A 57,671-nucleotide genomic window follows, 5' to 3' on the forward strand; every position below is an offset into this window, starting at 1 on the left:
TGACGATGACGGCAACCTTATCATTACAGGGCGCTCGAAAGATCTGATTAAATCTGGCGGTGAGTGGATCAATCCTGCTGAAATCGAAGCTGTAGTGGGCGCAATTCCCCAGGTATCGCTGGCCGCGGTTATTGGCCGGATAGATCCAAAGTGGGGCGAACGTCCCATCCTGCTGGTTGAGATGCGGGAGGACCAAACGCTGAGTGATGAAGAGCTGCTTTCTCCGCTGTCGGGTCGTGTTGCGTCCTGGTGGGTGCCCGATGCTATCGTGCGTGTGACACAGATGCCCCTTGCGCCTACCGGCAAAGTAGACAAAATGCGCCTAAGATTGGATTATGGCGGGAACTGACACTGCGATTCTCCAAAATCGTAAAGGCAAGGTTCTGAACTACGGATTGAAAGGCGATAGAGTGTCCGCAACGAAAAAGACTCCAGGTAAACGCCAGGTCAAGGAGCAGCAGCGCGCCGAAAAGATCGAGCAAATTCTCGATGCCGCTGAATTTCTGTTCTCCAAACACGGCCTTTATGGCGTGACCCTGAAGGATGTGGCCAAGCGTGTTGGGGCCCACCACACGCTACTGAACTATTATTTCAATGACAAAAAAACTCTGTTTGATGCTGTTTTTGCCCGCCGCGCCGTGGTGACCAGCGAACGTCGCATGAAAATGCTGGATGAATACGACAAGGCAACAAATGGCAAACCAACGGTAGAAGGTGCCCTAAGGGCATTCCTTGATACGGACCTTGATCTTTACATTGAGGGTGGTGAGGGGTGGAGAAATTACGCTGCCCTGGGCGCGCAGGTCGCCAATACACCGGAATGGGGCGCCGAGACGATGGACAGGCACTTCGATCCCGTGGTCCTGCGTTTGATTGGCCTGTTGAAAAAGGCATTGCCTGATTGTCCAGACGAGGACATTTTCTGGGGCTATCACTTTGTAACCGGTGCACTGATGCTTACGCTGGCACGGACAGGCAGGATCGATAAGCTCTCCGGCGGTAAATGCCGATCTGAAGATTTTGCAGCGGTGAAGAAACGCATGGCGGCCTTCATGGCTGGTGGTTTCCTGACAATTTGCAAACAAGCGGAGGACGATGTAACGGCCTGAGCCGGCCGTGAGGCATCGTTGGTCTGGCATATGAATTTAATTAACTAAATAGTGAGTGAATAAAACTGAAGGGAGAACAAGGATGATCCTTGAGGGCCGCACAGCAGTCGTCACAGGGGCGGGCGCAGGTCTTGGTCGTAGCCATGCTTTAACGCTCGCCAGTCATGGCGCGCGTATCATTGTCAATGACATGGACGGCGTGAGCGCGGAAAGCGTTGCGGCGGAAATCATCGCCGCCGGCGGAGAGGCCGTTGGCGTTGCAGCGTCTGTCACTGATGAAAAACAGGTGTCGGTGATGGTGGACCGGGCGATGGATACATGGGGACGCATCGACATCCTGGTGAATAATGCCGGTATCCTGCGCGATAAAACCTTTGCCAAAATGGATATGGATGATTTTCGTTTCGTCCTCGACGTGCATCTTATGGGCGCGGCAATTTGCACCAAGGCGGTCTGGGGCATCATGCGGCAGCAACAGTTTGGCCGCATTGTTATGACCACCTCCTCTTCGGGGCTATATGGCAGTTTTGGCCAGTCAAATTACGGCGCCGCAAAGATGGCGCTCGTTGGCCTGATGCAGACGCTTGCGCTAGAGGGGGAAAAATATGGCATCCGGGTAAACTGTTTGGCGCCCACCGCTGCAACCCAAATGACGGACGGCATTCTTACAAAGGAGGCTCTGGTGCAGTTGTCGCCGGACCTGGTGAGTTCCGGCCTGCTGGCGCTAGCGCAGGACAACGCTCCGACGCGTGCCATTCTGTGTGCGGGGGCCGGATATTTTGCCCGCGCCAACATCACCCTTACGGAAGGTTTGTATATTGGCGGCGGCGAGAGCGCAGGGGAAAACGTCATTGCCCACTGGGATGGGATCAGCGACCGGACAGGTGAAATTGTCCCGGCCTACGGGCTTATTCAGTCAGAACGTGAATTGGCAGGTGCAAGCCTGGCGCGGGCAGCCAAGGCGGAGTAATCTGCTTTCAGCCCCGCAGGGAGTTGGCCAGGAAAGGCCATTTTTTCAGGGCGAGCTCGATCTCAATCGCCGCGTCTTGCAGCAGAGGTAGCCGTTCTTCAATCAGTTTTTCACGTGAAACTCGTGTTGTGGAAGTGGAGCAGTTGACGCTGGCCACCACCTGCCGGTTGGTGTCAAAAATGGGTACGGCCACTGACACGATGCCATAATCCAGCTCATCCTGCGCGGAATCATGGCCCTGCTGACGGATCTTGCGCAGGCGCTTTTCCAGCTCGGCTTTGGCAGTGATCGTATGTTCGGTGAACTTCCGGAGTTCCACGGTGTCGAGATAGGCGTCAATCACGCTGTCGGGCTGGTATGCCATCAGCGCGCGGCCGAGTGATGTCGCATGCACGGGGAAGCGCGTACCCACGCTAGCGCCCAGCCTGATTTTCCGCTCGGTCGACACATGTACCAGATAGAGGATTTCATCGCCTGACAGAACCGCCAGCGATGAACTGTCGCCGGTCTGATCCCGAAGTTTTTGCAGGTAAGGCGTGGCGACCTGTTCAAGGTTCATGGAGTGCAGATAGGCGGAGCCAAATTCAAGCACCTTGGGCTTGAGAATAAAGCGTCGTCCGTTTTTGCCTACATAGCCAAGTTCCAGCAGCGTGTGCAAACAGCGCCGTGCCACAGCCGGGCTCAGCCCTGTGATTGTGGCCACCTCGCTGAGCGGCAGTTCAGGGTGGTCGGCGTCAAAGGCATTCAGGACCCGCAACCCGCGCTCAAGGGTCGACAGATACTCGGGGTCCTTGGTTTTCTGAGTATCGTCTGCCGTGCTCATATTCTGGTCGGTTCTCGCGCAAGCATTGAAGGGGCTTCAACTTTTTAACTTAGCGCCCGGCCTTGTAAAGGGCTTTTATTGTGGCGTCATGTTCGCCCAGCACGGGCGGGGCTGTCACGTTGGCCGGGCGTTTGTGGTCAAACGACAGGGGTGAGCGGATAGTACGGAAGGTGCCCATGACCGGGTGCTCGGTCTCCAGCATCATATCGAGGTGTTTGAACTGAGCAGTTTCCGTTACCTCCTTTGACGTATACATTGGTGAATGTGGCACCTCATTTTGGGATAGCACCGCACACCAGTCTTTCAGGCTTTCAGAAAGAAAGATCGGCTTCAGGAAAGCGACCACATCATCATAGTGTTCGATGCGGGCCATGCGGTCCTTGAAGCGCGGGTCATCCAGCATGTCCGGCTTGCCCACACTCAGCGCCAGGTTTTCCCAGAATTTTGTTGGCGAAGACATATGAAGCGCCAGCCATTTCCTGTCGGATGTTTCAAACACATAGGACTGCGACACATTTGGTCGGCTGTAGGCGGTCATTACCTGATCGTCCGAGAAATAGTGGGTGAAGTCATCGAGATTGAAGTGGCACATGGCCTCCAGCATGGAGACTTCCACCAGCCGACCTTTGCCTGTGTTGAAGCGTTCGAACAAGGCACCTAACACACCATACGCCGCATAGAAGCCGGTGACGGCGTCGGCGAGTGCCGGGCCAACCACCCGTGGGTTTTCCGGGTTCACCAACAGACGGAGGAAACCGCTTGCAGCTTGTGCAACGGTGTCAAACGCGGGGCTGTCGCGCTCAGGCCCATCCTGCCCGAAGCCGGAGACAGCACAGTAAATCAGGTTTGGGTTGAGGCCCTGCAGGCGTTCCGCGCTGACATTCAACCGGTCGGCAACGCCGGGTCGGAAATTCTGGATAAAAACATCGGCGTCTTTCACCATGGCGTCAAGAATGGCTCGGTCTTCATCCTGTTTGGTGTTGAGCGTGACGCTTTTTTTGTTGCGGTTATAGGTCTGGAAGTGCGGGCTGTAGAGCTCCCCCCTGAAAGCACGAAAGGGATCACCGCCGTCCGGGTTCTCGATCTTGATCACTTCTGCACCGAGGTCGGCCAGAAACATGCCTGCCGCAGGGCCAGTGATAAATGTGCCCATATCGAGCACCTTCACACCTTCAAGTACCTTGATCATCTGCTTCCCTCACACTCGTCAAATATCGAAACACCTGCCGGGTGGGTGGGGATGTGACGCGGCCCCGACCCGGCCAAATCTGTTTGACATATACGTTATTCGAATAATGAAAACAAGTTCGATTATCGAATTTATTTTGACACCGGAGCAATTCTCCATAAGATGCGGCCAAAGCCATAAGGCAAAGCAAAAGCCGGAAGGAGCGAACTTATGCGTATCGGCAAAACAGATCAGCCCTATAGTGCAATCTCAACCTCCACCGATAAAACCATCACTGTGCGCGGCAAGGACCTGTGCGCGGAGGTGATCGGCAAGACCGACTTCACCAGCTATTTCTGGTTTCTGGTAACGGGGCAGGAGCCGAACGAGAACCAGGTGTTTTTTGCCAATGCCGTGCTGGCGGCGATTGCGGAACACGGTCTGGTGCCTAGCGTTGTGGCTGCGCGTATGACATACGCTGCAGCGCCCGAGGCCTTTCAGGGCGCAGTGGCTGCTGGCCTGCTTGGGTGTGGCAGTGTGGTATTGGGCAGTGCCGAAGTCGCGGGGCGATTTATCGCAGATTTGTGCCAAAAAGCAGCTGATGGTGGTGACTTTGAAACCGTGGCCGCTGAAGGTGTTGGTGCGCTGCGAGCCGAGAAAAAGCCTATCCCCGGCTTTGGGCACCCCTTGCACGCCGAGGGTGACCCGCGCGCCAACCTTCTGTTCAGTCTGGCGCAAAAGCGGGGTGCGGAGGGGCCGCACATCCGCATGGTGCAGGCAGTCAGGAAGGTGCTGCCGGATGTCATCGGGCGTGGCCTGCCAATCAATGTAAACGGGGCAATCCCCACCGTTATGCTGGATGTCGGTTTCCCGCTGGCTGCCCTTAAGGGCATTTCACTCCTGGCGCGGACGGCAAGCCTGATTGGCCACCTGCAGGAAGAAAGCGAACGGGGTATTGGGTTCATCATGTCCAACGCGGCTGCGGGCGCCATTCAGTACGACGGAAAGTAGATGCTTCTGTGCCCATCATCATCTCCAAAAATCAAAATATTCGACATACGAACTTGACTTCGATAATCGAATATAATATCGATCAGGCAGGGAGAAAAAGTAGGTATGGCCTCGGGAAGGGCTGTGCCGCTTAGGGAAACACCCGTGGGAGACGGTTATGGGAAGGAACTTGAGTGTATCCGGTCGTGCGTTAGGGGGGATTTCAGCGGTAGCCCTGATGGCGCCTCTTGCGGCATCTGGTGCAGGGGCACAGGACACTGGCGAAAGCGCGGATACCGGCAGCAGCTTTACGATTGAAGAAATTGTCGTCACTTCGCGCAAGCGCTCAGAATCGCTGGATAAGGTGCCCGCAGCCGTAACAGCCTTTACCGAACAGAAGATTGTCGATGCCGGGATTGAACGCCCTGCGGATTTTGTTGCCCTGACATCCAATCTCACCCTGATTGAAACGCAAAACGCCGGCAGTGCGTTCGTTTCCCTGCGCGGTATTACCCAGAACCGGAATTCGGAACCCTCGGTCGCCGTGGTGATCGACGGGGTACAACAGGTAAATCCTGCGCAGTTCAACCAGGAGCTTTTTGATATCCAGCAGATTGAGGTGCTCAAGGGTCCACAAGGCGCGCTTTATGGCCGCAACGCTATTGGCGGCGCGATTGTTATCACGACAAAGCCGCCGACCGATGAGACCGAAGGCATGGTCAAAGTGGGCATGGACTCAGGCCCCGGCTACAAGGTGCAGGGCAGCGTTGGTGGTCCGCTTGGTGAAAGCAGTGCGCTTAAATACCGGCTCTCCGCCGCTTTTATCGACACAGACGGGTATATCAATAACGCCTATCTGGATGAGGAGGCGGACCCTTATCAGGATTTCTCTGTGCGCGGCAAACTGCTGTGGGAAGCGTCCGAGAATTTCAGTGTGGATTTTCGCGCATCGTTGTCGCAACTGCGTACGCAAGCCTTCTACTATAATATTGTCGCGGATGTGAATGATACCAGCCTGCCGGTGCGGGTAAATAACGCCGGGCAGAACGACCGCGACATGACGAACTTCTCGGTCAAGATGAGCTATGATACCGACTTCGGCACGTTCAATTCGGTGACATCCTATGACACCGTTGAGGAGATTCTCACCGGGGATGCATTTGATTTTCTCCCGATTGAAGAATCGCTCTTTTACGCCATCCTGGGCGTCGACCTGAACCAGAGCCAGTATCTGGATGTGGAAGCCTGGAGCCAGGATTTCCGCTTCAGCTCCAACAGCGACGGACCGTTCCGCTGGATGGTAGGTGGTTACCTGATCAGCACCAACCGCTATATCTCCACCGGTAATATGGTGGATATGGGCCTTGGTGTATTCCCTGTATACCGGACCCCCAGCACAAACCCGGATAACCCTCAGGCGACGTTCCTTGCGGACGAACAGGATAATTTCGCTTGGGCGGCTTATGGTGACGCGACCTATGATATTGCTACTAATCTGGAGCTGAACGCGTCGCTGCGGTATGACCGGGACAAGCGTGAACAGACAACCCTGACACCCACCCAGTATCTACCCAACGTGCCGGGCTTCCCGGCCGGGGCTACAGGTGACGTGCGTGACCGGATTTTCGACCAGTGGCAACCCAAGGTCACTTTGCGTTATATCGTCAACGACGACCTGACGACCTACGCCTCTTATAGCACCGGGTTCAGAAGCGGTGGCTTCAACCAGACGGGAGTTGGCGCCGTGGCAGGTGGCTCGGGGATCGTGGGGGTGAACGATATTTTTGAGGCCGAGGTCGCCAAGACATTCGAGGCGGGTTTCAAAAGCACGCTTCTGGATAACCGCATGGTGTTGAACGGCAGCGTGTTTACGACCAAGTCGGAAAATTCCTATTTCTTTGTGTTCCTCGCGGAAAACTCGACCCAGAACTTGGGGAACGTGCCTGAGGGGCGGCTGACCGGGTTTGAGCTTGATGGCACGGTGCGGCCGTTGCCGGGCTTCGATATCAATTTCGGCTTTGGCTATACAGACAGCGAGATCAAAGACTTCCAGAACGCGACAGTCGAAGGTAACAAGCTGCCGCAGGTGTCGGAATATACCTTTAACCTCGGTGCGCAATATACCGCTGAAGTTGGCAATGACACACGGCTTGTCTCCCGGGTTGATTATCAGCGTATCGGCAAAACATGGTGGGACATCGATAACTCAACTGTACGTGACCCGGTTGACCTTGTGGATGCACGCATGGGACTTGAGTTTGGTGACTGGACAATCACCGCCTGGGCCAAAAATCTGTTCAACAAGGAATATAACGCTGAATTTTCGCCGGGTGGCTTTGTATTCAAGGCCAGGCCGCGCCGCTACGGCATTGAGCTTATGAGGCGATTTTAACCAAACCGGAGGCGAGTATATGCCCAAGATACTGGTTCTTTATTATAGTGGTTATGGCCACACGGAAGTAATGGCCAATGCGGTGGCTGAAGGCGCGCGGCAATTTGACGGTGCCGAGGTCGCGATTAAAACCGTGCCCGAGCTGGTGCCTGAGGATGTGCTGAAGGCATCGGGCATGAAAACCGAAGCATCGCACCCGGTGGCGGACCCGAATGAGCTTGGGGATTATGACGCCCTTATCATCGGTGCACCCACGCGGTTCGGCAATATGGCGGCGCAGATGCGCAACTTCCTTGACCAGACCGGCGGCCTTTGGATGAAGGGGGCGCTGGTCGGCAAGGTGGGCAGTGCCTTCACTTCGACCGCCAGCCAACATGGCGGACAGGAAACCACGCTCACTTCCGTGCACACCACGCTGCTGCACCATGGTATGGTGATTGTGGGCTTGCCGTATTCCTTTGAGGGCAATGCGATCATGACAGAGATTTCTGGCGGGACACCATATGGGGCGTCCACGATCGCCGGGGGAGACGGGTCGCGCATGCCAAGCGAGAACGAGCTTGCCGGGGCGCGCTACCAGGGCAAGCATGTGGCGGCAATTGCCGCGAAACTGGCCAGTTCATAAGCGCGGGAGGGGAAAATGACAGTATCAGCAAAGATGCCCACACGGCTGCATCACACCGCCTATGTCTCCAAGGACCTTGAGGCGACACGCAAATTCTATGAAGAGGTAATCGGCCTGCCGCTTGTTGCCACATGGTGTGAACAGGAGGAGCTGTTTGGCGAGGTGCGAACCTATGCCCACTGCTTCTTTGAGCTTGCTGACGGCAGCGCGCTGGCCTTCTTCCAGTTCGTGGAGCCAAAAGACCAGGACCTTTTTGGCCCCGAGCTTGCGGAATCACCCTTCATCCATGTTGCGCTGAATGTGGATGCGGAAACCCAGGGTGGTATCATAGAGCGCATCGAGGAAGCAGGAATCAGGGAGCCGGAGACCTATATTCTTGACCACGGCTACTGCAAGTCGGTTTATGTGAAGGACCCGAACCGCATGCTGCTGGAATTTACGGTGGACGCGCCGGAGGCGGCGGCGTTGAATAAGGCGCAAAGAACCAAAGCACACGCGGAACTGAAACGCTGGCTTGCCGGCGACCACACACCGAACAACAACATCCGCTAGACAAGCGCCAAGCAAACGACCGACAAACGCCCGAAGGAGGTTATGCCCGAACATCTGATAGACGTGGATGGCGGGTACTTGACCGCCTTTACCTATGGCAGCGGCCCGGCGGTGCTGTTCCTGCATGGCTGGGCGCTTGACCAGCGTATGTGGGCGTCGCAGCTTCGCCTCGCGGCGTCTGGATGTACGATTATCACCGTTGACCGGCGCGGCTTTGGCACCTCAACCGCCCCGCCCAATATTAATCTGGAAGTGGATGATATCCGTAGGTTGCTCGATACCCTCGGGTTTGAAAGCGCGGCGCTTGTCGGCATGTCGCAAGGGGGGCGTGTGGCGCTCAGGTTTGCCTGCGCGTGGCCACGCCGGGTTGACCAATTGGCCCTTCAGGGTGCACCTGTTGACGGGTTCCCAAGCGCGCCGAGCCACAATGAAGCCATTCCCATCGCTCACTATCGGCGCCTGCTGCAGAACGGCGAGCAAAAACGTTTTGTCGAGGAGTGGTGCGCCCATCCGCTTGTCGCGCCTGACATGAAGCTGATGCCGAGGATCATGCAGCCGCTTGTCGCCGGTTATGAGGGCCGGGACCTTTTGCATGGGGCGCCCGACGCTTATACCGGTGACGTATATGGCCAGATGGCGGCGCTGCCGGTGCAAACCCTTTACCTGTATGGCGAGCAGGATATCCCATGGCTGCGCAGCGTGGCCGTTACTCTGCCAGCCGTCTGGCGCAAGGTCCTTGCCGTCGAGATTAAGGGCGCAGGACATTTTGCCAACATCACAAAATCGGACGACTATAACGCCGCCTTGGTTCGCTTTTTAGGGCACTGACAGGCCTTCGCTTGTGTGCCAGTGCGCTTCAGGGTCAAGCGGTTTGCCGGAGTGTTTTGCGCGCGCGAAGGGCAAGCCAGACTGCACCCGCCAAGATGACCAGCCAGCCGGCGATCAGCGCCAGAAACATGTTTTTCACCCCGATAGTCTGGTCAATAAAGTCCACCTTCCCGGTTTTCCAGAAGACCCACTCCCCCGCTACATTCGACGCGAGGGCTTTGTTGCCGGTTTCCAAGAGGATGATGCCGTCGCCGGTTGTTGGGTCGAGACGCGCTGCGGTATTGATCGCGGGTTCGTTACTGCCGTCATGCCCGACAATGAACCCGCGATGACCGGTCGGTGCATAAAGCATGGTGCCAAGCCCCCAGATATCGAGACCCAGCGTCGATGCGTGCGGTTCATACATCGCGGCGACGGTTTCTGCCTTCAGGACGTCCCGGCCGATAGCCTCCTCGGCCGAGCCGGGGCGCTGCGCGGCAAGGAACTTTGTCAGGTCGTTGGCAGAGGTATAAAGCGATGCCGCGGCCAGCGCAGTGAAGCGGTAAAGTGTGGCCTCCTCGCCCGCCGTGTCATAGGCTGTGGCGATATTGTCCAAGCCCTTACCGTCGATGATGAAGGTGGACCGTGTCATGCCAAGGGGGGTGAATACACGCTCGGTCATGAAATCGTTGAACGACTGGCCTGATACTTCCTCGATCAGCAGTTGAAGCAGGGTGTAACCACCACCTGAATAGCGCCATTCGCTGCCGGGCTCCACACCAACGCGCACGGCACCGTCCTTACCGGGGGAAGCATCCGCAGCCTTTGTCAGTGAGTCCGTAAGACCCTGCACCGGCGTACCGGGTTCGAATCCCGCATAACCAAGGCCGTCTGTCAAACCGGCAGTATGGCTGAGGAGGCGCCGTATTGTCACGCCGCTATTGTCAAACGCGCCTTGCGGCAGTTCCCAACGGCTCAGGTAGGTCGAAATCGGGGCATCAAGGTCAAGCTTGCCTTCATCCACAAGGCTCATGACCCCCCATGCGGTGATCCATTTGCTGAGAGAGGCAACCTGAAAAAGTGTATCGCCATTCACCAGCGTAGCTTTGGAGGCATAATGCTGCACGACGGGATTGCCGTTTTCCAGCAGAACAAAAGCAATATTCCCTGCGCGCTGTTTTTCGATCAACCGGATGGCCGCATCGCCGAAGCTTTTGGCGTCATTCGTTTCCACAAGTGGGCTGCGAAACCAGCCGTTTTCCGTATTCATCAGGACAGCAAAGCCCCATAGGCCCGCCAGCAAAAGCGCACCTGCAAAAATTGTAATGAGCCGTTTCAGCATTATTCGGTTCCCCTGTTTGGAATTATCATTATGCAAGGGGGTCCTCGCAGCAGGCTACATATTCATTTTGTGTTTACTTTCCAGTACTTTACGCTGCTGTTTTCGGTCAGTGGCGGTGTATTGTCGGTCAACGGCACCGCCCGCCACCGGTTTCTTGCCGGTTTTCGTGATCTGGCTCAGGCTGCTTTGCCTTCTCGATAAAGGCCAAGGCCTTCAAGTGTTGTTCGGGCCAACAGCCATAGCTCCTCTTCGTCACGGACAACTTTGCAAAGCACATTGAGCCCGACCATCAGGTTTTGCAGCGCCAAAGCCAAAGCGCGAGGGTTGGCGGTATCGGTAATTTCGCCGCCTGAGCGTGCGATCTCAAGCAGCTCCTCAAGCCTGTCTATGGAGCCGAGTACCTTGTCGGCAAGCTCTGAACCCAGCCCTTCCGTCTCCGGGCATAGCTCGCAGATTGTATTGAGCATCATGCAGCCGCGGCCCTCAGGGTCCGCCGCACGCACACGGCACAGGTCGCGATAGACTGCGCATATTATTGGCAGCACCGGTGTGCGGGCCGTTGCATAAAGCGGGGCATCGGGGCTTTGCGCGGCATAATCGGGCATCACCTCCCGGAACAGGGCTTCTCTCGATGAGAAGCTGTTGTAGAAACTTGATCGCGTTATGCCCAGAAGGTCTGAGAGCGCCTTGACAGAGGATTGCTCAAACCCGTTTTTCCAAATGGCGTTCATCGCTGTTTGCAGCGCTTCCTGCCGATCAAATTTTGCGGGCCTTGCCATCTGATTATCATCCGTCCCAAAATAGTTATGTACATATATGTACAAAATAGGTATGACCAATTATGTTCATATGTGTACAAAAGAGTTTTGTCAATTGAAGGAATACGGAAGTGCCGACACTGAACGCAAAAATACGCGATGCTATTCAACACTTTCGCGGCACATTGCCGCCGGAAATCACAAGCCTGATAGAACAAGGTGCAGGCGAGATCAGCGCACTTGACATCGTCGAGAGAGCCTTGCGCCCCAAAATGGGTGTGCCGGGGTTTGAACTGGAGAAATACGGCGGCGGAACGGGGAAGCTGAAGGACTATCTGGACCGTGGGCCGTTGGTCCTGACGTTTTACCGCGGTGTGTGGTGCCCCTACTGCAACCTGCAACTCAGGGAATATGATGGCAGGCTGCATGAGATTACGCGGCTTGGCGCAAGCCTTGTTGCCGTCACGCCCGAAATGCCCGGCGCCGTTGACAGGCTCCAAGCTGCAGGTGTGCCGGAAGATGTTATTTCAGGTGCTGTTACATCCGTTGGGTTTGATGTCTTGCATGACGCAGGTAATACGCTCGCTGAAAAGTGCGGCCTTGTTTTTGAGTTGCCAAAGAGCCACCGGGACGTGCTGGACCAAATTGGTATCGACGTAAAAGCGCTGACAGGTAATGGCTCCTACATGGTCGCTGACCCGGCGACATATGTCGTTGGGCAGGACGGCTTGGTGTTCCGTGCCTTTGTGCCAAACAACTACCGCAAGCGTACAGAAGTTGACAGCATCATTGAGGCGCTGCGTGACCTCGCGCAGGCGGACGGGGCAGAAAAAGCATATGTTTGAAATTTTCAAAAAACGTCGTCCCGGCTCGACAGCTACCTCCATTCCCAACGCTCCTGCAAGGATGAAATCCATGAAGCTTTATTATATTCCCATGTCCTGCTCACTTGCCGTTCACATCGCCCTGCGCAAAGCCGGTGTCGCGCCGGAACTTGTCCGGTATGATCCGGCAACGGGCAAGACAGAGGACGGTCAATTGTTCCGGGACGATTATCCCAAGGGTTATGTGCCCGCTCTTATTGACCAAGACGGTGACATGCTGACAGAGGTGCTTTCGATCATGCTGGAACTGGACGCCAGGTACCCGCACGCAAAGCTGCTGCCAGACATCGGTGTGGAACGGCGCCGCGCAATTGAATGGCTTGCGTACACGGCCACTGAACTGCACAAGTCTTTCGCAGCGTCGCTGTTTTTTGAAACCGAAGCAGGCGCAGATAGCGAGGCGGTACGGAAAAAGATCGCGTTACGCTTTGATCTCGTGGCGCAGCAGCTGTCTTCGGACAAGGTATTCCTGCTCGGTGATGAATTGACGGCGGTTGACAGCTATCTGCTTGTCGTCCTGCTTTGGACCGCTCCGGCGAAGGTTGACCTTGGCCGGTGGCCCCAGCTTATTGCATATCGTGATCGCATGCTTGAACAGCCCATGGTCATTGCAGCGATGAAAGCTGAAGGACTATTATAACCTTCCGCTTCACCGCAGGATAAGGACAAAGGCGCAGAAGCCCCGGCGCCTTTGTCTCACGTTATGGGCTTGTCACAAAAAGTGGACACTACTTCTTTCAGATTACTGGGATCTGTCCTGGTTTTCCCAGCCAGACACCTGAGCGCTTACCTGTCGTTCGGTTCAGTCTCCAGGATCATCTCGGCGCAAAGCTCCTGCTGTCTGTCGAGATGTTTCTGGGTCTCTTCATCTTCCTTTACCGGCGGAAGGTCATGTGCGGAGACCTTATGGTCGGTGAGGCCAAACGCCCTGGTTATCTGCCAGCACGAGATAGGCCTTGGTCCGTCTGCTATTGCCTACTTGGTAGTAAACAGCTTATGCGCTATGCCTGATGGCGAACCATGTAGTGGACCCGTTATGTCTGAAGAACAACGCCAGCAACTGATCGAACGCATTGTCCTTAGCAAGCCCGTAACTGTGATATGTGCCCCGCCCGGATTTCACAAAACCCGGCTTGCGCGTGAGGCGGGGCAGCACATAGCAAAAACGACCGGATTGGATTTGCGCTGGATCGATGCACTTGAGCACGCCCAAAACCCCAATGCTGCGGTCGAGGCCTTGCTTGCGGTGAAGCCGCAGGTGACTGTCATTGACGGGAACAGTGCATGCAATGGGCCTGCGCTCGCTCAGGCGCTCGAACGGCTTGCCGGGAATGAGACCAATCAGCGGATTATTCTGGTCCTTCGGCAAATGCGTGACCTACCCCTTGCCAGGCTTTCTGTCACGATCATGCCAGACATTGTCGATGCGACCGCTTTGAGGCTTAGACAACAGTGGAAAAGCCAGTTTATCAAGAAACAGTTGCGCCCGAACGTCCGGCGACGCATTCACGAGCTTGCAGGGGATTGGCCGATCGCGCTTGAGCTGCTGACACGCTGGGCCTCGTCCACGACAAGTATCCCGGAAAACTGGTCGGACTTTGACATCCTGAGAGATAGTGGCCTTGCAGACTTTATCGTGCAGGAAGTGCTGCCGCTATTCAGTGCGGAGGAGCTTGCAGCACTTTCGAAGGCCAGCCTGCTTGAGACGCCGGATCTCAGGTTCCTGGCTTCGCTGGGTGGCGAACGGCGTGACGACCGGGTCCTTGCAGATATTTCCTTCCGGCTGAAGGGCGTTGTTAATCGGGACGGCGACCGGATAACAATCCAGCGGGCGCTGCGCGTCTATCTGCGCGGGACCCTTGATATGCTGGATGGCAGGAGCCCTCCGGAGGTGCTGATTTCCCTCGCCGATCATTGTTCATCGGAAGGCAAGCTTGGGGAAGCAACCGCCCTCGCGCGAAAGGCCGGCAGGCCGGAGAGAATTCGAGACTATGCGGAAAGCCACGGAGCGCTTGGGATATGGATCGCGCAAGGTTTCTCGGTGGTTAAGGATTTTGTCCAGAATTCTAGTGCCGAGGTCATTGGAAGCTCCGCCGTCCTGCGGATGATGGAATGCATCGTCCATATGAAGGCGGGTAGAATCAGGGTTGCGCAAAAACTGTTTCAAGACTTGGCCGCAACGGTCGGGCCCGATGATACCCGCGCGCGGGATCTCGAAATCGTAAGGGTCACCTTGATGGTTTATGGCTGTTCGCTTGAGCGGACCGGCGACCTGGAAATGCTTAGAAAAATGATCGCTGAACAAGCGGAAGACCCTGCGCTTGGGACATTTCTTGCCACTCTGTCCTGTATTTTGAATTCTCAGCGCGCCCGGTTTGACAGGGCTTTTGCCAACCTGATTGACGCCAGAACACAGGCAAAGAAGGCTGCGTCACGATATAATCTGATGTTCCTGAATATGCATGAGGCAGCTATCCACCTCGCACAAGGTGAGTTGAAACAGGCCAGGACATGTGTGTCGGAAGCTCATCGCCGCTGGAAGAGCGAATTCCCCCATGACATTGGCGTTGAAACCGTTATCGCCGCGCTCAGCGCTGCTGTCGAATTTGAAGCGGGGCAGTTGACCCGCGCCCGTAACTCGGTCAGGCGATCTGCCTATCGGATGCCGGATGCGGAGGCATGGTTCGATATCTATTTCGCGGCTTACGAAACAATGATCCGCCTTAATCAGGCCGAGCATGGTCTGGGCGCCACCCTTATACGTGTCGAAGACGAAGCTCAAAAGCTGCGTGCTCAGGGTTTGCCTCGGGTCGCGGACCTGCTTGTTGCGATCGGTTTGTGCGTTGCGGGGGAAAACCGGTTTCAGGGTATTTCGGTCAGGACAGTTGCGCACTGGAGGGTGCCTGAAATATCCCCTACCATGAGCTGGCAGGAACGCGAGGTATTTACCCTTGCGCAGGCTTATGAGCTTGAGCAGCGGGGTAGCACCGCGCAAGCCTTGCACCTTCTGAAGGCGGAGAGGGAGAACGCGCGCGAGCTGGGGCTTGTCCGCAGTTGTCTCCGCTACCTGCTTGCGGAATTCTCTTTGACGGTTTTGGTGGGCCGGTCACGGCGTTCGGATGCTATCCTGAGGGAAGCCATTCTTCTGGGCGCGCAATCTGGCATGCGCCAGATTTTCAGCGAATTCGGCTCAAACCCTCTCGCAGATTCAATGGCAGCACTTGTGGAGGATACAGGTTTCAATGAAGTTGAAAGCCAGTTTGCGAGAACGGTTTTCAATCGGCTGCGTCAACGCAGAACAACAGGTGTGAGTAATTTGTCCGCGCGTGAGCTGGAGGTATTGGGGCTTCTACAGGCGGGTGGGTCGGATAAACATCTCGCCAGGCAACTGAATATTTCCGAGCATGGGATACGCTATCACCTCAAAAATATCTTCAAGAAACTTGATGTACATGACCGCCTCGCCGCCGTCGCAGCTGGTCGAAAACAGGGGCTCATCGTTTAATACTACTAATTTAAGTAGTAGATGAAAAAAATGAAAATAGATAGGACTACTAGGTAGAATAGTCAACCTCCTTTTCAGGCGTATTGCTTCGGTTTCGCACCCCACTTTAGTCTGCAATGAAATGCAGAGGGGAGACGAATGAGAATAGGTGTAGATGTTGGCGGCACAAATACAGATGCCGTGCTTTTGTCGGGAAAAACCGTGCTGGGTGCGGTTAAGCGGCCGACAAGCGAAGATGTGAGCTCCGGCATATGTGAGGCAATCAGCGCGCTGATCAGCGATTGCAATATTACGCCCGATGCAATTGATGCCGTCATGATCGGTACAACGCATTTCACCAACGCGTTCGTTCAGCGCCGTGAACTGGTACCTGTATATGCGATCCGCATCGGGTTTCCGGCCGGGCGGGGGATTCCGCCGTTCTCATCCTGGCCTGAGGATCTCAAGAAAACCATTCGGGGTGGTTCCGCAATGGTGCGGGGTGGCTTCGAATTTGATGGCCGGGAAATTTCTCCGTTCGACGAGGCTGCCATCGCTGACTGTGTGAAGGAAGCGTGCAACAAAGGCATCACGCAAATCGCAGTTTCCTGTATCTTCAGCCAGCTCAATTCAGCGCACGAACAGCGTGCGGCAGAACTGATCGGTGAACTCGCTCCCGAATTGGAGGTTTCCTTGTCGTCCGAGCTTGGGCGTGTCGGGCTTCTTGAGCGCGAGAACGCCGCTATCATGAATGCGAGCCTGCGCCCGCTGGCGCTCAAGATTGCCGCCGCCTTCAAATCGGCGCTGGTTGATCTGGGTATCTCTGCTCCTTTCTTTGTCAGCCAGAATGACGGCACCTTGATGGGCGCCGATCACATGCAGCGCTATCCTGTTCTGACTTTTGCCGCAGGGCCTACGAACAGTCTTCGCGGGGCCGCGTGGCTGACAGGTGCAGATGATGCAATTGTGGTCGATATCGGTGGTACCACTTCAGACATCGGCGTGCTGGTTTCCAGTTTTCCGCGCCAGTCCACGGTTCATGTGGATGTTGGCGGGGTTCGAACAAACTTCAGGATGCCGGACATTCTATCGATTGGCCTTGGGGGCGGAAGCCTGATCCGCAACGCAGAAAAGGGTGTCAGTGTCGGGCCGGATTCGGTCGGGTATCGCCTGCGTGAAGAAGCGCTCATCTTTGGTGGCAATACCCTGACGGCAAGCGATATCGCGGTGGCTGGCGGGCAGGCGAAATTTGGCGATCCTGGCCGGGTCAGCGGTCTGCCTTCAGACCTTTTAACAGACGCACGCGACGCCATCAGTTCACTGCTGGCTGACGCGATCGATCGGATGAAAACGGCTCCCGGTGACATTCCTATGATTCTTGTTGGTGGTGGCTCTGTTCTGGTTTCGGAAAAGCCGCAGGGCGTATCAGAAATGATGTGCCCGGAACATGCGGGTGTCGCCAACGCGATTGGCGCTGCGATCGGTCAGGTCAGCGGTGAGATCGACCGGATATATAGCCTTGAAGACGCGCCGCGCCGCGAGGCAGCCATTGAAGATGCGAAGGCGCAGGCGATCGCGCAAGCGGTTGCAGCCGGTGCCAGTGAAGGCACCGTTGAAGTTGTCAACATTGAAACTGTCCCACTGCAATATCTACCCGGCGGCGCAACGCGCATCGTTTGCCGCGCAGTCGGCGACTTAGCCATGGAGGAGAACGAATAATGGCAAGGCAAATCACACTCGACAATATCGAGCATCTTGCCATTGGTTCATCATTCCTCGGAACCGGTGGTGGAGGCGACCCCTATCTTGGCTCGATTATGTGTCGGGAGGCCATCGCGCGTCACGGCCCGGTGCCTATTCTCTCGGTCGATGACATCAAGGATGAAGATAATGTTTTCATTGCGGCCGCTCTCGGTGCGCCGACGGTCATGATTGAAAAGCTTTTTTCGATCGAGGATCAGCACCGCGCCGTCGAGGCGCTGGAGCGCTACCTTGGCCGTGAGGCAACAGCCGTGATTTCTGCCGAGATTGGTGGCTGCAACTCCATGATGCCGGTCGCTTATGCGGCGATGAGGGGGCTTCCCATCATCGATGGTGACGGTATGGGGCGTGCTTTCCCTGCCCTGCAGATGACAAGCTTCAATATTGAAGGTATTGCCTGTGCCCCGCTCACGATAGCGGACGAACATGGCAACTCCGCGCTTTTCCAGACGACGACCGGTCTGAAGGCAGAAGAGCTTTCCCGTCCGGTCGCCACTGCGATGGGGGCGAGCGTCTGTATGTCCTGTTATGCCATGACCGGGGCTGAGGCGCGACGTGCCACTGTTGCCAAAACGCTGACCGGCGCGATACAGATCGGGGAAGCGATCGCCAACAGCGGCAGTGCCAGCCACCCGCTTGAGCGGTTGGTCACTGTTCTCAGGGCTCACGAATACTATTCGGATGCGGCGGTGCTCTTCAAAGGCAAGATCACAGGCCTCGAACGCGACACGACCCGGGGCTGGGTCTTCGGAAATTGCACCATCTCGGAAATGAATGGTCCCAGCAAAGCCGAGCTTAAATTTCAAAATGAGAATCTTCTTGTGACGGTCGACGGCGAGCTCCGCTGTATCGTGCCTGATCTCGTTACCATCGTCGATGCGGAAACGGCCCAGGCAATCCCGACGGAGCGCCTTGCTTTTGGTCAGCGTGTCGCCGTTGTCGGGTGCAGTGCACCGCCAATTCTCACAACACCGCGCGCGCTTGATGTGGTCGGACCAAAATGTTTCGGCCTCAAAGAGGCATACGCACCGATAGCAACCCTGATCGAGGACCTTGCCTAATGCATATACATCTTATCACGCCCATCACGACCCAAGGTATCCGCACACTCGAAGATGTCGAGCCGCTCATGAGCACTGACCTCACGATCACACAGTCTCTCATCGAGATGGGGCCAGCTTCGATCGAATGCGAGTTCGATGAAGCTCTGGCGGTTCCTGGTGTGGTTGTCGAAGCCATAAAGGCTGAACGCGCTGGCGCTGATGCAATCATCATTGATTGCATGGGGGACCCGGGTCTTAAAGCGGCCCGAGAGGTTGTTTCGGTTCCGGTGCTTGGGCCCGCAGATGCATCGATGCATCTTGCCGCCATGCTGGCGCACCGGTTCAGCGTGGTGACCGTTCTCGAATCCGTCGTGCCGATGATTGAAAACCTCGCGAAGGTCTACGGTGTGAGTGACAAGCTGGCATCAGTGCGGGTCATCGACATACCGGTGCTGGAACTTGAAGCCGCGCCGGAGCGCCTGACGTCAGAACTGTCACAAGCGTCTCTCGCAGCGGTCGAAGAAGACGGCGCTCACGCTATTGTGCTGGGGTGTACCGGCTTTCTTGGTTGCGCGGAAGCGGTTGATGCGGCCCTCAAGGCCAAAGGATATGACCTGCCTGTGATCGACCCTATCCCAACGACAGTTTGTGTTGCAGCCGGTGTCGTTCGTGCCGGGCTTCGGCACAGTAAACGCACCTATGGAACACCTCGTGCAAAGACCGTCGATGGTTTCGATATTCCACACTTCCAGTAGGGGCTGGGGGGAACTCATGAAGGGGAAAAACAATGAACAAGATTAGTAAAATGAGATTAAGCACACTGTTGATCGGCACGGCCATGATTGCGCCTGCGCAGGCATACGCCCAGGCAGGAAATGACGCGGCTGACCAACCGGGCGACGCATCCTCAGGCATTGTGCTGGAGGAGATTATCGTCACCGCGCAGAAACGAGCACAGCGTTTCGAGGATGTCGGTTTGACCGTCAATGTGGTGACGGGCAGTGAACTCAAGTCAAGCGGTACGGAATCGATCGTCGACCTGGGGGGCATCACGCCTAATGTGCAGATCAAGAATGTACTCGCTAACAGCATTACCAATGTCAGCATTCGCGGTATTGGCCTCAATGATTATGCGGTTAACAACAATCCTGCCGCTGGCATCTATGTCGACAATGTATACCTTGTCTCACCGGCTATGCTGGGTTTCAGCTTTTTCGATATAGACCGGGTCGAGGTGCTCAAGGGGCCTCAGGGCGACCTCTATGGTCGCAACACGACCGCAGGTGCCATCAATATCATCAGCCGCAAACCGTCTGATGAAACTGATGTCATGCTTGAAGCCGGATATGCCAGTTATGAGAACTGGCATTTCGAAGGTGCCGTAGGCGGGGCGCTTTCATCCAATCTTACAGCCAGATTTGCCCTCCAGACCGTGCAGCAGGATTCCGGCTGGCAGACCAATTATGTGACCGGTGACCGCATCGGCAAGGTTGACCGCACCAATGCGCGCCTTCAGCTCGAATATAAACCCAGCGAGAGTCTGGATATATTGCTGAGTGCTCACAAGGGCTATGACCGATCTGACGTCGCCTTATACAAGGCGAACAATATCCTGACGGCGGAAGAGGACCAGTATGCCGAGCAGGCCAGGGTGGCAGGCGCTGGCAATGACCCCCATATGGAGCTTGAATCAAGCGGTGCGGCTGTTACCGTCAATTGGGCGCTGACGCCGGAAGTCTCCATGACCTCCATCAGCGCGTATGAGGAGTTCAGCCGTATCCATGTCGAGGATACAGACGGAACATCGCTCGCGTATCTCGATGCCACCTATGACAATGGCGTTCAGCAATATTCTCAGGAACTTCGTTTCAACTACAGCGCTGAAGGCCTTGAGCTGATCGGCGGTGGGTTTTATTCCCATGACAAAGTCCAGACCCGGGACGAATTCTATTCGCCGGACCTCCTCCCGCTTCTGGGGCTTGGTGGCTTGGACACCATTGGTAACAGCTACCGCCAGCGCACGGATGCCTATGCGGCGTTTATGCACGCAGAGTGGACCTTTGCGCCCAAGCTGACCCTGATCGGCGGGCTCAGATATACGCATGAAAAGAAAGTGTTCGACGAAGCCACGACTTTCCTGTGTGCAGCTGGTGGGTGCAACGAAGTGTTTGCGCCAGTCGCAAATGACTATTCCACATCGAACGTGTCAGGCAAGGTCGGCCTTAACTACAAACTTACGGACGAGACCCTGCTCTACGCAAGCGTCAGTCGTGGCTTCAAATCTGGTGGGTTTCAGGGGCAATTGACGTTTGACCCAACAGTGCTTGAACCATTCGATGACGAAAAGCTCACGGCCTATGAACTGGGAGTGAAGAGCCGGCTAAAGCCCAACCTGCAGCTGAATGCATCGGTATTCCACTATGAATACAGTGATATGCAGATTTACGGCCCGCTTTTCGACTCTCCGGTCGGTGTTTTGTTCGGCATCGCCAACGTGGGTGACGCGCGGGTGACGGGCGCTGAAGCGGACATCTGGTGGCGCCCCATTGTAGGCCTTGATCTGCGTTTTGGCGTGGGCACTATCGACACGAAAGTGACCAGATCCATCGTTGCCGGCGTGACAGAGGGCAGCGTACTGCCGAATGCGCCGGAGCTCACGCTCAATGGCCAGATACGCTATAACTGGGATGTGTCCGACCATGCTAGCGCGGATATCACCTTGTCCGGGAATTATCAAAGCCGTGTCCGGTTCGACATAGTCCGTCTGCCGAACGAAGCCATGGAAGACGGTTATTTCATGGGTAACGCAGAGATCGGCTTATCATTTGGTGAGCAGTGGCGGGTGTCGGTTTGGGGTAAAAATCTTTTCAACAAACTATTCCGGACGCAGGCGCTCAACACCAGCGTCGGCTGGACAGAGCACTATGGTGCCGCACGAACCGTCGGGGTTAACCTGTCCTATAAAATGTAGGGGTTTCTAAAACAAATGGCTGGCGAACTCTGCCGGCCATTTTTCTATCCCGGTCCTCAATATATCAGCCCAATGGCGTACGAAAAACTGGCCGCTTAAAGAGCACGGTCGTGTGCACAATAAACTCCCCCTTCCTGTGATTGAGTATGTGGTAAAAATCCTGGAGAGGCGGGCGAACAGAGAGGGGAATGTTTCGGTCGAAGAATATAGCGTTCGTCAAGAGCCTGAACGGTCAAGTGTGAAAGAGGCGCCAGAAGAAACACCCGAGAAGTAATCCGGCGTGTTCCCCGCGATCGATAGGCTCGATCCCCTGGGGATCATATCAGGCTGTCCGACCTTTCTGGAAAGGGCGGGAGGGTGGCCTGTTGGCTGGACTCATAGCCTTCTCGGCCCGTTTGGAGGGCTGGTTGACGCTTTTGACATGCGCTACATGATCGGTGCCCTCCCTCGACGGAAGCGTAACCAATTGTTGGCGGAGGTCGCTTTCGGTGCCACGTTTTTCCGAAACTACTGGGTCATCATCGAGGAGCGCGGAGCGCTTGTGCAGTTTTGACCTCCTCCCGGCAAATAGGGCCGTTTCTAAAGTTAGGGTTTTCTGTCAAACCGAGGTCAGGAGATCCCTTTATGAAGCGCAAAAGATTTAGTGAAGAACAGATTATTACGATCCTGCAGGAGCATGCTGCCGGGATGAAGGTGAAGGATATTGTCCGTAAGCGCGGCATTTCCGAGCAGACCTTTTACCGTTGGAAGAGCAAGTATGGTGGCATGGATGTGTCCGATGCTCGGAAGCTGAGGTCGCTGGAGGCGGAGAACACCCGGCTCAAGAAGCTTCTGGCCGATCAGATGCTCGATAACGCTGCCTTGAAGGAGTTGCTCTCAAAGGAGTGGTAATTGTTGATGAGAAGGATGACATCGCAGACGTTCTCATTCGCGATGTCCGTGCTCTGGGGCTCCACTCGGTTGGAATTGCAGAGATCGATACTGATGACCCAGGAAAGTTCCGCATTCATCAAAAGCCGGAGCTAGCTGCTCAACCGGATCGCCAGGCGCACACCGTCAAGGAGATCATGGGGCAAGGCATACCGGACTTGGTGGAATTCTGACCGGCTGGAAGGTGTCGGGAGTTTTGTAATACCGATCGGGGATTTCTCTATAAAACATGTCAGGGTAGGAACCCCCAGAAACAAGAAAGGCAGCTAGCGGATCGCTAACTGCCTCTTTTCTGCGAAACTTTGTCTCACTTTATGTGTCACTCAGTCTCACTTTATGTGTCAATTGTCTCACTTTATGTGTCAGCCGACACCTACAAAAATCATTAGATGTCGAGATTGCCGACGCTGAGCGCATTGTCCTGAATGAAGTTGCGGCGTTCCTCGACCACGTCACCCATCAGTTTCGAAAAGATCTCATCCGCCGTATCGGCCTGGCTGACTTTCACCCGCAACAGCGAGCGAACGTCGGGGTCCAGCGTGGTTTCCCAAAGCTGTCCGGGGTTCATCTCGCCAAGGCCTTTGTAGCGCTGGATCGAGAGGCCCTTGCGACCGAATGCGAGCAGGATGGCGAGCATTTCAAGCGGTGTGCCGACGCTTTGCGCATCATCCTTGCGGATGACGGTGATCGGTTGGTCGAACAGGCCGCGTACTTCGCCCATGCGTTTGTGGAGACTGCGGGCTTCCTGACTTTCGATGAAATGCGGATCGATCTTGTGCATGTCGATCACGCCGCGCACTTCCTGCGCAAAACTATAGCCGCCATCCTCGGTTGCGGTGCCTCTCCAGCCGCGCTCATCGTCGGTGGCAACAAGGAAGTTCAGGCGGTCGGCGATCCGGTCCGCCATGGCCTGACGGCCTGCGGCGTCCTCAAGCAGTTTTTCGTCGAACCCGCCAAGGAGGCCCATAGTTTCGATGAGAATAGGATTATAACGCTGCGGAACATTTGACATGATGGATTTGATGGCGCGGGCCTCGCCTGCCAGATGCTGAATTTCCGGGCCTGCATGCTGTGAACCGCTTGAATCAGTGATCACCACGTCTGATGTACCCTGGTTAAGGAGATAATCGTCCAGCGCCTTGTCGTCCTTGAGATAAACCTCAGACTTGCCGCGGCCCACCTTATAGAGTGGGGGTTGTGCGATATAGAGATGGCCGCGTTCCACCACTTCCGGCATCTGCCGGTAGAAGAAGGTGAGGAGAAGGGTACGGATGTGTGCGCCGTCGACGTCCGCATCGGTCATGATGATGATTTTGTGGTACCTGAGCTTCTCGACATTGAAGTCTTCGCGCCCGATGCCGGTGCCGAGTGCGGTGATCAGGGTGCCGATCTCGTTTGACGCCAGCATGCGGTCAAAACGCGCACGCTCGACATTGAGGATTTTACCTCTGAGCGGCAGGATGGCCTGGTTTTTCCGGTTCCGGCCCTGCTTGGCGGAACCACCGGCGCTGTCACCCTCAACGATGAAGATCTCGGAGAGTGCCGGGTCACGTTCCTGACAGTCGGCGAGCTTGCCGGGCAGCGACGCGATATCAAGCGCGCCCTTGCGGCGGGTCAACTCCCGCGCCTTGCGGGCGGCCTCGCGTGCGGTGGCGGCGTCGATGATCTTCTGGATCACCATGCGCGATTCTGTCGGGTGCTCGCCAAACCATTCGGCCAGCTTCTCGTTCACCAGTCCCTCAATGGCGGGGCGCACTTCGGATGAAACCAGTTTATCCTTGGTTTGGCTGGAAAATTTCGGGTCCGGAACTTTTACACTTACCACAGCGGTGAGGCCCTCACGCGCGTCATCACCCGCAAGCGAGACCTTGGCTTTTTTGGCTAGGCCGCTGTCGTTGACATAGGTGTTGATCGTGCGGGTGAGCGAGGCGCGGAAGGCCGCTAGGTGTGTGCCGCCATCGCGTTGCGGGATGTTATTAGTAAAGCACAGCACATTTTCATGATAGCTGTCGTTCCACTGCAGCGAAATTTCTGCGGTGATGCCGTCTTTTTCACCCATGATGGTGATGGGCTCACCAATCTGGCTTGATTTGTTGCGGTCGAGATATTTCACAAAGGCGGTGATGCCGCCTTCATAGAAAAGGTCCACTTCCTTGATATCCGCGTGGCGATTGTCGCGCAGTAGAATATGAACACCTGAGTTTAGAAAGGCGAGCTCCCGGTAGCGGTGCTCCAGCCGGTCGAAGTCAAATTCGACAAACTTGAACGTATTGAGGGACGGCATAAAGGTCACGCTGGTGCCTTTTTTACCACCCGAATCACCAACAACAACAAGGTCGGCAACCGGCTCGCCGCGCTCGAAGCGCATATAATGCTCTTTGCCACCACGCCAGATCCGGAGCTCAAGCCAGTCAGAAAGTGCATTCACAACCGAGACCCCCACACCGTGCAGGCCACCAGAAACCTTATAGCTGTTCTGGTCGAACTTGCCGCCCGCATGGAGCTGGGTCATGATCACCTGGGCCGCTGAGACACCTTCTTCCTCGTGGATATCGGTCGGGATACCGCGGCCGTTGTCGGTCACGGTGCAACTGCCGTCCGGGTTGAGAGTCATGGTCACAAGGTCGCAGTGGCCCGCCAGCGCCTCATCGATAGCATTATCCGATACCTCGAACACCATATGGTGCAGGCCGGAGCCGTCTTCGGTGTCGCCGATATACATGCCCGGACGTTTGCGCACGGCATCAAGCCCCTTGAGGACCTTGATCGAATCCGCACCATATTCCTGTTCCGGTGTATTTGTCATTTCTTCACTCATGCCTTCGACCCTTCATCGTTTTACCCGTGGGACGGTTGGATCGCACCGTCACGCACATCAAAAAATTCCGCCCGGCCCTCGAGCGCCTCAAACAGGCTGCGGTCGGTGCCGGTTAGCCAGCATTGGCCACCAAGGGCTGCCAGTGCCTCAAACAGCGCAGAACGGCGGTCCCCGTCCAGATGCGCAACAATCTCGTCAAGAAGCATCAGTGGCGCCTGCTCCTTAATGGCGGACTGGAGCTTGGCATTTGCCAGCACCAGCGCGATGAGGAGCGCCTTCTGCTCCCCGGTAGAACACAGGTCGGCCTGCATGGCCTTGGGCGCATGCGTGACAACAAGGTCGGTCCTGTGCACGCCTTCAAACGTGCGGCCAGAGGCCATGTCGCGCGCCCGACCAGCCATCAGCTTGTCGCGGTAGGCGGCTTCGGCCTCCACCGCAGCCATGCCGTCCGCCAGCAACCCCTCGAGCCAGCCATCGATCGCCAGTTCCGCCTTGGGGAACGGGCCATCATCGGCCTCCGCGAGCTGGCCCGCGAGTTGGCCCGCGTAGTCAAGCCGCGCGGTGGCGACAGCCACGGCATGCTCTGCCATGCGCGCTTCAATCGCGCTTAGCCATGCCGGGTCGGCGCGGTGGCCCTTGTCGCTCATCAACCGGTTACGCTCGCGCATCACCCGCTCATAGGCGCCAACCTGACGGCTGTGGTCCCCATAAAGGCCCAGCACCAGCCGGTCGAGGAAGCGCCTGCGCGAGGATGGCCCCTCGATAAACAGCCGGTCCATCTGCGGCGTCAGCCATGTCACCGCCCAGCGGTCACCCAGCACATTGCTGTTGGGGGCGGCCTGGCCATCAATACGCACAAGGCGCTTGCTGCCTGCTGCGTCACCGCCCATATCCTGGCCTGTGCCCACCTTCACGCTGTCACCCGCGAGATCGAGCACGGCAGACACGGCCCACGGGCTTGTGCTGCCCTGTTTGGCCACTTCACTGATCGTTGCGCGCCTAAGCCCCCGCCCGGGCGCCAGATAGCTGAGCGCCTCAAGCACGTTGGTTTTGCCTGCACCGTTTTCGCCGGTCAGCACCACAAGGGGTGACTGTCCCTGTGGCTTCACGCTCACCCGTGCGTAGGAGCGGAAGTTGGTGAGCATCAGGCTCTCCACATACACACCCTGCCGGGGCATATCAGCCCACGTCTCTACCGCGTCAGCCATGGCTCATCACCAGTAGCAAGGCAGCAAAAGGGGTGTGGCGTTTCAAGGCGAATGCTCATCCTGTTTATTTTCTGGCGGGTCAAAACCATATAGGGAGGGAGGCCAGCGATCAGACCCGCATCGGCATCAGAACGTATAGTGCGCCCGCATCAACCATATCCTTGAGCACCGTCGGCGCAGATGGGTCAGCAAGGAAAACCTGCACCGTCTCTCCCTCGACCTGCGCGAGGATGTCGAGCAGATAGCGGCTGTTAAAACCGATCTCCAGCGCGTCAGCACCGTAGGATGCCGCCAGCTCTTCCGTCGCGGTGCCGCTATCCGGGCTGTTGACGGAAAGTGTGAGGGTATCCTCCGCAATCGACAGTTTCACGGAGCGTGTCTTGTCGGAACTGATGGTGGAGACCCGGTCGGTTGCCTCCGCGAACAGGCGGCAGTCCATCTCCAGCATCTTGTCATTCCCCTTGGGGATGACACGGCTATAGTCCGGGAACGTGCCGTCGATCAATTTCGAGGTGACAACCGCACCGTCATAGGAAAAGCGGATCTTGGTGTCGGAAAGCGAAACCTGCACCGCGCCCTCAAACTCGTCGATCAGTTTCCTGACCTCGCCAACTGTCTTGCGCGGGATGATGATACCGGGCATGCCAGCAGCGCCTTCGGGTACGTCCTGTTCCACCTGCGCCAGGCGGTGGCCGTCGGTCGCCACAGCCCGCAGGGTCGCACCGTCTTCGGTATTGGCCACATGCAGGTAGATACCATTGAGGTAATAGCGGGTTTCCTCGGTAGAGATCGCGAAGCGGGCCTTGTCAATGAGGCGCTTCAGTTCAGCCGCCGCCAGTTCGAAGCGGTGCGGCATGTCGCCTTCGCTCATCACCGGAAAATCTTCCTTGTCGAGACAGGCGAGCGTGAAACGCGAGCGGCCGGCCTTCACGATCAGGCGGTCGTTGTCCTCGGCGGTCAGTTCAACCTCTGAGCCGTCAGGCAGCTTGCGCACGATGTCGAACAGCGTATGGGCCGGTACGGTAATGGCACCGCCCTGAGCCACGTTGGCTTTGGTGCGCTCGACGATGGCGATATCAAGGTCGGTCGCTGTCATGGAGACCGTGTCGCCGTCTGCTTCCATCATCACGTTTGAAAGGATGGGGATCGTATTCCTGCGCTCGACCACTGACTGCACGTGCCCCAGTGTCTTGAGAAGGGAATTCCGCTCGATAGTGACTTTCATGGATAATTCTTCTTGTCTGACTGTTTCTCCCGGCCCCGGATAGTATGGCCCCGTGCCGGACACTCCCGCCTCATCGCTTGTCCCGTTTTGGGTACTTTTCCCCTGCCGCCAACCGCCTCCCAGTTGCCAGCCTGAAGATGGGTGATAACCACCCGAAGCCATGAGGATTTAATTCATAGGGAACAATAGCGATTTTGGCGCTCAAACCAAACTAAAAAGCGCCAAAAAGGCTCTTTTTTTTGGAGCGCGGAATCGAAGGAAAACAGCCGAGTCGCACCAGCGCTTTTTGCCTGGGGGCGGGGGGCTTTGTTCTAGCCCTCCAGCATGCGGCTCAGGCGGGTGATGTCGTCGTCCATCTGGCTGTCGTCGCGGCGCAGGTCCTCGACCTTCCGGACCGCGTGCATGACCGTTGTGTGGTCGCGTCCGCCGAAGCGGCGACCGATCTCCGGCAGGCTGCGGCTGGTGAGTTGTTTCGACAGATACATGGCGATCTGTCGTGGGCGGGCGATGTTGCGCGCGCGCCGTTCCGACAGCATTTCTGCCAGCCGCAGGTTGAAATAGTCCGCCACCGCGCGCTGGATCTCGTCAATTGTCAACTTGCGGTCATTGGCGCGGATAAGGTCCTGCAGCACATCGCGGGTCATGTCCATGGTGATGGGGCGGCCCACGAGGGTGGCATAGGCCATCACACGGTTCAGCGCGCCCTCAAGCTCGCGTACATTCGAGGTGATGCGGCGGGCGAGGAACTCAAGCACCTCGGCGGGCACTATCACGTTTCTGGACTGTTCCGCCTTCGACTGAAGGATGCCAAGCCGAAGTTCATAGTCGGTCGGGTGAATATCCGCCACAAGGCCCCAGCCAAGGCGGCTGATGATGCGTTCCTGGATGCCTTCAAGGTCGGTTGGCGACCGGTCGGCGGTAATCACCACCTGACAGCGGTTGTCCACAAGCGCGTTGAAGGTGTGGAAAAATTCTTCCTGCGTGCTTTCCTTGTTGGCGATGAACTGTACGTCATCCACCATCAGGAGGTCGACCGCGCGGAACTTCTGCTTGAAGGCGTGGGTGTCCTTGAAGCGCAGCGCGGCGATAAATTCGAACATGAATTTTTCGGCCGAGATATAGACCACGCGTTTCTCGGGCGTATTGCGGCGCACTTCCCATGCAATCGCGTGCATCAGATGGGTTTTGCCAAGCCCGACGCCACCGTGCAGGAACAAGGGGTTAAAGGCCACCTCACCGGATTCGGAAATGCGTTTGGCGGCAGCATAGGCCAGTTCATTCGATTTGCCGACCACAAAGCTGTCGAAGGTATATTTCGGATCAAGCGCGCTGCTCTCGCTCGAGCGCGCACCAATGCCGGTATCCGCTGGCTCGGCTTTTGCGGCCGGTGCCGGTGCTGGGGTGCCGTTTCGCTGCGTGTCGCGGGTGGCAAGGCGAATGGTCAGCGCTTTGACGCGCGGATCCTCGCTTGAGAAAAAGTCCTTGAGACGCGGTGCATAGTGGCGCTGAATCCAGTCGCGCACAAATTTGGTTGGTGCCGTCAGCTCAGCGGTGCCGCCATCGATACCATTAAACCCCAATTGTCCAAGCCATGTAGTAAACGCATGCTGGCCGAATTCATGTTTGAACTTCTCACAGACCCGTGGCCATGGTGATTGATCAAGCTCTTGGTTCAGCGTGGATGCGACCCCCCCGGTAGCCCCCATGGTATCTTGCTCCCTCTGCGACATCGGGCAATTATCTCCTTTTACACCAAACACAATACTTGTCCTGCCCGACACTGGTTCAACCACTTCCCTTGCCGCAAACACACTTGCAGCGGTGCTGGTAACAATGCATTTGCTCAAAAGGAGAGCGTAGCGCCAGCCGAGGGCACGGATGTCCCGATCTGCTATTTTCAAAGGCGGTGGCGTGATCCCAGCTCAATAACTATCGCATCAAACTCTAGCGTTGCCTGGGGCCTGAACCACATTCGGGCTGCTCTCTCTGAAAGAGAAGGTAAGGCGCCCGACCGGCCCACCGCGTAAGGAAGGAATGTACAGCCGCACCCCCTCCCTCACAACCGATTCTATCGCTTGACAGCAATTAAATTCACAGCCCTATGGCGCGATTCAGGCGGCGCTACAAGATGTTGATTTCACCGTGAAACCGATAATATCCTGTGCTCTTTTTGTTCGCAGAACATTCAAGCAACAAAAAAAGCCGCACCAAATAGGTGCAGCTTTTCAACTTTTTCATCGCTTGCCTTGGGGCGAATCGGGAACGGCGGGCCGCCCCTTAAGCGGATGTCTTATGCAAGCGCCTTAACGCGAGCGGACAGACGAGAAACCTTGCGTGACGCTGTCTTCTTGTGAAGAACGCCTTTGGTAACACCGCGCATGATTTCAGGCTGTGCACTTTTAAGAGCTTCACCAGCAGCCGCCTTGTCGCCGGAAGCAATCGCTTCTTCAACCTTGCGCACGAAAGTGCGGATACGGCTGACGCGGGACTTGTTCACGATACGACGTGTTTCGTTCTGACGAATGCGTTTCTTGGCTTGTACAGAATTTGCCATTTTCTTCTTTAACCTTTTGCGGACCCGCGCCCCGTTTGTCGTCCGGCGCTTAAGTGTCCTTGCTTTCTTCTATTTGTCCGGGCCGCCTCAACCACTCGGGGCAACCGCGTATGAATTCGAGGTCGGGTCTATATACCGCTTCTGAAGCTGCGTCAATAGTCGAAGGCCAGAAAACTTAAGGGATCGCTGGCCTTCTTCCCTGTCTCCGGTGCCCTCAGCAGTTTTTGAACTGCGGCTGGCGTTTCTCGATAAAGGCGTTCATGCCTTCCTTCTGGTCTTCGGTCGCAAAAAGCGAGTGGAAGGCCCGGCGTTCAAACAGAAGGCCTTCCGCCAGGCTTGTTTCAAGTGCGCGGTTGGTTGCTTCCTTCGCCAAGGCCACGCTTGGGGCCGAAAGCCCTGCGATGCCGCTGGCGATTTCCATCACCTTGTCCAGCAGGTCGTCCACCGGCACAATACGGCTGACAAGGCCGGACCGCTCGGCTTCCTCGGCGCCCATCATGCGGCCCGTGAGCATCATGTCCATCGCCTTCGACTTGCCGACAAGGCGCGTCAGGCGCTGGGAACCCCCAATGCCGGGGATGACCCCAAGCTTGATCTCCGGTTGGCCGAATTTTGCAGTGTCGGCCGCCACAATGAAGTCGCACGCCATGGCAATCTCGCAGCCACCGCCAAGCGCGTAGCCTGACACCGCGGCGATAACCGGTTTGCGCACGCGCGCAAAAATATCATTGATGCCGCCAAACAGGTTGCTTTTCGCGACGTCCGCGAAGGTGAGTTCCGACATTTCCTTGATGTCGGCACCTGCGGCGAACGCTTTTTCGCTGCCGGTGACAACAATCGCACCCACTTCGTCGTCTGCGTCCAGCGCCAGAAGCGCGTCACCCAGTTCTCCCAGAAGTGTACTGTTGAGCGCGTTCAGCGCGTCGGGGCGGTTGAACGTGATCAGTCCAACACCTTCCTGCTTGTCGAGCAGAATCGTTTCAAAAGTCATTAATCAGCCTTTTCTTGATCTGACTGTCGGTCGAGACTCCTACTGCTCTTGGACCGGTTTGAAAAGACCTTTATGGAAAGGCTGTCGGAGCCCGCCACATATGGTCATTCCACGGGTTCAAGGCGCAAGATGATGCGGTGATCTTTCGGTGTTTCCTCGGGTTTGGTGAAAACCAGCCGATTCTCTTCCCGGGCGCAGGTCATCGCTTCCGCGTTTTGTATGCAGGCCCAGCCGAGTCCCGTCAGCGCCGCGTTATAGGCTTTGATGGCATCGTCGCTGGTGCCGGACAGCAGAAAGGTATATTCCGCCACCGTGCCGGATGGCGTGTCGAAAATCACCGGATCACCTTCAATGGCGATGACCATTTCAAGCTGGGGCACATCCGGCAGGCCTTCCAGAAAAACGTCGTTCTGCGCGTAGGCGGCGTTGCACAAAACCGGCACAATTATCGCACATATCACGCACAGTTTTCGCACAGTTCTGGCTCCTAATTCTGGCAGGTTTCGCAGTAAAAGCTGGAGCGACCCTGCTGGACGATTCGCATCACCGTACCACCACATTCCGGTTTGGAACAGGCCTCACCTTCGCGGCCATAAGCCTTGAAGCTGTGCTGGAAATAGCCCAGCTCGCCACTGGTCTGGACATAGTCCTTCAAGGTGGAACCCCCGGCGGCAATTGCCTCCGTCAGCACGTCACGGATGATGGGCACAAGCCGCGCGGCGTCGTTGCCTGCGACCGTAAGTGCTTGGCGAGATGGATGAATTCCCGCGCGCCACAAAGCCTCGCAGACATAAATATTGCCAAGCCCAGCCACCAGCTTCTGGTCCAGAAGCGCGGCCTTGATGCTGGACTTGCGGCCCATGAGCCTCGCGTTCAAGACATCGATGTTGAATTCATTGCCCAGCGGCTCGGGTCCAATGTCGCGGATCAGCGGATGATCTGCAATTGTTTCCCGGTCGCTGAACAGGATCAGGCCGAAGCGCCGCGCATCATTATAAATAACGTGTGTGCCGTTTGTGGTTTTCAGCACCACATGGTCGTGTTTCTCAAGTATTTCCGGGGCGTTTGCAGCATCATGAATGGTCACCCGGCCTGACATGCCAAGATGCAGAATCACCACCAGGCCGTCCTCGCATTCCATCAGGATATATTTGGACCGCCGTGTGAGGCGCTCAATACGGTTGCCAGCCAGCCGTGTACTGAAATCGGAGGGGACCGGGAAGCGGAGCTTGCGGACGCGTGCCAACGCCTCGGCAATCGTTGCCCCCTCGAGGGCGGGCAACAGGCCGCGCCGGACCGTTTCAACCTCAGGCAATTCGGGCATTTTGTCGCGTTCCCCTCAGCGGCTTAAAGGCATAGAGATAAAAGGGCGCTGGCAATCCAGCCCCTTGCTGGGCTATGGTCCGCCGAAATCGCCGCATCACAAGCAACAGGGCCGATGGCATGATGTCAAGCAGCAAAGACGACCAAACCGGCGCAGCCGCCACCGATTCGACCACGCATTTTGGTTTCAGGACCGTGCGTGAGGAAGAAAAAGCCTCCATGGTGCGCGGTGTCTTCAACTCTGTCGCCGATAAATATGACGTGATGAACGACGCCATGAGCATGGGCGTGCACCGGGTTTGGAAAAACTCGCTGATCAACAGCATCAACCCGCGCCCCGGCATGCATCTGCTGGATGTGGCGGGCGGCACCGGTGATATTGCTTTCCGCTTCCTGGACGCCAGCGAAGGCGGACAGGTGACCGTATGTGACATCAATGCCGAGATGCTGCGGGTTGGCCGTGAGCGCGCTTCGGATAACGGCTATGCTGGCAGGGCGGAATTTGTATGCGGGGACGCACAGAAGCTGCCGTTCGAGGATCGCAGCAAGGATGCCTATACCATCGCCTTCGGGATCAGGAACGTAACGCGCATTGAGGAAGCGCTGGCGGAAGCTTACCGCGTGCTGAAACCGGGTGCGAAGTTCTTCTGCCTTGAATTCAGCCCACAAGTGGTGCCGGTGCTGCAAAGCACCTATGACAGCTATAGCTTCAACATGATTCCTAAAATGGGCAAGGCGATCACGGGCGATGCCGGCAGTTACCAGTATCTGGTCGAATCGATCCGCCGTTTCCCCGCGCCTGACCGCTTTGTGGACATGATCAGGGCGGCAGGTTTTAGCCGCGTGGGCTATCGCACCATGTCGGCCGGGGTCGTGGCCATCCATACCGGCACCCGGATTTGAGGGGACGCGTGTGCTGACGCTTCGCTATTTATTACAGCTTTATCTGCTTGCTGCTGGCTTGCGCCGCTACGGTGCGATCCGCGCGCTGGCAGGTATTGAGCTGGTGCCCGACTGGGCACCGAAGTTTTTGCGCTGCCTGACCTTTTATATCCCTCGCCGCCGCGGCCTGCCGAATGCGGACGGCGAACGTCTTGCCCTTGCGCTGGCCGCCATGGGGCCTGCTTACATCAAGCTCGGACAGACACTGGCGACCCGACCGGACCTTGTGGGACGGCCACTGGCTGAAGGGCTCAGCACCTTGCAGGACCGCTTGCCGCCGTTTCCCTTTGCCAAGGCAAAAGAAACAATTGAGCGTGAACTGGGCGGCAGCCTGACAGACCATTACAGCGCGTTTGAAGAGAAACCAGTGGCGGCGGCTTCCATCGCGCAGGTCCATAAGGCGGTAACGACGGCGGGGTTGCCTGTTGCGGTTAAGGTATTGCGCCCCGATGTGGTGGCGCGTTTTACCCGTGATCTCAGGCTTTTTGAATGGCTGGCGGAACTGGCGGAACGTCATGTGCGGGAGGCACAACGCCTGCGCCTTACCAAGGTTGTGGCAAAGGTGCGCGAGACGGTGCTCAGGGAGATGGACCTGCGCCTTGAAGCGGCGGCAGCGGCTGAGCTTAAGGAAAATATGGCCAGCGAAAGTGGCTACCGCTTGCCGAAAATCGAGTGGGACCACACGACCAGAAGTGTGCTGACACTTGAATGGGTGGAGGGTGTGCGTCTGGCAGACAGGGCAGCACTTGAAGCCGCCGGGCATGACCTGACTGCCCTTGGGGCCCGTGTTGTGCAAGTATTCCTCACACAAGCGCTGAGGGACGGGTTTTTCCATGCCGACCTGCACCAGGGAAACCTGATTGTGCAGGCAGACGGCACCATAGTTGCCATCGATTTTGGTATCATGGGGCGGCTGTCGAAACTTGAGCGGCGGTTCCTTGCCGAGATTCTTTACGGATTTATTCGCCGCGACTATCGTCGCGTGGCGCAAATTCACTTTGACGCGGGTTATGTACCCAGAGACCAGAGCCTTGAGGAATTTGCGCAGGCCATGCGGTCGATTGCTGACCCGATCATGGACCTGCCGGTAGAGGAAATCTCGGCTGGCCAGCTTCTGGCCCAGCTTTTTGCTACCACCGAGCGTTTTTCCATGCAGACCCAGCCGCAGCTTCTTTTGCTGCAGCGCACGATGGTGATGGCCGAAGGCATGGCCCTGCACCTCAACCCGCGTGCCAACATGTGGCAGATATCCGAACCGGTGATCGAGCGCTGGATCAGGGGTAACCTGTCGCCCGAAGCACGGCTTGCGGACGCCATCAATACCCTGCCACGCCTGTTGGACCGCTTGCCCGCGCGCCTTGAACGCTGGTTGTCGGATGACGAAGTGCCGGTAGTGCCGATGCCTGACCCCGGGCTGGAGAATAAGCCAAAGTCGAGCCTGTTTCCCTTTGCACTTGGTCTGGTTGTGGGGGCGGCTATCCTGAAAATCCTCGCGCTTTAAGCGCGCTTGTGGATTTTCCCGTTTTAGGTGACACTGGTTTCTTCCATTAGGGGAGGGAACCATGGAAAAATTGACACCTTATGCACATCTTTTGGGCCGTGTTCTGCTGGCGCTTATCTTTGTGTTGGCAGGCTTTGGCAAAATCACCGGCGATCCGGCGGGCACCATGCAATATATGGAAGCTCAGGGCGTGCCTGGCTTCCTGTTCTGGCCAGCAGCCTTGTTTGAACTTCTGGCGGGGCTTGCCATCCTCATTGGCTTCCAGACCCGCGTCGTTGCCTTTCTGCTGGCAGGATTTTGCGGCGTGACCGCGATCATGTTTCACGCCAATTTTGCCGACCAGATGCAAATGGGCATGTTCATGAAAAACTTTGGCATGGCAGGTGGTTTTCTGGTGCTGATGGCCGCAGGCGCCGGGCAATACAGCCTTGATGCCAAACGGTCTGCCACGGTCTGATCCAGCTCATTCCAAAGGGTGCTTGCCGGCTTTGTCGCGGCACCCTTTTTCTTGGCGCTGTTTGCCTGAGTGATTGCGAGAGCAGTCAAAGAACCCTATATGTCTGGGGCATATTCAACGGGATAAGAGAAGCGTGATGCTGGCAAACAAACGCATATTGCTGATCATCGGCGGCGGGGTCGCGGCCTATAAGGCGCTTGACCTGGCACGGCGCCTGATGGAACGCGGCGCCAGCGTGCGCGGTGTGCTGACGTCGGGTGGGCAGGAATTTATCACGCCGCTGTCGGTTGCCAGCCTGACGGGCGACCAGTGTTACACGGATCTCTTTTCCCTCAAGGACGAAGCCGAGATGGGGCATATCCGCCTCAGCCGCGAAGCCGACCTTATTGTTATTGCTCCCGCGACCGCCGACCTGATGGCCAAAATGGCGGGCGGGCTGGCCAACGATCTTGCGTCCACTGTTCTGCTGGCCACCGACAAGCCGGTTTTGGTCGCGCCAGCGATGAACGCGCAGATGTGGGACCATGCCGCCGTGCGCCGGAATGTGGCGCAATTGGGTGCGGACGGTGTGATGATGGTGGGGCCTGATGCCGGGCTTCTGGCGTGTGGCGAGGTTGGCTCCGGCCGCCTTGCGGATGTGATGGATATTGTTGGTGCGGTGGAGGCTTTCTTCAAACGTGGTAGCGGGCCGCTTTCGGGCAAGCATGTCGTGGTCACGGCTGGCCCGACACATGAACCGATTGACCCCGTGCGCTATATTGCCAACCGCTCCAGCGGCAAGCAGGGTTTTGCGCTGGCTGGCGCGCTGGCAAATCTGGGCGCCAAGGTGACGCTTGTGGCTGGCCCTGTTGAGCGTCCCACCCCTCTTGGGGTTGACCGTATAGACGTTGAGACTGCGCTTGAGATGGAGGCCGCCGTCAAGGCTGCCCTGCCAGCCGACGCCGCAGTATGTGTTGCCGCCGTCGCGGACTGGCGCGCCAGCAACAGCACGGATCAGAAGCTCAAGAAATCAAAGGACGGTCTGCCCGCCCTCAGCCTGACGGAAAATCCGGATATCCTGAAGGGCCTGGCATCCATGAAAAATGGTCGGCCGCGCCTTGTGGTTGGCTTCGCCGCAGAGACGGAAAACGTGGTCGACTACGCCACAGCCAAGCGCGCGCGCAAGGGCTGTGATATGATTGTCGCCAATGATGTCTCCGCCACTGGCGGTGCCATGGGCGGAGAGACAAACGAGATTCATATCATTGAGGAAAGCGGCAGTGAGAGTTGGCCGCGCCTTGACAAGACCGAGGTGGCAAAACGCCTCGCGGCCCGCATCGCCGATAAACTCAAAGACTAGATTTCAGGGAAAATAAACATATGACCAGCGCAAAAGTGGCAATCAATGTTGTGAAGTTGCCGCACGGGGCCGACCTCAAACTGCCGAAGTATGAGACAGAACAAAGCGCGGGCATGGATCTCTATGCCGCGCTTGGTGAGGGTGACTCTGTGACCCTTGGCCCGCTAGAGCGCACTATGGTGCCCACCGGCCTCGCGATGGCTCTCCCGGCGGGGTATGAGGCTCAGGTGCGGCCGCGCTCAGGCCTTGCGGCCAAGAATGGTATCTCGGTTCTCAATACACCGGGCACCATTGACGCCGACTATCGCGGTGAAGTGAAGGTTATTCTGGCGAACCTGTCGAATGAGCCGTTCACCATTGAGCGCGGTATGCGCATCGCGCAGATGATCATTGCGCCTGTGACACAAGGCACTTGGGTGGAGGTTGACACCCTTGACGAGACCGCTCGCGGCGCAGGCGGTTTTGGTTCCACCGGCATAAAGTAATTATGGATTTTACCGACGAACAGCTTGAACGTTACGCGCGGCACATCATCCTCAAGGAGGTTGGTGGAACGGGGCAGGCGAAGCTACTTGGTTCAAAGGTGCTGGTCGTGGGCGCAGGTGGGCTTGGCGCGCCGATGCTGATGTATCTGGCGGCGGCGGGCGTGGGCACCATTGGCATCATTGATGATGATGTGGTGGAGTTGTCGAACCTGCAGCGGCAGGTCATCCACACCACCGAGAATATCGGCAAGGCAAAGGTCGAAAGCGCCGCTGAGGCGATTCGTGCGCTGAACCCTGATGTGACTGTGAAGTTGTATCAGGACCGTATCACGCTTGCCAACGCCCGGCAGATCATTGCGGATTATGACGTTGTGGCTGACGGCTGTGATAATTTCAAAACCCGGCTGATTGTCAGTGATGGCTGTGTGGCGCTTGAAAAGACGCTCGTCTCCGCAGCGCTTGGTCCCTATGAGGGGCAGGTGGCGACCTTCAAGCCTCATGCGGGCGAGGGTTTGCCGTGTTACCGCTGTTTCCTGCCCGAAGCGCCGCCTGAGCGGGAAGCGGGCACCTGTGCTGACTTTGGCATATTGGGTGCGGTGGCCGGTATGCTGGGCACCATGCAGGCGCTTGAGGTGCTGAAGGAAATCACCGGGGTGGGTGAAAGCCTTGCGGGCAAAATCCTGCTTGTGGACGCACTTTCAATGATGACACGCAAGATCGCCCTACCCAGGGACCCGATGTGCCGCGCCTGCGGGAAGGGATAACCACATGCCGGCAAAACGCCCGATGACATTGATAATGATCTCAAGTGCGGCGGAGCGTATCCATATGGCGCTGATGACCGGCGCGACCGCTGCGGCGATGGGGCGGCCGGTCACCTTCTTTTTCTCCAAGTCAGCGGTTCGGTTCCTCACCCGGGCTGGTTGGCAGGCCATGCAGACATCGGACGGTGAACCCGCGCCAGAGATGGACGCAGCACTTGAGGCTCGCGGCGTGGCGGATAGTGCCGTGCTGCTGGACGGCATCGCCGCGCTGAATGTGCGGTTTGTCGCCTGTGACAGCGCGCTCAGGGAACATGATATCGACCCTGGCACGCTCATCACGCGCCCGCATGTGGAAATCGGCGGGCTTGCCGAGGTGATCGAGAAGGGCGAAGGCGGCGACTGGCTGACCTTCTGACCCAAGTACACTCTAGTATCCAGAGAGTGAGACGCGTTTCTGTGTCGGGCATGGGCTGTGACATATAAATTTCATGCCCTTGTCACCTTAATGTTACCATGGTACATTGGTAATATAGCCAACATGCCATGGTGTGCAGAGAATGAAGATTGAACGAATCCAGACCGGTGTCCGCATGGAAAAGCGGCTTGTGAAGGTTCTCAAGGGTACGGCGGAATATCTTGATATGTCGCTCGGTGACTTGTTGGAGGGCATTGTGCTGCATGCATTTGATGGCAAGACCCCGGTATTTTCCGATGAGACGCGCGCCAAGATTGACGTGCTCAAGGTGGTGTACGGCTGTGATCTTGACGCCGCCATGAGCCATAAACTCTCAGAGTAAGGAGATGACGATGAACGACCTTGACCTTTTCCGCGCCTTTGAGAGCGGCCTGCTCGCGCGGGACGCTTTCAGCCACCGCGTCCATGTACAGCTTGGCTGGATTTATGTGGGTCGGTTTCCACTTGCTGAAGCGATTGAACGTTTTTCAGCGCGGTTGAAAAGCTGGGCACGCAAGCATGACGTAGATGGCCTGTATCATGAGACCATCACCTGGGCATATCTCATGATTATTAATGAACGCCGCCATAAGCACGCGGGCGATGATTTTGAGGCATTTATTGAGACGAATGCCGACCTTCTGGGTAAACCTTCGGTGCTTGAGGACTATTATACCCGCGAGACACTGGACAGCGACCACGCCCGGCAAACCTATGTCATGCCGGACAAGGCGCTGGCGCTGAAGGCGGCTTAGTCAGCTGCCGTTGCCAGTGCGACCGCGGCCTGCGCGTGAATACGCGTGGTATCCAGAAGTGGGGTGTTGGTGTGGCTCTCGTTTATAAGAAGGCCGATTTCAGTGCAGCCAAGGATGATGCATTCGGCGCCTTCGGCGACGAGCTTGTCAATGATCCGGATGTAAGCCTGTCGTGAAGTTTCCCGGAGATCGCCAAGACATAGCTCTTCATAAATCACCCTGTTTACGGTCTCGCGGTCATTGGCGTCCGGCACAATGGTCTCAATACCGTGGTGGTCGTGAAGGTGTCCCTTGTAAAAGTCCTTCTCCATCGTGAAGCGTGTGGCCAGGAGGCCGACCCTCTGCATGCCTTGTGCCTTGATGGTCTGGGCCGTCGCGTCGGCGATATGCAAGAGAGGCACGCTTATCGCGGCGCTCACCTGAGGGGCAACGAGATGCATGGTATTGGTTCCAATGAGCATCATGTCAGCGCCCGCCCGCTCAAGCCTACCGGCGGCGGCGGCGAGCAGTGTGCCTGCTTCTTCCCATTTGCCCGCGTGTTGCAGGTCGGCAATGGGCGCGAAATCGACGCTGTGCATCAGGATACTGGCGCTGTGCAGGCCACCCAGTTCAGCCTTTACGCCCTCGTTGAGTAGCCGGTAATAAACCGCGGTGGATTCCCAACTCATGCCGCCCAGCAGCCCGATGGTCTTCATGGTCGCTGCTCCTTAATTTACGCCGCGTTTGCGTTCCTGCGGATAAGTGCCCAGCACGCGCACCCGTTTGGTGTGGTACCTGAGTTCATCCATCGCACGGGCGACGTTATCCATGCCCTCATGACCTTCGATATCGGCATAAAATTCGGTCGCAGTGAAGCTGTCGGATTCGTAATAGCTTTCAAGCTTGGTCATATTCACACCGTTGGTGGCGAAACCGCCGAGTGCTTTGTAAAGGGCCGCGGGTATGTTGCGCACCTCGAAGGTGAAACTGGTCATGACCGGCTCGTTATAATCTTCCGCTTCCACCGGGGTCTGGGACAACACCACAAAGCGTGTCGTGTTGTTGCCTTCGTCCTGATAATCCCTGCGCAGGATCTTCAGGCCATATACTTCGGCCGCGAGTTCGCTGGCGATGGCACCGAGACTTGGATCGGCGGCTTCGGAGACATACTTGGCGGAGCCTGCGGTATCCGCAAACGGCACGCGCTCAAGCCCCATCGCGCGCAAGTTCTTGCGGCACTGTCCGATGGCTTGCACATGGCTTGTCACCCGTTTCAGCGTCTCTTCTGTCGCATTCGGGCTGCACAAGAGGCAATGCCGGATAGCTTCAAAATGCTCACCAACGATATGCAGGCCGCTGTCGGGCAACAGTATGTGGATGTCGGCGACCCGTCCTGCCGTTGAGTTTTCAATGGGAATCATCGCCAGCCGTGCGGCGCCATTTTGCACTGCTGCGAGGGCATCTTCAAAGCTGGGGCAGGGCAGCACATCCATATCAGGAAACTTGGCGACGCACGCCATATGGGAATAAGCGCCCAACTCCCCCTGAAAGGAAATCCTGTTGGCGGGGTTGGCTTGTGCGGCTGAAGATTGCCTTGTCATGATATTTTACTCGTCCGGCCATTTTTGAAATAAATGAACAAACCTTGTGCCAACGGCGGTTGGCCAAGTCAACGCGCTAAGTGTCTGAAAAGCCCCTGCGCGCATATGCCTCATGGTTTGTGGATAAAAAAAATGCTGTTTTTTGCCTCGAGAAGCGAAATTCGTGTAAATGACGACTTGAAAATCAGTCATGTGAGCGGCTATTGTCCGCCCGAATTACCGGTCTGCGTCTGTCAGGGTTAATAAGGGGCGGGCCATTGTTATCCGGATTGCTCGCCTGCAAGGAGAAGAGCCTGTGTCCTTAGAATCGAACAAAATTTTTGCGGCCATCCTTTCGTCCGCACTGTTGATCATGGTTATTTCAATAGTGTCGGAAGGCGTGTTCCATGAAGAAGACCACAAGCCGTCCTTCACGATTGAAGTTGCCACTGATGATGGTGCTGAAGAAGTTGTGGAAGAAGGCCCATCGCTGGCGGAATTGCTGCAGACGGCTGATGCCGGTAAAGGCGAGCGTCAGTTCGCCAAATGCAAAAGCTGTCACACTGTTGAAAAAGGCGGCAAGGACGGCACGGGCCCACACCTTTACGGCGTCATCGGTCGTGGCATTGGCGAAGTTGATGGTTTCGGCTATTCCGGCGCCCTGTCTGGTCAGGATGGTATGTGGACATACGAGAAGCTGAACGAATGGCTCGCCAGCCCGAAAAACACTTTCCCGGGTACGTCAATGGCGTTTGCCGGTATTCGCAAGGATGAGCAGCGCGCTGACTTGATCGCCTATTTGCGCACTTTCAACGACAACCCGCCACCATTGCCGGAAGTTGTTGCTGAGGAAGAACCTGCTGCGGAAGAAAGCACGGATGCTGCCGCAGATGCGGCAGAGGGTGCCGTTGAAGAAGAAGCGCACCACTAATTACCGCTTCGTTCAAGGGAGCGGAAGCGGCGTACCCTGTCCGGGTGCGCCGTTTCTTTTCGTTTTTATGATATTCGCCTGAAACCTTTGAAGGGCACAAGGTCCTGACCTTTGCGCTCAAGGTCTTTCTGCACCCACCGAATGACCTCGTTCACCGGGTCTATGGTCACGGCCATATGGGTGGCGTTGGCATGCAACAGGTGCACACCGTCAATCATCCAGCCCACGTGGCCAGGGAAAAATGCAAGGTCCCCGCGTACAGGTTTTTCACCCGCTTCAAGCAAGTTGCCGATGCTGCGGAATTGTGGGCCGGTGTCGCGCAGCGTGCGAAACCCGATATGGGACAGCGCCAATTGCACGAGGCCGGAACAGTCGATGCCAAGCTTGGATCTCCCGCCCCAAAGATATGGGGAGCCGATAAATTGTTCGGCCGTGGAAACCGGGTCGCACTGCGGGTTGGCGGTGCCGATGGCTTGAAGGTGCTTCGCGTATATCCAGCCCTCAAGCGCGGTTTCGACAAAGCCGTTCTCAATCGGCCCCGGCAGGGTGACGAAAGCGCCCATTGGCAGGATGAGTTCCGGCTCTGACTTCAGGCTTGGTTCCGAATACACATGTGTAAGGGGAGCGTGGACCCGGTGCGTGGGCAATATCTCATAATCGGCGACGGCGCTTTCGGATACCCAGCCCATATAGCCATCAATGATGGAGATGATAAACCACCAGCCCGGCGCTTCCGCGATCAGTTGAACAGGCTCGCCGTATAGTGCCTCGCTCAGCGTCTGTGACGCGGACTCGGGCTCGGATTTGATGGGCGTGATGGGGCGCGCGATTACACCGTCGATACGGCTGGCGTGCAACAGATGGGGGTTGCTGTCGAGGATCTGCTCTGGGTCATGAAGCGGAGGCAGGCCAAACGGATGCAGGAGGTCATTCATAGTCGCCTTCGTCCTGGTCCACCAGCTTTTCCGCAGCCAAAATCCGATCGGACACCTCGCTCAGATATACGGCACCCTTTACAGTACGCTGCACCAATACGTTGCGGCGGTCGCTCTCATCACGTTTGCGTTTGATAAGGCCCATGCGGCCAAGCGTATCCAGCGCGCGAGTAATCACGGGCTTGGTCACATCCATTCTGGCGGCCAGGCCGCGAACCGTATGCGGGTCCCTCGTCATATAGACGGTCAACAGAAGGGTCATCTGCCGCATGGTCAAATCTGGCTCATCGGACCGCACACCATTCAGGTTGGCGGTGTGCCAGATTTTTAGCATGCGCGGGTTCGTTTTCTCGGCCACTGTTTCCGTTCCCTTACCGGAATGATCCCCGAAAACGCTACACGGGCTTGATGCAAAGACTGCCCTCTGTTGGCTTAGTCGTCAAGCTGCAAGAATTTTTTGACGGCGCCATAACATGCTCTTAGGCCTTGCGCGTCCCCGCCTTTTGGACGGCCGGGTTTCGGGCTTGGGCACCATGCGAATACATCAAAATGTACCCACGGCGTGGTCTTTTCCACAAACCGCTGCAGGTAGAGCGCGGCGGTGATTGACCCCCCAAACGGTCCGTCTGCCGTGTTGTTGAGGTCCGCAATATCGCTTTTGAGCATGGCGTCATATGGTGCCCACAGCGGCATGCGCCACAAGGGATCCTGCGCCAGGTTTGCTTCACCTTCAAGGGCGGCCCACAGGCTGTCGCTATTGCTGTAGGTGGCGGGCAGGTCTGGGCCTAGGGCCACACGCGCCGCACCGGTGAGGGTGGCGAAATCCATCAGCAGGTCTGGCGTGTCCTCGCCCGCCAGCGCCAGCGCGTCACAAAGCACCACGCGGCCTTCGGCGTCCGTGTTGCCGATTTCTACACTTAGGCCCTTGCGCGTCATTACCACATCGCCGGGGCGGTATGCGTTGCCATCCACAGCGTTCTCAACCGCCGGGATGAGCACCCGAAGCTGTACTTTAAGGCCGGTGGACATAACAAGGCGCGCGAATGCCAGTGCGTGGGCGGCCCCACCCATGTCTTTTTTCATCAGGAGCATGCCTGACGCGGGTTTGAGGTCAAGTCCGCCAGTGTCGAAACATACACCCTTGCCCACGAGTGTCAGTTTAGGGCCTTCATTGCCCCAGTTAAGGTCAATCAGACGTGGTTCGCGGCCCTCAGCGGCGGCGCGGCCAACCGCGTGGATGGCAGGGAAATTTTCGTCCAGCAGGTCGTCGCCCACGATGGTGGAACAGCTGCCGCCAAATTCTTCCGCCAGCCCTTCGGCGGCATCCTGCAAATGCGCCGGCCCCATATCTTCCGCCGGGGTGTTTACAAGGTCACGCACCATTGCGGATGCGTCGGCGAAAGCCGTCGCGACGTCAAGGCAGCTGCCTTCCGGCAGAATAAGGTTGCGGGGCTGGTTGTCGGTGTGGGCGCGGTAGCGGCCAAACCGGTATTGTGCGAGACACCAGCCGATCGACATCAGCCCGGCGTCTTCCGGGGGCGTGCCTTCAAGCCGGTAGTCCCCTTCTGTCAGGGCGGCGGCGGCTTCCGAGAGTGTCCATGGGGTGACAGCGACGCCGCCGGTGCCCACCAGCACCATCATGGCAGCGCCTGCATCACCCGGGACAATCAGGAACTTGCCTGCGTCAGCCTCAAAACGCATGGCCTTGGCCCAGGCGCGTTCCTTCTCCCCCAGTGCACCAAGGTCGTCCGGGCCGATAAGCCGCAGCGGAATGGCGTTTGCTTTTTCACCGATCGAGAGAAGGTCTGATGCTGACATATTGTGTCTGCTCCTGATTGCAGGTTTGGGGGTTAGGCTTCTGGCGCGATGGTGACCGCGAGGCCGTCCATTGAGCCGTCAACCTCGATCTGGCATGACAGGCGGCTTGAGCCGTCACGATAGTGGTCGCTGTCTTCCAGAAGATATTGTTCGTCATCTTCCATGGCGGGAAGGTCGGCATATTTGTCGCCCCCCACATAGACGTGGCAGGTGCAACAGCTGCAGCAACCGCCGCAGATGGCCGCCAGATCGTCAAAATCATTGTTGCGGATGTTCTCCATCAGCGAAAGACCTTCTTCCGCCTCGATCATCCGGGTCTGACCCGCGAGGTTGGTCACCGACACTTTTACCATAGATAATTCCTGTTCACTTACACATTGGCCTTGGGTTTGTTCCCCATATAGCACTTTGCGAACAATAAAAAAGGGCCGATCCCGGTTGGGATCGGCCAGATTACACCCGTTATAGTGGACAGGTGTGAGGGACAAACTTTATTCAGCAGCTTTGAACTGGGCGGTTTCGGTCGATTCACCCATGGCTGTGGTTGACGCGGTGCCGCCGGTGATGGCTTGTGCAACAGCGTCAAAATACCCGGTGCCAACTTCGCGCTGGTGACGCGTTGCTGTGTAACCGTCTTTCTCCGCGCCAAACTCGGCTTGCTGCAGCTCAGAGTAGGCAGCCATGCCGCGGTCGCGGTAGCCAGTTGCCAATTGGAACATGCCGTGGTTGAGGCTGTGGAAGCCCGCCAGTGTCACGAACTGATATTTGTAGCCCATGGCACCAAGCTCGCGCTGGTACTTGGCGATGGTTTCCTTGTCCAGATTGGCTTCCCAGTTGAAGGACGGCGAACAGTTGTAGGCCATCATCTTGCCGGGGAATTCCTTCTGGATGGCTTCGGCAAATTTCTTCGCATCATCAAGGTTCGGTGTGGATGTTTCCCACCACAGCAGGTCAGCGTGCTTGGCGAAGGCGAGACCGCGGGCGATACAGTGGTCGACACCGGCATCAAGGTGGAAGAAGCCTTCCGAGGTGCGGCCTTTGTCCTTTTGGATGAAGGCGTGGTCGCGCTCGTCAATGTCGGACGTGATCAGCTTGGCTGATTCGGCGTCGGTACGCGCGATGATGATCGACGGCACGCCGCAGATATCAGCGGCAAGGCGGGCGGCCTGCAGGTTTTGCTCATGCTGTTGTGTCGGGATCAGAACCTTGCCGCCGAGGTGGCCACATTTTTTCTCGGCCGCCAGTTGGTCCTCAAAGTGAACACCGGCAACACCGGCTTCGATGAAAGCTTTCATGATCTCAAACGCGTTCAGCTTGCCACCAAAACCAGCCTCGGCGTCTGCCACGATAGGGGCGAACCAGTCACGCTTCGCGCCGCCTTCTGCATGTTCGATCTGGTCGGCGCGCTGCAGTGTGCGGTTGATGCGGCGGGCCAGCTCGGGTGCTGCATTCGCAGGATACAGGCTCTGGTCCGGGTACATGGCGGAAGCGGTGTTGCTGTCGGCGGCCACCTGCCAACCGGAAAGATAAATAGCCTTGAGGCCCGCGCGAACCATCTGCATGGCCTGATTGCCGGTCATGGCGCCAAGCGAGTGCACATAATCTTCGGTATTGAGGAGGTCCCACAGCTTGCGTGAGCCGTGGTCAGCAAGCGTGTAGTCGATCTTCAGGCTGCCACGCAGGCGCTCGACATCGGCAGGCGTATAGTTGCGCTCGATGTATTTGTAGCGATCTTTTGGCGTGTTCGGGATCAGGTCTTCAAATGGCTTACTCATGGGTACTCTCCTTCTTCATGGCTGCCCCGGGCCGGCGGGGGCTATATCTCTTGGGGTGTGCTTGGTTATTTGATCAACGCATAGGCCGGGGTGGTCAGGAACTCTTCAAGGTCGTCCTTGAAAACAAGGCCGAGGAACAGCCGACCGGCGTCAGCCAGCCGACTGTCCTCGACAAGGTCCTGGCCTAAGGACTCGGTCAGTCTCGAGATTTCGTCGTCGTAAAGCGTGCGTACGAGGTCTTCCGTCACCGTGCGGCCGTCAGCGAGGGGCGCGCCCAGCTTGAGCTGCTGCCAGATTTGCGTGCGGCTGATCTCGGCGGTCGCGGCGTCTTCCATCAGGTTATAAAGCGGTACGGCACCTCGGCCTTCAAGCCACGCGGCGAGATACTGAATGCCAACGCGGATGTTTTCCCGAAGGCCCGTTTCGGTGCGCTCGCCCTCATGCGGTCTCAAAAGGTCTTCCTGGCCGATCTCGATATCAAGGCGGGTGCGGTGAATCTGGTTCTGATGCGGCATCAGGCGGTCGAACACTTCCCTGGCCACCGGCACAAGCGCCGGGTGCGCCACCCATGTGCCGTCATGGCCGAAGCTGGCTTCGCGGTCCTTGTCGGCGCGAACCTTCTCGAACGCGGCGGTGTTGGCGGCCTCGTCATTCTTGACTGGAATCTGCGCGGCCATGCCGCCCATCGCATGCGCGCCGCGCCTGTGGCAGGTGCGAATGAGCAACAGCGAATAAGCCTTGAGGAAGGCGCTGCCCATAGTTACCTGCGCGCGGTCAGGCAGAAGGTAATCGGGGTTTTTGCCGATACGCTTGATGTAGCTGAAGATATAGTCCCAGCGGCCACAGTTCAGGCCTACAATGTGGTCCTTCAGCGCAAAGAGGATCTCATCCATCTCAAACGCAGCGGGCAGGGTCTCAATGAGAACGGTAACCTTGATGGTGCCGTGTTTGAGGCCAAGCTCTTGTTCCGTGAAAGTGAACACATCATCCCACAGCGCGGCTTCCTTGTGGCTTTCCATCTTCGGTAGATAGAAGTAGGGGCCTGTGCCGCGACTGAGCAATTCTTGCGCACAATGATAGATATAAAGACCGAAGTCGAACAGCGAGGCGGAGACCGCTTGACCATCCAGCGTGGCGTGCGCTTCCGTCATGTGCCAGCCGCGGGGGCGAACTTTCAGTACCGCCGTCTTGTCCCCCATCGTATAGCTTTTGCCGGACTTGGGGTTGGTGAACGCAAGCTGGCCCCGGGCGTAATCATAAAGGTTGATCTGCCCGTCGATCATGTTTTCCCACACAGGCGCGCTGGCATCTTCAAAATCGGTCATGAAGACATTGGCGCCCGAGTTGAAGGCGTTGATCATCATCTTGCGGTCCACGGGGCCTGTGATCTCAACCCGGCGGTCCTGAAGATCATCAGGCGTGCCAAGGATTTTCCAGTTGTCTTCGCGAATGATTTTTGTCTCGGGCAGGAAGTCGGGCAGCTCACCAGCATCAAACCGTTTCTGGCGTTCCATGCGGGCCTGCATCAGGGCCTTGCGGCGCGCGCCAAACCGGCTTTCAAGGTCAGCCACAAATGCAAGCGCGCCTTCGCTGAGGATGGTTTCATAGCCCGCGTGCATCGGGCCAATGATCTCAAGCGACGGGGTTTCCGCCTGTAATTTTGTCGCTGCTGACATGGTCTGTCCTTCCCAAAACAAGTAACTTTATTGCGTTCAGCAGCATTCATATTTCACATTATTTCGGGACTTCAAACAACAATTGATACAAAAAGTGTTCCATTGTATGCTTTTGTAAATGTCAAAATGTTGATATGTAAAAATTGTAAATATTTGGATCAAGCTATGGTTGAGACAGCAACGAAGAAGATTTTTGCCGGGCCGCGCATCCGGCGCCTCAGGCGTGAACTGGGGCTTAGCCAGTCACAAATGGCATCGGAACTTGGTTTCTCAACAAGTTATCTCAACCTGGTCGAACGCAACCAACGCCCTGTTTCTGCTCAGTTTTTGCTGCGGCTTGCCGAAGTGTATGATATTGAACTGACCTCCTTTGCCGGGACGGATGAAGCGCGGGCCTTCGCTGACCTCTCGGAGGTGCTCGCCGACCCCATGTTCAAGGGCATCGGCCTCGCACGCAGCGAAATGCAGGATATGGCGGACGCGGCCCCGAAGGCAGTTGAGGCTTTTACACTTCTTTACAAGTCGTTTGAGCAGGCCCGGCAAAACGCCAAGGAGATATCCAGCCAGTTCGCTGAACGCGAGGGTGGCGAGGTGGAAGCAACCTTCCCGGTGGATGAAGTGCGGGACTATATCCACGACCGCAAAAACTATTTCCCCGAACTTGATGAAGCCGCCGAAGTGTTGCACGACGACCTGGCTCTCAACCGGGAGGATGCCTTCATGGTGCTTTCGGGCAGGCTGGATGAAGAGCACGGAATCCGTGTGCGGGTCATGCCCCATGAGGTTATGCCCGAAACGCTTCGTCACTTTGATCTGCACCGCAGGCAGTTGCTGATCAGCGAAATGCTGGATGCACCGGCGCGCGTGTTCCAGTTGGCGTTCCAGCTTGGCATGCTGGAGTTTCGGCCGATGATCCAGCGGCTGGGCGACATGCACAACTGGCAGACCGAAGAGGGGCGTCGCTTGGTGCGTATCAGCCTTGCCAACTATTTCGCCGGTGCGCTCCTCATGCCCTATGGCCGCTTTCTGACCACTGCCAAGGCGCTCAAGTATGATATTGAACACTTGGGTCGCCGCTTCGGCACAAGCTTTGAGCAGGTGTGTCACCGGCTGACCACCTTGCAGCGTCCCGGCGAACGTGGTGTGCCCTTCTTTTTTATCCGCGTCGACAAGGCGGGCAATGTCTCCAAACGTTTTTCGGCCGGGCGCTTCCATTTTTCGCGCTTTGGCGGCACATGCCCCTTGTGGAATGTGCATGACACTTTCGCAAACTCTGGCCGTATCGCCACCCAGATCATCCAGATGCCGGATGAAACCACATATTTTTCCATCGCGCGCACGGTCAGGCGGGTGGGGGCAGTCTATGGCCAGCCTGACCAGCAGCTTGCCATTGGTCTGGGGTGCGATATCGCTCACGCGCGCGACCTGATCTATTCCAAGGGGCACGATCTGGAGACATTGGATGCCACACCAGTAGGCCCCAACTGCCGCCTGTGCGAACGCCCGGCCTGCCCACAGCGCGCCAACCCGCCGCTCACCCGCAATCTGGTGCTCGATGAACGCTCGCGCGGCATTTCGGCCTACCGCTTCACGCAGGAATAACGGCGTCTGAAACATTGTTTCAGAGACGAGTAATAATATTTCACTATTTTTCGGCTATTTTCCGCAGCTAATGGAGTGGTTGAAATAATGTTGCTCATAATTTCGCCATTAGCCGTTGCCAAAATGGGGTGTCACACGTAGCGTGTGCCGCGAGCGAATAACAGCATTCCGTAAGGGCAAAAACGACCATGAGTACAAGTGTTCTTGATCTCTTCAATATCGGCATTGGGCCGTCGAGTTCCCACACCGTGGGGCCGATGAAGGCGGCGCGTGAATTTGTCGAGAAACTGGATGAGGATGGCCTGCTTGACAAGACCGACCGGCTGGTCACCAAGCTTTATGGTTCCCTTGGTGCCACGGGGCGTGGTCACGGTTCGGACGGCGCGGTTATCCTTGGCCTGATGGGGGAGTGCCCGCGTGAGGTGGATGTGGAAGGCATCCCCACGATCATCAAGAACGCACGCGAGAACAAGATCCTTAACCTTATGGGCAAAAAACCGGTGAAGTTCGAGGAAGACACTGACCTTCAGCTTTTGCCGCGCGAACAGTTGCCGTTCCATCCAAACGGCATGGAATTCTGGGCCTATGATGCGGATGGGACCGAGCTTTCCCGCGCGATTTATTATTCCATTGGTGGTGGTTTCATCGTGCATGAGAAAGAAGCCAAAAAAGACAAGTTCATCGAGGAGAAGGTCAAGGTTCCCTATCCGTTCAAGAGCGGGGTGGAACTGCTGGAACACTGCACCAAAACCGGCAAGCCGATCTCGGCCATCATGATGGCGAACGAGAAGAAGATGCGTAGCGTGCAGCAGATCAGGGCCGAGCTTCTGGATATCTGGCACGTAATGGAAGAATGTGTTGAACGCGGTTGCAGCCGAGGTGGGCAGATGCCGGGGCTGAATATCAAGCGCCGCGCGAAAGCGCTTTATGAGCAGCTCTCGAAGCGCCCGGAAACAGCGCTCACCGATCCGCTGACGATTCTTGACTGGGTAAACCTCTATGCGCTTGCCGTGAACGAAGAAAACGCGGTTGGCGGCCGGGTGGTTACCGCGCCCACAAACGGGGCGGCGGGCATTGTGCCGGCGGTACTGCATTATTACACGCGCTTCATTCCTGGCGCGAACGACGACGGTGTGGTGCGCTTCCTGCTGACGGCGGGCGCCGTGGGTATGCTTTTCAAGGAAAACGCGTCCATTTCTGGGGCTGAGGTCGGCTGTCAGGGTGAAGTTGGGTCGGCTTGCTCCATGGCGGCGGCGGGCCTCACCGAGGTGCTTGGCGGCACGCCCGAGCAGGTTGAAAACGCCGCCGAGATTGGCATGGAACACAATCTTGGCCTGACGTGTGATCCGATTGGCGGGCTGGTACAGGTGCCTTGCATCGAGCGGAACGCGATGGCGTCGATCAAGGCGATCAATGCCGCGAGGCTTGCGCTCAGGGGAGACGGCAAACATTTTGTGTCGCTTGACAAGGTAATCCGCACCATGCGCTTGACCGGACGCGACATGCGGTCAAAATATAAGGAAACGGCGCGGGGTGGCCTTGCGGTCACGGTGCCGATTGCAGCAACGGTGGTCGACTGCTAGGCAGGGCCACCTTTTCGGGGAGCCTGGTCTGATGGAAAGTTACGTTATTGGCGACAAGTCGGTCCCTTTGCTCGATAAAACCATCGGCCAGATGCTGCGGGAAACCGCAGCCGCATACCCGGATAATGAAGCGCTGGTGTTTGTCGAAGATGACATCAGCCTGACATGGTCTGAATTGCTGCATGACGCGGAAGCGGTTGCGGCGGGGCTGCTGGCCATGGGTCTCAAGCCCGGTGACCGGGTGGGTGTCTGGGGGCCGAACCGCGTAGAATGGGTGTTAAGCCAGTTCGCAACCGCGCTTGCGGGCCTCATACAGGTGAATATCAATCCGGCTTACCGCTTGTCGGAGCTGGAATATGCCCTCAACGCGGTTGAATGCAGTGCTCTCGTACTGGCGGACCGGTTCAAATCCTCGAACTATGAAGAGATGCTGCTGACGCTGGCGCCAGAACTGCCGCATTGCCCGCACGGTAAGTTGCATGCCGAACGCCTGCCGTCCCTGCGTGCGGTCATCACCATGGCGGAAGAAGCCCCCGGCGGCTTCTTTGCCTTCGCCGACATCGCCGACCTCGCGGACGAGGAAGATTATGAGGCGCTGGCAGCGATTGAAGCCACGCTCAAACCCCATGACCCGATCAATGTGCAGTTCACTTCCGGTACCACGGGGTCACCCAAGGGTGCGACGCTCACGCACCACAATATCCTCAATAACGCCCAGTTCTGCGCGCGCGGCATGAAATTGACCGACGAAGACCGTCTCTGTGTGCCGGTGCCGCTCTATCACTGTTTTGGTATGGTGATGTCGGTGCTTGCCTGCCTCACAGTTGGTGCGACGCTGGTGTTCCCGGCCGAAGCGTTTGAACCCATAAGCGTGCTTGAGGCGGTCGAGGCCGAAGGCTGCACCGGGCTTCAGGGCGTGCCTACCATGTTTATCGCGGAACTCGCAGTGCCGGACTTTGCGGAGTATGAACTCTCGAGCTTGCGCACTGGCATCATGGCGGGCTCTCCGTGCCCGACCGAAGTGATGAAACGGGTGATCGGCGACATGCATATGAAGGAATGCACCATCGCCTACGGCATGACGGAAACAAGCCCCGTCAGTTTTCAGACCGGACTTGATGATCCCATCGAGCGCCGCACTTCGACCGTGGGCCGCATCCATCCGCATGCGGAAGTGAAAATCATTGACGAAGACGGCAAGACAGTCCCTCGGGGCAAACAAGGGGAGTTGTGCACCCGTGGTTACCTTGTGATGAGGGGGTATTGGGGGGATGAGGAACGCACAGACGATGTGCTGGATGCGGACGGCTGGATGCATACCGGTGACCTTGGCGTGATCGACGAGGAAGGCTATTGCCGCATCACTGGCCGGGTGAAGGACATGGTTATCCGTGGCGGGGAAAACATTTACCCGCGCGAGATTGAGGAGTTCCTTTTTACCCACCCGGATATTCAGGACGTGCAGATATTTGGTATTCCCGACGAGAAATACGGCGAAGAGCTGTGCGCATGGATTCGTCTCAAGAAAGGTATCAAGGGCAACAGGAAATCGATCCTTGATTTCTGTGATGGCCAGATCGCGCACTATAAAATCCCGCGCATCATCCGATTCGTGGACGAATACCCGATGACGGTCACGGGCAAGGTCCAGAAATTCGAGATGCGCAACACCATGATGCGCGAGCTTGGGCTTGCGGAAGCCGAGACAGCCTAGCACCCGAGAAATCCGCTGATAATCATCCGACCGCCATTCATCCGCCGCATTCTTTTTTAGAATGCAGGCATGGGGAGAGTGTGAGGATGACTAACAATGATTCGTATTGTTTTTCTGGTAGTTGTGGCGCTGGCGCTAAGCCAACCCGCAAGGCCAGACGCTGACGCGCCAGCCACTATACCACTTGAAAAACTATTTTCCGGTTATGATGAATATCTGGAGAAATCGGCGGAGCGCATGCTCATTATCATGCCGGTCTATACCTTGTCAGCCAAGCTGGCAAAGCCGGAAGACGTTGACCTTGAATTCTTCTATGAAGGCAACCGTATTTCTTTCCGCCCGCAATCCGACGGGCGGCTGAGATACCGGCCGTCGGCGGCCATGCTGGAAGCCAACCCGGAGGTGCAAACCAACCAACCGCGAGGCACGCTTGCGATGACCATCACCATCGATGTAGTGATGGTGGCGCGCAACCGTTATGCCATGGAAGAACTGCACGACCGGGTCCACAAGGCATGGGGGCAAGCCAAAAGTTCCCGCGGGATCATGTCGATTTTCGCGTCAAAGCACAGCGGCCTGAGGGTGCATTTCCCCGCGAGTTGCACCGAACGCAAATGGATGGTGACCCGCCGGGGCGGTGTGGTGGCCAGCGGAGCCGACGCCGAGGCCTTCACGCTTGATTTCGGCAAGAAAGAAATCCGCAAGGCTGATCAGTTGTTGCTGTCCTGCAGGCCTGACCGCTTCACGTTGAACTGAGGCATTGCATTCCACAGCAGGGTGGTCAATTTTGGGCAGGTATCAAACAAGCCCGGTGCCGCCATGACCCGAACCTATGCCAGCTTTCCCGCCATTTATAGTCTCGTGAAGGAAATTCCTGCGGGCCAGGTCGCCAGCTACGGCATGGTGGCAAGTCTGTTGCCGGGGGTGACACCACGCATTGTCGGTTTTGCCATGGCGGCCACGCCGGCGGGCGAGGGCATTCCGTGGCAGCGGGTGATCAACTCGGCCGGCAAGATCAGCAAGCGCGACGGCGCCGCCCGGCAGCGATCCAGGCTTGAAAGCGAAGGAGTAACTTTTCTCACGTCCGGCAAGGTGGACTGGAGAGCACATCGCTGGCAGGGGCCGGGCGAAGCATGGCTCGATGAAAATGATATCGATTTCATGGATTTCCTCACCACGCAAAGCAGTTGGCCGGGCTAAATGCCGCAGGCCTTACGTCGCGACTTCGCAAAATGGCGTGTTCATGCTAAAGCGCGGTCATGCACCGGGGACTGGCTCATACATTAACTGCTTTTGAGCGCATGATGCCTGCCGTCGCGCTGGCTTTTGTGCTGGCGTTGCAGGGCCTTGTTGCGTCCGGTGCGGCAGATACTTTCCTTTATCCCTCGCTCGCGGGGCCGGACGGTCGCACCATAGCCGCAGCGGATATCTGCAACAGCACAGGCGAGGCAAAACACGCTGGCAGCCACTGCGGTGCCTGCACCCAGCTTGCCGCTGCCTCATTGCCCATGCTCCCCGCGGCTCTTATCGTGCCGGAACCGGATGCCGAAGAACCTGCCCCCGATGCCGCAGAGGTTTCTGTCTACCGCTATGAAGCCCACGGCCGCCTGCACACAGGCCCTCCTGCCGCCTGACCCATCACACGCTTTGCACCGTCCCGTCGTGGACGGCCCTCAAATTGATGTTTCAGGATTACTCATATGACGCGATATCTCTCTTTCGCAGCTGTTTGCGCTGCGCTTTCTGTACCCGCCTATGCCCATGACGCGGCGGACAAAGCCCGCATTGATGACCACGCCCCAATCGGCGTGATGGCGGATCATGCTCACAAAAAAGGCGAGTGGATGCTCTCCGCCCGCGCCATGACCATGTCGATGAACGACCCGACAAACCCCATGATGGGACCACAGGAGATGGACATGAGCATGGCCATGCTTGGCGCCATGTATGCCCCAAGTGACAAGCTGACACTTGCCGCCATGATCGGTTACCACCACAAGAGGATGGACATGCTGATGGGGAGCATGGCGTCCGGGATGGCCGGTGATGGCATCGGGGATGCAAGGCTGACGGCCATTGTGCCGCTTGCCCGAACAGCAAAAAGCCGCCTTCTGGCCTCTGCGGGCCTGATGATCCCGACAGGTGACGATGATGACACCAGCATGATGGGGGTGCGTCTGCCGCTGACCATGCAGGCGGGCAGCGGCACCTGGGCTGCGACGCCAGCTGTTACCTACAGCTACTTTGGAGACGGCTGGTCCGCGGGCGCACAGGCAAATGCCACGATCTGGCTGGATGACAATTCCTACGGGGAAAAGCCGGGCGACAGCGTGCAACTGACTTCATGGGCATCGGTAACCATGATGCAGGACATCAGCCTTTCCGGCCGCCTGGCCTATGATCATAGCGCGGCATGGGATGGTGTGGCGTCCATCCTGGGGGACACCCGCGAAAGCCTCACTGCCTATGCTGGCGCCAATATCTATCTGGGCACACACAGGCTGGGTCTTGAGGTCGGTTTTCCGCTAACACAGGACCGGGGCCTTAACGCGCTCAAGAAAAGCACCAGCTTCCTGCTCGGATGGCAGAAGGCGTTTTAGCCAAAAGTGGCGGGGTGGTATGCCACCCCGCACCATATCAGGCCTGTTCTCCGGCCTGCTGTTTTGTCGCGTGCGCGCTGTCCTTTTTGCCGCCGGGAAGGCCGCGAATGTCTTCGACAATCAGCACAATGGCAGGCAGCACAAACAGCATCAAGGTGCTTGAGATCAACAGCCCGGTTGCCAGGCTGACAGCCATCGGGATCAGGAACTGCGCCTGTGGGCTGGTTTCAGAGATGATCGGCAGCAGGCCAAGTGCTGTCGTGATGGTGGTCAGTGCAATGGGACGAAAACGCCTGAGCGTGGCACGCACGGCGGCGTCAATTGGTGTGGTGTCCGGGTCTTTCAGCTCAATGTTGTAGCGGTCCACCAGCACGACCGACGCGTTCACCACCACGCCTGACAGGGCAACGATACCAAACATCGAGATGAAGGACAGGTCAAAACCCAGGGCCATGTGGCCCAAAATGGCGCCCGCGATGCCCAACGGGATCGAAACAATGATGATCACCGGCTGCAGGTAGCTTTTCAACTGGGTTGCCACCAGGGCATAGATCACCAGAAGCGCCAGCATGAAGCCGCGCAACAGGGACGCAAAATCTTCATTCTGTTCGCGGGAGCCGCCCTCGAGTTGCCACCTGAGCCCGGGGTGCGCTGCCATGATGTCGGGCAGGATATCTGTCTGGATAAGGTCATTGACCACATTGGGGGTGGTGACGTTTTCATCCACATCCGCCGTGACGGTCAGGATACGGCGGCCATTCACCCGTTCGATCGACGTGGGGCTGCGCCCTTCCTCAACGGTGGTCACATGGTTTAGCGGCACCCCTTCGCCGGAGGGCAGGCGGATGCGCAAGTTGGCAAGGGCGGCCAGATCACGGCGGGCCGCGCGCGGGTAGCGCACATAGACCTTGATCTCGTCCCGGCCGCGCTGGATGCGCTGTACCTCTTCCCCGAAATACGCCTGCCTGAGCTGGCGAGCGAGATCCTGTGGCCGCAAACCGGCGGCGAGACCAGCGGGTGTCATGCTGAATTCGAACTGTCGTTTGCCAAGATCCAGACCCGCATCAATCTGGTCAACGCCGTCAATGGCGCTGAGCCTGTCAGCCAGTTCGGCAGCTGCTTTTTGAAGTTCTTTCTGGTCGGCATGGGTCATCTCATAGCCGACATCCACACTGCTGGGGCCGATTGTTGCGGCGTAGGTGAGTGTTTCGGCGCCGGGCACGCTGCCAACGGCCTGTTGCCAGCGACGGCTGATTTCCCGCGACGAGATGCTGCGGGCATCAGTGGGGACCAGTTCAACTGTAAACTGGCCAAGGTGGCTGGCAATCGAACTGGACGAAATAGCACCGGGACCAGACGCCTGACTATACTTTGCGCCAATGGTGATGGCAGTGGCGTTGATCACGTCCTCGCCGGTTTCCTGCCTGATTTCGGCGGAGACCTTTTTCAGCGCGGTGTCCATTTGATCAATGGCTGCCTGTGTAGCTTCAAAGGGTGCCCCTTCCGGCATCGCCAGGCTGGCGGAGATTTCGGTGCCTTCGATGTTAGGGAAAAACACCACACGCACCATGCCCGCGCCGACAAAGGAGCTTGCGATCATGATGAAGCCGATCGCCGCTGCCAGGGTCACATAGCGAAACTCGCTCGCTTTGATGATGAGCCGTTGCAGGGGGCCGACGGCAAAAGAATCAAGCGCGCGGGACACCTTGACCTGAAAATTGCGCAGCGCGCCCTTCGACCAGCGGCCCTCATGTGAAAGGTGTGTCGGCAGGATAAACAGCGCCTCAATGAGCGAAACAAACAGGATCGAGATAACGGCAATGGGAATGGGCCGCGTGATTTCCGCGAAGGTGCCGGTCTGGAACAGTAGTGGTGCAAAAGCGGCCATGGTCGTCAGCACGCCCACAAGCACGGGCGCAAAAATATTCTTAACCCCTTCGAAGGCGGCGCGCCGACCTTTAAAGCCTGCCTGCTGTTCGGCATAAATATTTTCGCCCACCACAATGGCGTCATCAACCACGATACCGATGACGACAATCAGCGCGAACAAGGT

General features: G+C 57.2%; 54 protein-coding genes and 1 pseudogene (2 of these 55 running past the window's edge). 34 read left to right on the forward strand and 21 right to left on the reverse strand.

The features are described from left to right. From OEU85_RS17030 to OEU85_RS17040, 3 genes are all read left to right on the forward strand, one after another. Window positions 1-349, forward strand: partial view of an AMP-binding protein gene (locus OEU85_RS17030; RefSeq protein WP_262692731.1) — the 3' end only. 1,244 nt of this gene lie to the left of the window's left edge; only the last 349 of its 1,593 coding nucleotides appear in the window; its start codon lies off the left edge, out of view; its stop codon occupies window positions 347-349. 61 nt (window positions 350-410) lie between these two features. Next, on the forward strand, window positions 411-1,109 hold the full coding sequence (locus OEU85_RS17035) for a TetR/AcrR family transcriptional regulator (RefSeq protein WP_262692732.1): 699 nt from the start codon (window positions 411-413) through the stop codon (window positions 1,107-1,109). Between the two features lie 82 nt (window positions 1,110-1,191). Next, on the forward strand, window positions 1,192-2,079 hold the full coding sequence (locus OEU85_RS17040; RefSeq protein ID WP_262692733.1) for an SDR family NAD(P)-dependent oxidoreductase: 888 nt from the start codon (window positions 1,192-1,194) through the stop codon (window positions 2,077-2,079). 7 nt (window positions 2,080-2,086) lie between these two features. On the opposite strand, the gene OEU85_RS17045 is transcribed toward OEU85_RS17040, so the two are convergent. Together OEU85_RS17045 and OEU85_RS17050 are read right to left on the reverse strand one after the other, a co-directional pair. After that, a complete protein-coding gene (locus OEU85_RS17045) occupies window positions 2,087-2,902 on the reverse strand; it encodes an IclR family transcriptional regulator domain-containing protein (protein ID WP_262692734.1) in 816 nt (271 codons plus the stop codon). Between the two features lie 49 nt (window positions 2,903-2,951). Next, a complete protein-coding gene (locus OEU85_RS17050; protein WP_262692735.1) occupies window positions 2,952-4,091 on the reverse strand; it encodes a CaiB/BaiF CoA transferase family protein in 1,140 nt (379 codons plus the stop codon). 210 nt (window positions 4,092-4,301) lie between these two features. Between OEU85_RS17050 and OEU85_RS17055 the strand changes: the two genes are divergently transcribed. From OEU85_RS17055 to OEU85_RS17075, 5 genes are all read left to right on the forward strand, one after another. After that, window positions 4,302-5,081, forward strand: coding sequence for a citryl-CoA lyase (locus OEU85_RS17055; RefSeq protein WP_262692736.1), 780 nt, complete (start codon window positions 4,302-4,304; stop codon window positions 5,079-5,081). 157 nt (window positions 5,082-5,238) lie between these two features. Then, entirely contained in the window at window positions 5,239-7,452 is a 2,214-nt protein-coding gene (locus OEU85_RS17060) for a TonB-dependent receptor (RefSeq protein ID WP_262692737.1), read from the forward strand. 19 nt (window positions 7,453-7,471) lie between these two features. After that, on the forward strand, window positions 7,472-8,077 hold the full coding sequence (gene wrbA, locus OEU85_RS17065; RefSeq protein WP_262692738.1) for an NAD(P)H:quinone oxidoreductase: 606 nt from the start codon (window positions 7,472-7,474) through the stop codon (window positions 8,075-8,077). Window positions 8,078-8,092: 15 nt separating this feature from the next. After that, window positions 8,093-8,629 (forward strand): VOC family protein, encoded by a 537-nt coding sequence (locus OEU85_RS17070; RefSeq protein WP_262692739.1) that lies wholly within the window; start codon window positions 8,093-8,095, stop codon window positions 8,627-8,629. Between the two features lie 42 nt (window positions 8,630-8,671). Beyond that, window positions 8,672-9,457, forward strand: coding sequence for an alpha/beta fold hydrolase (locus OEU85_RS17075; protein ID WP_262692740.1), 786 nt, complete (start codon window positions 8,672-8,674; stop codon window positions 9,455-9,457). Window positions 9,458-9,491: 34 nt separating this feature from the next. Here the strand turns inward: OEU85_RS17075 and OEU85_RS17080 are convergent, their stop codons facing one another. Beyond that, complete coding sequence (locus tag OEU85_RS17080) at window positions 9,492-10,778, reverse strand: serine hydrolase domain-containing protein (RefSeq protein ID WP_262692741.1); 1,287 nt, start codon at window positions 10,776-10,778, stop codon at window positions 9,492-9,494. A gap of 176 nt (window positions 10,779-10,954) precedes the next feature. Continuing rightward, a complete protein-coding gene (locus tag OEU85_RS17085; RefSeq protein WP_262692742.1) occupies window positions 10,955-11,557 on the reverse strand; it encodes a TetR/AcrR family transcriptional regulator in 603 nt (200 codons plus the stop codon). A 110-nt stretch (window positions 11,558-11,667) separates the two neighbouring features. On the opposite strand from OEU85_RS17085, the gene OEU85_RS17090 reads away from it, so the two are divergent. The 9 genes and pseudogenes from OEU85_RS17090 (at window position 11,668) to OEU85_RS17130 (ending at window position 22,782) form a co-directional block, all read left to right on the forward strand. Beyond that, window positions 11,668-12,381 carry a peroxiredoxin-like family protein gene (locus OEU85_RS17090; RefSeq protein ID WP_262692743.1) on the forward strand — a complete coding sequence of 238 codons (714 nt, stop codon included), beginning with the start codon at window positions 11,668-11,670 and terminating at the stop codon, window positions 12,379-12,381. Window positions 12,382-12,451: 70 nt separating this feature from the next. Then, on the forward strand, window positions 12,452-13,060 hold the full coding sequence (locus tag OEU85_RS17095) for a glutathione binding-like protein (protein ID WP_262692744.1): 609 nt from the start codon (window positions 12,452-12,454) through the stop codon (window positions 13,058-13,060). 396 nt (window positions 13,061-13,456) lie between these two features. Then, on the forward strand, window positions 13,457-15,925 hold the full coding sequence (locus OEU85_RS17100) for a helix-turn-helix transcriptional regulator (RefSeq protein ID WP_262692745.1): 2,469 nt from the start codon (window positions 13,457-13,459) through the stop codon (window positions 15,923-15,925). A gap of 138 nt (window positions 15,926-16,063) precedes the next feature. After that, on the forward strand, window positions 16,064-17,623 hold the full coding sequence (locus tag OEU85_RS17105; protein ID WP_262692746.1) for a hydantoinase/oxoprolinase family protein: 1,560 nt from the start codon (window positions 16,064-16,066) through the stop codon (window positions 17,621-17,623). Beyond that, window positions 17,623-18,726 carry a DUF917 domain-containing protein gene (locus OEU85_RS17110; protein ID WP_262692747.1) on the forward strand — a complete coding sequence of 368 codons (1,104 nt, stop codon included), beginning with the start codon at window positions 17,623-17,625 and terminating at the stop codon, window positions 18,724-18,726. Before OEU85_RS17105 ends, OEU85_RS17110 begins: the two co-directional genes overlap by 1 nt. Next, the gene (locus OEU85_RS17115; protein ID WP_262692748.1) at window positions 18,726-19,463 is read left to right on the forward strand and encodes an aspartate/glutamate racemase family protein; all 738 of its coding nucleotides are present in this window, start codon (window positions 18,726-18,728) and stop codon (window positions 19,461-19,463) included. Before OEU85_RS17110 ends, OEU85_RS17115 begins: the two co-directional genes overlap by 1 nt. A 50-nt stretch (window positions 19,464-19,513) precedes the next feature. Then, a complete protein-coding gene (locus OEU85_RS17120) occupies window positions 19,514-21,679 on the forward strand; it encodes a TonB-dependent receptor (protein ID WP_262692749.1) in 2,166 nt (721 codons plus the stop codon). 624 nt (window positions 21,680-22,303) lie between these two features. After that, window positions 22,304-22,564: pseudogene (locus tag OEU85_RS17125) on the forward strand (transposase); the annotation flags it as partial. After that, window positions 22,564-22,782, forward strand: a complete 219-nt coding sequence (locus OEU85_RS17130) for a hypothetical protein (RefSeq protein WP_262692750.1) — start codon at window positions 22,564-22,566, stop codon at window positions 22,780-22,782. The pseudogene OEU85_RS17125 and the gene OEU85_RS17130, both read left to right, overlap by 1 nt. A gap of 212 nt (window positions 22,783-22,994) precedes the next feature. Here OEU85_RS17130 and gyrB read toward each other — a convergent pair whose 3' ends face one another. The 8 genes from gyrB to mutM all read right to left on the reverse strand — a co-directional run bounded on the left by gyrB (window position 22,995) and on the right by mutM (window position 32,729). Next, a complete protein-coding gene (gyrB, locus tag OEU85_RS17135; RefSeq protein ID WP_317277436.1) occupies window positions 22,995-25,427 on the reverse strand; it encodes a DNA topoisomerase (ATP-hydrolyzing) subunit B in 2,433 nt (810 codons plus the stop codon). 20 nt (window positions 25,428-25,447) lie between these two features. Continuing rightward, a complete protein-coding gene (recF, locus tag OEU85_RS17140; RefSeq protein ID WP_262692751.1) occupies window positions 25,448-26,635 on the reverse strand; it encodes a DNA replication/repair protein RecF in 1,188 nt (395 codons plus the stop codon). A gap of 109 nt (window positions 26,636-26,744) precedes the next feature. After that, window positions 26,745-27,860, reverse strand: a complete 1,116-nt coding sequence (gene dnaN / locus OEU85_RS17145) for a DNA polymerase III subunit beta (protein ID WP_262692752.1) — start codon at window positions 27,858-27,860, stop codon at window positions 26,745-26,747. A gap of 311 nt (window positions 27,861-28,171) precedes the next feature. Further along, complete coding sequence (gene dnaA / locus OEU85_RS17150) at window positions 28,172-29,590, reverse strand: chromosomal replication initiator protein DnaA (protein ID WP_262692753.1); 1,419 nt, start codon at window positions 29,588-29,590, stop codon at window positions 28,172-28,174. A 560-nt stretch (window positions 29,591-30,150) separates the two neighbouring features. After that, on the reverse strand, window positions 30,151-30,414 hold the full coding sequence (gene rpsT / locus OEU85_RS17155) for a 30S ribosomal protein S20 (protein WP_262692754.1): 264 nt from the start codon (window positions 30,412-30,414) through the stop codon (window positions 30,151-30,153). 214 nt (window positions 30,415-30,628) lie between these two features. Next, window positions 30,629-31,405: an enoyl-CoA hydratase gene (locus tag OEU85_RS17160; RefSeq protein WP_262692755.1), complete on the reverse strand. Its 777-nt coding sequence runs from the start codon at window positions 31,403-31,405 to the stop codon at window positions 30,629-30,631. Window positions 31,406-31,509: 104 nt separating this feature from the next. After that, entirely contained in the window at window positions 31,510-31,881 is a 372-nt protein-coding gene (locus tag OEU85_RS17165) for a hypothetical protein (protein WP_262692756.1), read from the reverse strand. 11 nt (window positions 31,882-31,892) lie between these two features. Beyond that, window positions 31,893-32,729 (reverse strand): bifunctional DNA-formamidopyrimidine glycosylase/DNA-(apurinic or apyrimidinic site) lyase, encoded by an 837-nt coding sequence (gene mutM, locus OEU85_RS17170; RefSeq protein WP_262692757.1) that lies wholly within the window; start codon window positions 32,727-32,729, stop codon window positions 31,893-31,895. Between the two features lie 119 nt (window positions 32,730-32,848). Here mutM and ubiE point away from each other — a divergent pair, with 119 nt between their 5' ends. The 9 genes from ubiE (at window position 32,849) to OEU85_RS17215 (ending at window position 39,425) form a co-directional block, all read left to right on the forward strand. Beyond that, window positions 32,849-33,631: a bifunctional demethylmenaquinone methyltransferase/2-methoxy-6-polyprenyl-1,4-benzoquinol methylase UbiE gene (ubiE, locus tag OEU85_RS17175; protein WP_262692758.1), complete on the forward strand. Its 783-nt coding sequence runs from the start codon at window positions 32,849-32,851 to the stop codon at window positions 33,629-33,631. Between the two features lie 10 nt (window positions 33,632-33,641). Further along, entirely contained in the window at window positions 33,642-35,171 is a 1,530-nt protein-coding gene (gene ubiB, locus OEU85_RS17180; protein WP_262692759.1) for a 2-polyprenylphenol 6-hydroxylase, read from the forward strand. A 61-nt stretch (window positions 35,172-35,232) separates the two neighbouring features. After that, entirely contained in the window at window positions 35,233-35,628 is a 396-nt protein-coding gene (locus tag OEU85_RS17185) for a DoxX family protein (protein ID WP_262692760.1), read from the forward strand. A gap of 136 nt (window positions 35,629-35,764) precedes the next feature. Beyond that, the gene (coaBC, locus tag OEU85_RS17190) at window positions 35,765-36,967 is read left to right on the forward strand and encodes a bifunctional phosphopantothenoylcysteine decarboxylase/phosphopantothenate--cysteine ligase CoaBC (protein WP_262692761.1); all 1,203 of its coding nucleotides are present in this window, start codon (window positions 35,765-35,767) and stop codon (window positions 36,965-36,967) included. 20 nt (window positions 36,968-36,987) lie between these two features. Further along, window positions 36,988-37,452, forward strand: coding sequence for a dUTP diphosphatase (gene dut, locus OEU85_RS17195; RefSeq protein WP_262692762.1), 465 nt, complete (start codon window positions 36,988-36,990; stop codon window positions 37,450-37,452). A gap of 2 nt (window positions 37,453-37,454) precedes the next feature. Continuing rightward, the gene (locus OEU85_RS17200) at window positions 37,455-38,216 is read left to right on the forward strand and encodes a HesA/MoeB/ThiF family protein (protein WP_262692763.1); all 762 of its coding nucleotides are present in this window, start codon (window positions 37,455-37,457) and stop codon (window positions 38,214-38,216) included. A gap of 4 nt (window positions 38,217-38,220) precedes the next feature. Further along, window positions 38,221-38,631: a DsrE family protein gene (locus tag OEU85_RS17205; protein ID WP_262692764.1), complete on the forward strand. Its 411-nt coding sequence runs from the start codon at window positions 38,221-38,223 to the stop codon at window positions 38,629-38,631. Window positions 38,632-38,773: 142 nt separating this feature from the next. After that, entirely contained in the window at window positions 38,774-39,013 is a 240-nt protein-coding gene (locus OEU85_RS17210; RefSeq protein WP_262692765.1) for a hypothetical protein, read from the forward strand. Between the two features lie 10 nt (window positions 39,014-39,023). Then, complete coding sequence (locus OEU85_RS17215; RefSeq protein ID WP_262692766.1) at window positions 39,024-39,425, forward strand: hypothetical protein; 402 nt, start codon at window positions 39,024-39,026, stop codon at window positions 39,423-39,425. On the opposite strand, the gene OEU85_RS17220 is transcribed toward OEU85_RS17215, so the two are convergent. Together OEU85_RS17220 and OEU85_RS17225 are read right to left on the reverse strand one after the other, a co-directional pair. Next, a complete protein-coding gene (locus OEU85_RS17220) occupies window positions 39,422-40,120 on the reverse strand; it encodes an aspartate/glutamate racemase family protein (protein ID WP_262692767.1) in 699 nt (232 codons plus the stop codon). The two genes, OEU85_RS17215 and OEU85_RS17220, sit on opposite strands and share 4 nt — an antisense overlap. Window positions 40,121-40,132: 12 nt before the next feature. Continuing rightward, entirely contained in the window at window positions 40,133-41,005 is an 873-nt protein-coding gene (locus OEU85_RS17225; RefSeq protein WP_262692768.1) for a prephenate dehydratase, read from the reverse strand. 295 nt (window positions 41,006-41,300) lie between these two features. Between OEU85_RS17225 and OEU85_RS17230 the strand changes: the two genes are divergently transcribed. Next, window positions 41,301-41,915 carry a c-type cytochrome gene (locus tag OEU85_RS17230; RefSeq protein ID WP_262692769.1) on the forward strand — a complete coding sequence of 205 codons (615 nt, stop codon included), beginning with the start codon at window positions 41,301-41,303 and terminating at the stop codon, window positions 41,913-41,915. Window positions 41,916-41,980: 65 nt separating this feature from the next. Here OEU85_RS17230 and OEU85_RS17235 read toward each other — a convergent pair whose 3' ends face one another. The 6 genes from OEU85_RS17235 to aceB form a co-directional block, all read right to left on the reverse strand. Continuing rightward, entirely contained in the window at window positions 41,981-42,850 is an 870-nt protein-coding gene (locus OEU85_RS17235) for a C40 family peptidase (RefSeq protein ID WP_262692770.1), read from the reverse strand. Next, window positions 42,843-43,184, reverse strand: a complete 342-nt coding sequence (locus OEU85_RS17240) for a MarR family transcriptional regulator (RefSeq protein WP_394805445.1) — start codon at window positions 43,182-43,184, stop codon at window positions 42,843-42,845. The genes OEU85_RS17235 and OEU85_RS17240 overlap by 8 nt, the downstream gene beginning before the upstream one ends. Window positions 43,185-43,282: 98 nt before the next feature. Then, entirely contained in the window at window positions 43,283-44,668 is a 1,386-nt protein-coding gene (locus tag OEU85_RS17245; protein WP_262692772.1) for a leucyl aminopeptidase family protein, read from the reverse strand. 32 nt (window positions 44,669-44,700) lie between these two features. Then, complete coding sequence (locus OEU85_RS17250; protein ID WP_262692773.1) at window positions 44,701-45,021, reverse strand: 2Fe-2S iron-sulfur cluster-binding protein; 321 nt, start codon at window positions 45,019-45,021, stop codon at window positions 44,701-44,703. Window positions 45,022-45,159: 138 nt separating this feature from the next. Continuing rightward, window positions 45,160-46,443: an isocitrate lyase gene (gene aceA, locus OEU85_RS17255; protein ID WP_262692774.1), complete on the reverse strand. Its 1,284-nt coding sequence runs from the start codon at window positions 46,441-46,443 to the stop codon at window positions 45,160-45,162. Between the two features lie 65 nt (window positions 46,444-46,508). Continuing rightward, on the reverse strand, window positions 46,509-48,119 hold the full coding sequence (aceB, locus tag OEU85_RS17260; protein WP_262692775.1) for a malate synthase A: 1,611 nt from the start codon (window positions 48,117-48,119) through the stop codon (window positions 46,509-46,511). A 165-nt stretch (window positions 48,120-48,284) separates the two neighbouring features. Here aceB and OEU85_RS17265 point away from each other — a divergent pair, with 165 nt between their 5' ends. From OEU85_RS17265 to OEU85_RS17295, 7 genes are all read left to right on the forward strand, one after another. Then, window positions 48,285-49,721: a helix-turn-helix domain-containing protein gene (locus OEU85_RS17265; protein ID WP_262692776.1), complete on the forward strand. Its 1,437-nt coding sequence runs from the start codon at window positions 48,285-48,287 to the stop codon at window positions 49,719-49,721. Window positions 49,722-49,909: 188 nt separating this feature from the next. Then, window positions 49,910-51,304, forward strand: a complete 1,395-nt coding sequence (locus OEU85_RS17270) for an L-serine ammonia-lyase (RefSeq protein ID WP_262692777.1) — start codon at window positions 49,910-49,912, stop codon at window positions 51,302-51,304. Window positions 51,305-51,335: 31 nt separating this feature from the next. Then, complete coding sequence (locus OEU85_RS17275; RefSeq protein ID WP_262692778.1) at window positions 51,336-53,018, forward strand: AMP-binding protein; 1,683 nt, start codon at window positions 51,336-51,338, stop codon at window positions 53,016-53,018. A gap of 96 nt (window positions 53,019-53,114) precedes the next feature. Next, window positions 53,115-53,774, forward strand: coding sequence for a hypothetical protein (locus tag OEU85_RS17280; RefSeq protein WP_262692779.1), 660 nt, complete (start codon window positions 53,115-53,117; stop codon window positions 53,772-53,774). 63 nt (window positions 53,775-53,837) lie between these two features. After that, window positions 53,838-54,218 carry an MGMT family protein gene (locus OEU85_RS17285; RefSeq protein ID WP_262692780.1) on the forward strand — a complete coding sequence of 127 codons (381 nt, stop codon included), beginning with the start codon at window positions 53,838-53,840 and terminating at the stop codon, window positions 54,216-54,218. A 59-nt stretch (window positions 54,219-54,277) separates the two neighbouring features. Next, a complete protein-coding gene (locus OEU85_RS17290; protein WP_262692781.1) occupies window positions 54,278-54,652 on the forward strand; it encodes a hypothetical protein in 375 nt (124 codons plus the stop codon). Window positions 54,653-54,718: 66 nt separating this feature from the next. Then, window positions 54,719-55,618, forward strand: a complete 900-nt coding sequence (locus tag OEU85_RS17295) for a transporter (protein ID WP_262692782.1) — start codon at window positions 54,719-54,721, stop codon at window positions 55,616-55,618. 37 nt (window positions 55,619-55,655) lie between these two features. Here the strand turns inward: OEU85_RS17295 and OEU85_RS17300 are convergent, their stop codons facing one another. Continuing rightward, on the reverse strand, window positions 55,656-57,671 hold the 3' portion of the coding sequence (locus tag OEU85_RS17300) for an efflux RND transporter permease subunit (RefSeq protein ID WP_262692783.1). The gene runs 1,176 nt beyond the window's last position; 2,016 of the gene's 3,192 nt are visible here — the last part of the coding sequence; the start codon falls outside the window, past its right edge — the gene reads right to left on this strand; its stop codon occupies window positions 55,656-55,658.

The organism is Kordiimonas aestuarii, from assembly GCF_025574465.1.
GTDB lineage: Bacteria > Pseudomonadota > Alphaproteobacteria > Sphingomonadales > Kordiimonadaceae > Kordiimonas > Kordiimonas aestuarii.

Excerpts from the sequence above, each read along its gene's own strand:
- OEU85_RS17040 (WP_262692733.1), top strand. The coding sequence starts at position 1,192 with ATGATCCTTGAGGGCCGCACAGCAGTCGTCACAGGGGCGGGCGCAGGT.
- OEU85_RS17045 (WP_262692734.1), bottom strand. The coding sequence starts at position 2,902 with ATGAGCACGGCAGACGATACTCAGAAAACCAAGGACCCCGAGTATCTG.
- OEU85_RS17050 (WP_262692735.1), bottom strand. The coding sequence starts at position 4,091 with ATGATCAAGGTACTTGAAGGTGTGAAGGTGCTCGATATGGGCACATTT.
- OEU85_RS17055 (WP_262692736.1), top strand. The coding sequence starts at position 4,302 with ATGCGTATCGGCAAAACAGATCAGCCCTATAGTGCAATCTCAACCTCC.
- OEU85_RS17060 (WP_262692737.1), top strand. The coding sequence starts at position 5,239 with ATGGGAAGGAACTTGAGTGTATCCGGTCGTGCGTTAGGGGGGATTTCA.
- wrbA (WP_262692738.1), top strand. The coding sequence starts at position 7,472 with ATGCCCAAGATACTGGTTCTTTATTATAGTGGTTATGGCCACACGGAA.
- OEU85_RS17070 (WP_262692739.1), top strand. The coding sequence starts at position 8,093 with ATGACAGTATCAGCAAAGATGCCCACACGGCTGCATCACACCGCCTAT.
- OEU85_RS17075 (WP_262692740.1), top strand. The coding sequence starts at position 8,672 with ATGCCCGAACATCTGATAGACGTGGATGGCGGGTACTTGACCGCCTTT.
- OEU85_RS17080 (WP_262692741.1), bottom strand. The coding sequence starts at position 10,778 with ATGCTGAAACGGCTCATTACAATTTTTGCAGGTGCGCTTTTGCTGGCG.
- OEU85_RS17085 (WP_262692742.1), bottom strand. The coding sequence starts at position 11,557 with ATGGCAAGGCCCGCAAAATTTGATCGGCAGGAAGCGCTGCAAACAGCG.
- OEU85_RS17095 (WP_262692744.1), top strand. The coding sequence starts at position 12,452 with ATGAAGCTTTATTATATTCCCATGTCCTGCTCACTTGCCGTTCACATC.
- OEU85_RS17100 (WP_262692745.1), top strand. The coding sequence starts at position 13,457 with ATGTCTGAAGAACAACGCCAGCAACTGATCGAACGCATTGTCCTTAGC.
- OEU85_RS17105 (WP_262692746.1), top strand. The coding sequence starts at position 16,064 with ATGAGAATAGGTGTAGATGTTGGCGGCACAAATACAGATGCCGTGCTT.
- OEU85_RS17110 (WP_262692747.1), top strand. The coding sequence starts at position 17,623 with ATGGCAAGGCAAATCACACTCGACAATATCGAGCATCTTGCCATTGGT.
- OEU85_RS17115 (WP_262692748.1), top strand. The coding sequence starts at position 18,726 with ATGCATATACATCTTATCACGCCCATCACGACCCAAGGTATCCGCACA.
- OEU85_RS17120 (WP_262692749.1), top strand. The coding sequence starts at position 19,514 with ATGAGATTAAGCACACTGTTGATCGGCACGGCCATGATTGCGCCTGCG.
- gyrB (WP_317277436.1), bottom strand. The coding sequence starts at position 25,427 with ATGAGTGAAGAAATGACAAATACACCGGAACAGGAATATGGTGCGGAT.
- recF (WP_262692751.1), bottom strand. The coding sequence starts at position 26,635 with ATGGCTGACGCGGTAGAGACGTGGGCTGATATGCCCCGGCAGGGTGTG.
- dnaN (WP_262692752.1), bottom strand. The coding sequence starts at position 27,860 with ATGAAAGTCACTATCGAGCGGAATTCCCTTCTCAAGACACTGGGGCAC.
- dnaA (WP_262692753.1), bottom strand. The coding sequence starts at position 29,590 with ATGTCGCAGAGGGAGCAAGATACCATGGGGGCTACCGGGGGGGTCGCA.
- rpsT (WP_262692754.1), bottom strand. The coding sequence starts at position 30,414 with ATGGCAAATTCTGTACAAGCCAAGAAACGCATTCGTCAGAACGAAACA.
- OEU85_RS17160 (WP_262692755.1), bottom strand. The coding sequence starts at position 31,405 with ATGACTTTTGAAACGATTCTGCTCGACAAGCAGGAAGGTGTTGGACTG.
- mutM (WP_262692757.1), bottom strand. The coding sequence starts at position 32,729 with ATGCCCGAATTGCCTGAGGTTGAAACGGTCCGGCGCGGCCTGTTGCCC.
- ubiE (WP_262692758.1), top strand. The coding sequence starts at position 32,849 with ATGATGTCAAGCAGCAAAGACGACCAAACCGGCGCAGCCGCCACCGAT.
- OEU85_RS17185 (WP_262692760.1), top strand. The coding sequence starts at position 35,233 with ATGGAAAAATTGACACCTTATGCACATCTTTTGGGCCGTGTTCTGCTG.
- coaBC (WP_262692761.1), top strand. The coding sequence starts at position 35,765 with ATGCTGGCAAACAAACGCATATTGCTGATCATCGGCGGCGGGGTCGCG.
- dut (WP_262692762.1), top strand. The coding sequence starts at position 36,988 with ATGACCAGCGCAAAAGTGGCAATCAATGTTGTGAAGTTGCCGCACGGG.
- OEU85_RS17200 (WP_262692763.1), top strand. The coding sequence starts at position 37,455 with ATGGATTTTACCGACGAACAGCTTGAACGTTACGCGCGGCACATCATC.
- OEU85_RS17205 (WP_262692764.1), top strand. The coding sequence starts at position 38,221 with ATGCCGGCAAAACGCCCGATGACATTGATAATGATCTCAAGTGCGGCG.
- OEU85_RS17210 (WP_262692765.1), top strand. The coding sequence starts at position 38,774 with ATGAAGATTGAACGAATCCAGACCGGTGTCCGCATGGAAAAGCGGCTT.
- OEU85_RS17215 (WP_262692766.1), top strand. The coding sequence starts at position 39,024 with ATGAACGACCTTGACCTTTTCCGCGCCTTTGAGAGCGGCCTGCTCGCG.
- OEU85_RS17220 (WP_262692767.1), bottom strand. The coding sequence starts at position 40,120 with ATGAAGACCATCGGGCTGCTGGGCGGCATGAGTTGGGAATCCACCGCG.
- OEU85_RS17225 (WP_262692768.1), bottom strand. The coding sequence starts at position 41,005 with ATGACAAGGCAATCTTCAGCCGCACAAGCCAACCCCGCCAACAGGATT.
- OEU85_RS17235 (WP_262692770.1), bottom strand. The coding sequence starts at position 42,850 with ATGAATGACCTCCTGCATCCGTTTGGCCTGCCTCCGCTTCATGACCCA.
- OEU85_RS17240 (WP_394805445.1), bottom strand. The coding sequence starts at position 43,184 with ATGCTAAAAATCTGGCACACCGCCAACCTGAATGGTGTGCGGTCCGAT.
- OEU85_RS17245 (WP_262692772.1), bottom strand. The coding sequence starts at position 44,668 with ATGTCAGCATCAGACCTTCTCTCGATCGGTGAAAAAGCAAACGCCATT.
- OEU85_RS17250 (WP_262692773.1), bottom strand. The coding sequence starts at position 45,021 with ATGGTAAAAGTGTCGGTGACCAACCTCGCGGGTCAGACCCGGATGATC.
- aceA (WP_262692774.1), bottom strand. The coding sequence starts at position 46,443 with ATGAGTAAGCCATTTGAAGACCTGATCCCGAACACGCCAAAAGATCGC.
- aceB (WP_262692775.1), bottom strand. The coding sequence starts at position 48,119 with ATGTCAGCAGCGACAAAATTACAGGCGGAAACCCCGTCGCTTGAGATC.
- OEU85_RS17265 (WP_262692776.1), top strand. The coding sequence starts at position 48,285 with ATGGTTGAGACAGCAACGAAGAAGATTTTTGCCGGGCCGCGCATCCGG.
- OEU85_RS17270 (WP_262692777.1), top strand. The coding sequence starts at position 49,910 with ATGAGTACAAGTGTTCTTGATCTCTTCAATATCGGCATTGGGCCGTCG.
- OEU85_RS17275 (WP_262692778.1), top strand. The coding sequence starts at position 51,336 with ATGGAAAGTTACGTTATTGGCGACAAGTCGGTCCCTTTGCTCGATAAA.
- OEU85_RS17280 (WP_262692779.1), top strand. The coding sequence starts at position 53,115 with ATGATTCGTATTGTTTTTCTGGTAGTTGTGGCGCTGGCGCTAAGCCAA.
- OEU85_RS17285 (WP_262692780.1), top strand. The coding sequence starts at position 53,838 with ATGACCCGAACCTATGCCAGCTTTCCCGCCATTTATAGTCTCGTGAAG.
- OEU85_RS17290 (WP_262692781.1), top strand. The coding sequence starts at position 54,278 with ATGCACCGGGGACTGGCTCATACATTAACTGCTTTTGAGCGCATGATG.
- OEU85_RS17295 (WP_262692782.1), top strand. The coding sequence starts at position 54,719 with ATGACGCGATATCTCTCTTTCGCAGCTGTTTGCGCTGCGCTTTCTGTA.